We start from the raw sequence: 57,671 nt of genomic DNA on the forward strand, positions 1-57,671 counted from the left end.
GCCTAGGACACCGCCCTTTCACGGCGGTAACAGGGGTTCGAACCCCCTACGGGACGCCACTTTATTTTCTAGTAGAATAAAGTGCTTAGGAAACGTGAAGTTAAGATATGCCGTCACTCACTGCTTTATGCGAATAAAGAGTAGGGTAGACACAATGCGGGAATAGCTCAGTGGTAGAGCACAACCTTGCCAAGGTTGGGGTCGCGAGTTCGAGCCTCGTTTCCCGCTCCATCTTCTTACTAGAAGGTGTGACTGACAAAGTGTCATTGGAACTAAGTTGTAGCTCTATAAAAGCTAATTGTGTCCCGTTCGTCTAGAGGCCTAGGACACCGCCCTTTCACGGCGGTAACAGGGGTTCGAACCCCCTACGGGACGCCATTCTAATTTATTAGAATACAGTCGTAAAAATCGTGAGTTATAGCACTATAAAAGCTAGTTGTGTCCCGTTCGTCTAGAGGCCTAGGACACCGCCCTTTCACGGCGGTAACAGGGGTTCGAACCCCCTACGGGACGCCAATTTTACACAGTAAGCCTTCTGTCTATAGATTGCTTTACAGAGAATATTTCACTAAAGAGTGTGGCTATTATCACTCTCTTCGTATTTTAATTTTTTGCATGGGATTTTATTTAATCTCACCTTTCTTGTTTTCTATCCCTCTGTTTTTAAAAGCATTATTCCAGCCCATTGTTGAATTAAAATATTGTTTCCTGATTGTGTTACGGCTCCTTTGCTGTTTTTTCTTTGAAAATTACCCACTAAGAGCATCATTCAGCACTGTTTCAGAATCTCTTGTATTAAGACAAAAGCTCTCTGGGAGGTTCGTGACTTTTACGCTATCATAGCCCACCATTTTTATTCTGAGTTTATCCATCTTCATGCAGTGGTTTATTAATTATCGACAAGACCCAATTTCACCGTCTGATCGAGGCTTAGCCTATGGCGATGGTCTTTTTGAGACCATGAAGGTGTCATCCGCTGGGGTTGAATATCTAGATGATCATCTTGCGCGTCTTGCTCGCGGCTTAAAAAAATTGGCCATGCCATTTTCTGATGCACAACTGGAAACATTGCGTCTTTTTTTACGTAATTCTATTCAGCCTCTTGTTAAAACAGAGTCCGTCGTAAAAATTATTGTCACAAGAGGCGAGGGAGGGCGAGGTTATTTACCGCCCGAAGATTGCCAACACACCATTTTGATTGGCATTGGTGATGCGCCGAATTACCAAGTTCAGCAAAAATCTGGCGTACATTTGGGTGTTTCTGATGTTCCGGTGAGCGAAAACCCTTTTTTATCGGGTATGAAACACTTAAATCGACTTGAAAATGTTCTGGCTAAGCAAAAATTAAGCGATCTGCATTTTGAAGACGTTATGTTAGATGGTCGTGGCCATGTGATTGAATGCATTCAAAGTAATATTTTTTGGTTTAAGCGAGGGGGGCTATACACACCTTCTTTGAGCCAAGCGGGTGTGCAAGGCGTTTTTCGCCACCAGGTTTTGAGCAATCAAGCGCTTTATCATGTTGAAGTGGGGCATTTTTCGTTAAACGAATTGAAACAGGCCGATGAGATCTTCATTACCAACAGTTTAATGGGCATTGTTCCTGTGATTTCTTTATTAGGATGCTCAATACCGATTGGTATCCACACTCAACGATTACAACACCTAATGCAAACTAAGGATGTGCATGACGCTTTTTAAATGGTTTATAAGAGTTTTTGTGTTAGCCGCTTCATTATTGGCTGTGCTTGCTGGCGTGGTGTATTACTTATTAACCAGTCCGATTAATTTAGACAAAGAAGCCCGCTTTTACATTCAGTCAGGTGACACCTCCTACAAAATAGGTCATGAGTTGAGTGAGAAAAATTGGATACTTGATCCAATGCTCATGCGCGTTGTTGCCAGATTGCACCCTGAATGGGTACCTAAAGTCGGTGAGTACGCCGTTATGCCAGGCATGACCTTACTGGATTTGATGGCGTTGTTTGATTCCGGCCGATCTGTGGTGTATTCAGTCACCTTATTGGAAGGCAAAACACTGGACTACTATTTGGCAACCATGGCCGCTAAAGGCAATATCAAAATGACCTTAAAGGGGCTCACGAATGAGCAAATAGCAAAACGTTTTGCATTAGACGTGAGCAACCCAGAAGGGCAGTTTTTTGCCAATACATACCAATACCATGAAGGCGATACGGATTTTAGTATCTTACAGCACTCCCATCGTTTACTAGAGCAGACATTGGCGGATTTATGGGACAAAAGAGACAAAAATTTACCCTATAAAAATGCCTATGAAGCGCTGGTGATGGCGTCTATTATTGAGAAGGAAACAGGGGCGCCAATAGAGAGGCCCTTGATTTCACGAGTGTTTATCAGTCGTTTAGAAAAAGGCATGCGCCTACAAACCGACCCTACGGTCATTTACGGATTGGGGAAAAACTTTAACGGTAATTTGACTCGAAAAGACCTGCGCTCTGCGTCTCCTTATAACACCTATTTACACTTTGGGTTACCGCCAACGCCGATTGCGAATGTGGGCAAAGAGGCGATTGAAGCCGCGTTAAATCCAGGCGAAACCAAGGCGTTGTATTTTGTTGCCAAAGGGGATGGTACCCATGCCTTTTCAAATACATTGCAGGCTCATAATAGAGCGGTCGCCAAGTACCAAAAATACCACAGACGCTCGGACTATAAATCCATTCCTGAATCTACCGTTAAGGAGAACGCACAGTGACCGGTAAATTTATCTCTTTAGAAGGCGGCGAAGGCAGTGGCAAATCCACCGCAATAGTCTGTATTCAGCGCTGGTTAGACGCAGAAAACATTGATTACATCATGACCCGAGAACCCGGTGGCACTGTATTGGCAGAAGAAATTCGTGGGCTTATTTTGGCATCCCGTAATGAAGCGGTGGACGATATGACTGAGTTGTTATTGATGTTTGCGGCCCGAGCTCAACACATGTCACAAAAAATCCGCCCCGCCTTAGAGCAAGGGCTTTGGGTGATCAGTGATCGTTTTATTGATTCATCTTTTGTTTATCAAGGCAGGGCGCGTGGTGGCGATACTGAAAAACTCAACACGCTAACGGAATGGGTAGTGGGCGACAATAAGCCTGATGCCACACTGTTACTCGATGTGCCTGTCGACATCGGCATGCAACGAGTTGCGGATCGAAAAAACGCCGACCGTTTAGACAAAGAGTCGATCGAGTTTCATGAAAAAGTGCGTCAGGGCTTTTTAGAGCAAGCCGACCTAGAACCTGAGCGCATAAAGGTGATCGACGCCAGTCAGCCTTTAGAGCAAGTTAGCGCACAAATAGTGACGCAATTAGATGCTTTAAAAACGGCTTGGAAAAGGGGTGTTTAAATGGCAGTCATTGCGCCCTGGTTGATGGCTTCATTAAGTCAGGTACAGGCTTTAAAAAAGCAGAAGAAACTGTCGCATGCTTTGTTGGTGACTGGCGCAGATGGCGTCGGCCAAGAGGAACTTGCTCGCGCGATGGTCAAAGATTTAATGTGTGAGGAACTGGACCAAGCTAAGGCCTGTGGTTATTGCCATTCGTGCCAATTGATGGCCGCCAATACACACCCAGATTATCGGATTTTAGACGGGGAAGAAGGGGCGATAAAAGTCGATCATATTCGTCAATTAACGCAAAAAATCAGCCAAAAACCCCAAGTTGGTCAAAATAAGGTAGTGTTGATTACCCACGCACAGGCGATGAACATTAACGCCGCTAACGCTGTGTTAAAAGCGTTAGAAGAGCCTGCGGACCGCACTTATTTTGTGCTAACAACGTCCCAATCCAGTAGTTTATTGCCAACCATTCGCAGTCGTTGTTTATTGGTGAATGTGCCTACGCCGAACTTGGCTGAGGTGACGAGCTGGTTGCACCAGCAACCCGATGGCGACGAGTTAGCCTCGTTGTTTTGGCTTACCACACAGCCTTTTCGCTTGTTGGCGATTGAAAAGCAACAAAAAACCGCTATTTACAGTGCTTTACCGGATGCCATAAAAGCGCTTTTGCAAGGGGAAAAAGGCGTTGATCTTGTATTAAAAGGCGTAAGCAGCGCCAATATAGAAGATTATTGCAATGGTCTTGCGGCAATTTTACATCAATGCATCAATCATTCTGCCGGAGCCACACTGCCGTCTGCGTTAGCGGATCTTTACCCTTTGATTATGCGCCGAATGAGCATCCAACAAATAATGCTGCGCTATCAAAGCTTACAAAAACTGAAATCGGATCTACTTAAAACCAACCTTAATCCGGTTATGCAGCTTACTTACGAATTGAACCAATGGTGACACCTTTATGTTAATCGACACTCACTGCCATCTAGATAAATTGGATTTAACACCTTATAACGGAGACATTAACGGCGCGATTGATGCGGCGGCTCTAAAAGGGGTTAAGCAAATGCTGAGCATTTCGGTCAATCTAGAAGACATAGACACTATTCTTAGCTTTACTGAGCGCCAAGGTGTGTTTGCAAGCTGTGGCGTTCATCCATTGCACAAAGAAGGCTTGATTTGTTCTCCTGAGCCGTTAATCACGCTTGCTCAACACGAAAAAATCATCGCGATTGGTGAGACCGGCTTGGACTATTTTTATGAAAAAGACAGCGCGGTTCATGAGTTGCAAAAACACAGTTTTGCGCAACATCTACAGGCCGCAGGCACATTAGGTTTGCCTGTCATCATACATACCCGTGATGCTAAAGCGGATACCTTGTCGTTAATACGCCAACATGGCAATCCAAGTAGCGCGGGTGTGGTGCATTGTTTTACCGAAGATTACGAGATGGCCAAAGCCGCCATTGATGAGAATTACCTCATTTCGATTTCAGGCATTGTCACCTTTAAAACCGCTCAAGAACTAAAAGACACGGTCAAGAAGTTGCCTTTGTCGTCTTTAATCGTTGAAACCGACGCCCCATATTTGGCGCCTGTGCCACACAGAGGCAAGAAAAACGAGCCACAATACGTGGCGGATGTGGCGCAGTTTGTTGCGGACATCAAAGGCATTCGTTATGAGGCCTTATTAGAGGCCACCGCTGAAAATTTCCACCGAGTATTTTCAAAAGCGACCCCAGAACAGCAAATTATGATCAAGGCCTAATGCGTTTAGGTCGTTTTTTGCACTAAGTGAATTGATTTTTCTAGAAAATTTCCTTGTTTTGCCTTTCCTATATAGGCGACAGGTAAACAAGGGTGTTAGTCTGAGATGATAAATTTAAACATAACTGAAAGAAGAGAATTTTCTTTCGCAAGCCTTACAAAGAACCGGCTTGTTTTATTTAAGGAAGCCCATTGATGTCCAATATGGTTACCCCACTTCCATATCAAGTATTGTCGGCCAAAGTCCCGACAGACCATCTTCCCTTCGAAACTTTGAAAGATATTGATGCCCTAAGCGGTATTTTAGGCCAAGAACGTGCGGTTGAAGCGATTCAATTCGGCGTGGCTATGCAGCGCCCAGGCTACAATATTTTTGCGATGGGAGACTCAGGTACAGGTCGTTCCTCTTATGTATTGAACTACTTGAAGAGCGAAGCCAAACGTCGTACACCGCCTAATGAATGGGCCTACATTAATAACTTTACCGAAAGTCATCGTCCTAAGGCGCTTGAATTTGCGCCAGGCAAAGCGGCTGAATTCGCCAAGGAAATTCGTGCTTTGATCGATGGTTTGATGGCGACATTCCCAGCGGCGTTTGAGAACCCAACGTATCAACAGCAAAAAGGGGCGATCGATCGAGCTTTTAATGAGCGCTACGAAGCGGCGATCAATAAAGTGGAGCGTGTGGCGGTAAAAATTGGCGTGGCCATGTTCCGCGATGCGTCTTCCGTCAGTTTTGCGCCTATGAGAGATGGCAAAGCGATTGAAGAAAATGATTTTGCCGGATTAAGCGACGAAGACCGTGATGCCTTTCAGGAGTCCGTGTCTCAGTTGGAAAGCTTGCTTAATGAAGAGTTATTAAGCTTACCACTTTGGAAACGTGCGTCTTATGAGCAGTTACGCCAGCTAAATTTGGATACGGTGAACGAAGCGCTAGACCCATTAATGGCACCGCTGTTTAAAGAATACGCAGAACACGAAGCGGTGACAGAGTACCTCAAAGCCCTACGTGAAGACCTTGATAAAACCATCATAGATCAGATGGCCGATGACAAGGTGTCGGAAAACCGTGACGAAATTGGTCGTCGCCAATTGTACGAAGAGTTGTACTTGCCAAACATCGCGGTGACCCATCAGCCTGATGGCGGTATGCCGGTTGTTTATGAGCCGCATCCAACGTATCGCAATTTGTTTGGCCAAGTTGAGTACAGCAGCGATCAAGGTATGCTGATTCCAAGTTACCGCTTGATTCGCTCTGGTAGCTTGCACGCGGCCAATGGTGGTTATCTGATTCTGGACGCAGAAAAACTCTTAACCGATCACTATTTGTGGGAAGCGCTCAAACGTGCCTTAAAAAGTAAGTCGCTAAAAATTGAGCACCCTTACGCGGACATGGGGCTCATGAACACAACAACCTTGGCACCACAAGATTTACCGTTACAGGTAAAAGTGGTGTTGATCGGTTCCAGAGACATTTATTACTTGCTGCAGGACGCGGACCCTGATTTCCAAGAGATGTTCCGAGTCTTGGTTGATTTTGACGATACTTTGAAACGCACCAAAGAGTCTGAATTTGCGTTTGCTCGTTTGATGAAAGACCGCATCGACAAAGAAGAGTACGCGAATGTGACTCGCGACGGTGTTGCGGCCTTAATCGAATACAGCAGTCGTCTGGCCGAACACCAAAAAGAAATGGCCGCTAAAATAGGCGATGTATTTGAGCTGTTAGGTGAAGCCGACTTTGTGCGAGAAATGGCGCGTGATGAAAACATCACCAAAGATCACATTGCTCGCGCCTTGAAGGCGAAAAAACACAGAACCGGTCGCGTTAGTGAAAAAATCATTGAAGAGATCATTGAAGGCACTGTGCTGTTGGAGAGTGAAGGCCATGCGGTGGGCAAAATTAATGGCCTAACCGTGATGCAAATTGGCGACAGCAGCTTTGGTGCGCCAGCTCGCATATCGACGACAGTCCACCCAGGTGGAAAGGGCATCATTGATATCGAACGAGAATCTAACCTTGGTCAGAATATTCACTCCAAAGGGGTGCTTATTTTATCTGGTTATCTTGGTAATAAATACGCTCAGCGTTTCCCGCTGGACATTTCTGCGTCTATTGCGATGGAACAAAGTTACGGCTATGTGGATGGCGACAGCGCTTCAACGGCAGAGTTATGCTGTTTGCTTTCTGCTTTGATCCAGATGCCATTACGCCAAGACTTAGCCATTACTGGGTCTTTGAATCAGTACGGTGAAATTCAAGCAATTGGCGGCGTGAACGAAAAGATCGAAGGCTTTTTCAACGTTTGTTTTGCGCGCGGATTAACCGGCACTCAAGGGGTGATTATCCCGAAATCGAATGCCAATAATCTGATGCTAAATGATGACATCTTAGACGCGGTCAAAGCAGGGCAATTCCATGTCTACGCGGTGTCAACGGCTGATGAGGCGCTGCATTTGCTCACAGGCTTAGAAGCAGGCGAGGCCAATGACGAAGGCGAATACCCTGAAGGCAGTATTTCTGCTCGTGTTATCCAGCGTTTAGAAGAAATCTCTAAGTTGGGTGAAGAAGAGGAAGAGGAAGAGGACGACGACGAAGAAACCGATGGCAAAGACGGTAAATCTGACAAAGCGAAGAAAGACGACTAATACGCTAAAAAAGGTAAGGTGGCCGAATGGCACCTTACCTTATGCTAGTGTTTGCCGTGGGTTCGTTTGATGATTTGAACTTTGCATTGGCTATTTACCAATGAAAAAATCGTATAATAGAGGTTGTTGGTTTTAATGTAGCTGGCAATCTCTTTTCTGTTACTTGGTCTATGAACTTTCAAAACCTCAGCCTGATGAAATACTTTACCTTTGATGAACTTCTCAGCGACTTTATCGGCCGCGTTTTTTGCATCGTAATCGTTGCATTCAGACCAGGATGGTGAGCTGATCATGAGGGTAAGAAGCGTCATGAGTAGCCGTGCTTTGATATGGAACATAGCCTATAAAAACCTATTGTTTACTGTGCTTTATTTTTAATAAACCCCATGGGATAGATAGCGACGCTGCTTTGTAAATCAAAGACGGTGTTCTACCCTAAGGGTTATCCAAATTACTTCGGAGATTGTGTTATGACGTTACAGCGTAAGTTTTCGCTTGTGGTGTTTGCATCCGCCATTATTGTGGCGTTAATTGTTGGCTCTTTTGGTTATTTTCAACTTAAAAACACCTTGGTTGACGGTTTGAATGACCAGGTATCATCGATTGCAGAAGGGCAGTCTCGAACCATATCAGAATGGGTTCATGGAAAAACCGCCACGATTAACAGCTTAAGCAATCACTTTACTAAGCATGATGTGACGATTGGCGCGCTTTTACAAGCCGAAAAATCGGGTAATTTTGACTTGGCCTACATTGGGACGAAAGAAGGTGACATGGTGTTAAGTCATCACGCCACTATGCCAGCAGGCTTTGATCCTCGCACTCGCCCTTGGTACAAAAAAGCGCTAACGTCAGACAGCGTTCAATACACAGAACCTTATATTGATGTCAGCACGAACCAACTTATTATTTCTGCCGCAGAGAAAGTTGTGGATGCGTCAGGGGTCAAAGGCGTTGTTGGTGCCGACATGAACTTAAGCAATCTCGTTAAGGGCATTTTGCATGTCAAAATGATGGATAAAAGTCGTGTCTTTTTAGTCTCGACAAAAGGTGTGATCATTGCGCACCCTGATGAGAAGCTAGTCCTTAAAAACATGGCGTCGTCTTTGGGTTATGGTTTAGATGTGGTTAAACAGGCACAAGGAAAACTGGTTGAAACACAGTCAAAAGATGGGCTTGTGTTAGTGGCAGGCGTTGCGGTTCCTGACACCGATTGGGTTATCTTCTTTCAGCTAGACAAAGCCACGGCGATGGCGCCGCTGAGTAATCTATTGATTTCACTTATGGTGGCAATGGTTATCGCGGCAGTGGCCGTAAGCCTTGCCATGGGACTGGTTAGCCGAAAATTGTTGAGTGGCATTGATAAGGTCAATCAAGTGTTGGCAGAAATGAATAACGGTCAAGGGGATTTAACCACTCGCATCCCAGAAACCAGCAAAGATGAAATTGGCGATTTAGCGCGTCACTTTAATGGCTTCTTACAAACCTTAGCGGGCATTATTTCTGAAATTAAGGTGTTGTCGTCCAACCTTAATAGTTTGGCTCAAGACTCTCATCGTTTAACTTCTCAGTCGTCTTTGGACCTGAGTACTCAATTGGATGAGATTACCGCGGTGGCGACGGCCGTTGGGCAAATGTCGGCGGCGACCCATGAGATCGCATCCAACGCAGAAAGCACCGCGAATGCTTCTCGAGAAGCGTATCAAAATAGCCAAGAAGGCAGTGATCAGGTTGTCAAAAGTAAACACTCGATCAGCGACCTTGCGACACAAGTTACCGACGCTTCGAGCATTATTGGTAATCTTGATCATCAAGTGCAAAGCATCAGTAGCATATTAACAACCATTCAAAATATCGCCGAACAAACCAATTTATTGGCGTTGAACGCAGCGATCGAAGCCGCTCGTGCCGGTGAACATGGTCGTGGCTTTGCGGTGGTGGCTGATGAAGTTCGTGTGTTGTCACAAAGAACGCACAACTCAACAGAAGAAATTAAAGAAATGATCGACGGCTTAAATAGCACAACGCAAAAAGCCGTGGATATTATGCATTCAGGTCAAACGGTGGCGAACAGCTCTGTTGAAGACGCAATCGCAGCGGCAGAAAGCTTGGTGGCAATCCAGAATTCCGTACAACGGATTAGTGATATGTCATTGCAAATTGCCAGCGCGGCAGAAGAGCAAAATATTGTTACCAGTGATATATCGAACAACAGTTTGTCGATCAAAGAAATCGCCAACAAGCTGGCAATCGAGTCCCATGAAAGTGCCAAAGGCGCTGAGTCATTAGCGCAATTAGCACAAAGACTAGAGCAGCAAATCGCGAGATTTACTATTTAATAGGTCGAACGAGTCGGATGATCTTGAGTCTCCCTTTTCTATTTGTGTTTCAATAATGAAAAGGGTAGCTTGACTCCTTTCACAGCAGATTGTAATAATCAATTTTATCACCCTTGGGCAGAGGAAACTTCAAATGTACAAACGTCTTTTTATCGGCGCACTCGCCACCTTGGCATTTTCAACGAATGTATTGGCACACGGTGCTTGCGAAGGTCGTCCTTTACACCATGATATGGAAAACATTAAAACGGAATTAAAAGGCATGGCATCAAGCCTAAAGTCAGGGGACAACGAACAAGCCGCTAAAAAGGTTGAGCAAGTCATTGCTTTGTTTAAAGACGCCCGTTCTCAAACACCGTACCTGTTCGTCGAGAAAAAACTCTCTGGGGACGCGCTAGCAAAAGAAACCGCTGAATACCAAAGTGTCATCGATGATACGATTCAAGTCTTCTCTTCTTTAGAAACTGCGTTAGAAAACAATGACTCAGCTAAGATAAAAACGCTAATGGGAGAGATTGGTAAGCAAAAACACATTGGTCATAGTACGTTTAAAGCAGATTGCTAATCGTCTAAATGATGACCTTGCTTGAATTGACTGTTACAATGCGCGCGCGATAAAGAGAGGAAATTATGGCTCGTACTAAAAAATCGCGCAGCATGCGTGGCAAACTTGGAAAAACTGGTTCAAAGGAAATGATGAAAGAGCAAAATAAAGCTCGTAAAGCATCGTCTACTCGCCGTTTTAAAGTCAAAAAATCCAAGGAGCGCAAAGAGCAAGCGCACAAAAAGCTTGATAGACTGGGTTTGCTTCCTGAAAAAGAAGCAGCACAGCCAGCAGCACGTCCACGTCGTTTTGTGTTCGTGAAGCCTAAAGAAGAGAAAGACACCGAATCTACTAAGCCGACATTGATCTCAGGGATAAATCAGGAAACTGAAGATTTATCTGTTGATGAATTATTGTCTGCTTTCTCTGAAGAGAATTAAGCAAATATCTGTAAAACTTAAAAAAAGGCTGCTTTTGCAGTCTTTTTTTATGCTCAAATTATCCATTACAATAAAAATTATCTATGCGGGATGAGTTGTAACATGAATGTAAAAGCCTCTGTTCCTATGTCAAGTGTACGCTATTTATTAAAAGCCGTTGAAAATCAAGGCTTAGACAGTGACGCATTATTAGAGAGCTTGGATATCGTACGTTCCGATATTGAACAAAACAGTCATTTCCCTGCCTATCAATACGGCATGCTGTATCAAAAGATTATGTGGCTGGTTCAGGATGAATCGTTCGGCATGTTGAGTGGGGGTAAGGTGCCCAATGGTACCTTTAGAATGATGTGTTTGTGTATTATTCATGCGCGAAGCTTGGCGCATGCCATGTACCGTTGCAGCGATTTCTACGACATCTGTCGTGGCCCCACAGTAAAGCCTGTATTGATCAAAAAAGGGCGCTTTGCCATGGTCACCTTTGCTCCGATAGAGTCGGCGGATGCTAGGGTGGCGGACATAGTGACGCCAGAGTCGAAAGAGCAGCTAAGAACCACTTTGTCTATGTGGCATCATTTTATTTGTTGGTTAATTGGTCGCCGTTTGAGCCTGAAGGCCGCTTATTTCACCAGCGAGCGTCCCGATGATGTGGAGTACTATAAGACTTTATTTCAGTCCGAAGTACGCTTTAACCAACACGCCAATGCGCTTGTTTTTCCTGCCAGCTATCTGGATATGCCGATAGTCCAAACCGAAGACAGCTTACGTGGTTTTCTAAAAACAGCACCGTACCAATTACTGGTCATGGTTGAAAACGACAACAGCTTAAAATCTCAAGTAATGGCCATGTTAGGCAAAGACTTCTCTCGAGAGATGCCAAGTGCAGACGAAGTCGCAAGTGGGCTTAATATGAGTGTGTCGACTCTGAGACGCCGCCTCAACGAAGAAAAAACATCCTACCAGCAGATCAAAGATGAGTGTCGCAAAGAAGCAGCCATTACCTATATGAACGCACCACAGTTGAGTATTAATGACATCGCTGCGTTAATGGGGTTTGATGAACCCAGTGCATTTTTCCGATCTTTTAAAAAATGGACGGGGATGACGCCGGGTGAATATCGAAAAAGTGATGAATTTTTGAAGTTTGGTCGCTCTATGAAAAGCTTATAAATCCGTACCTTGTGACGCCTTCTACCTTATTCTGATTGTATTTGTCAGAAATAACGGCCTGATATGTTATTGAGAGATTCGCTCATTTTTATCATTCTATAGTTATACATCCGCTCGGATAAATAACCGGAGAATAAAAAATGAGCGATTACCTGTACCCTCTAAACGATATTCTTTTTAGCCTACAAAAAGTGGCCAATTTTGATCGTCTAACGCCTTATGTCGATGGCGGCCTTGACGACGATTTGCTGGGCGCTATTTTAGCCGAAGCCGGCAAGTTAACCGAACAAGTGATTGCGCCATTAAATTGGTCGGGAGACCAAGAAGGGTCTCGCGTTGAAAATGGCAATGTTATTGAAGCAAAAGGCTTTAAAGACATTTACCGTAGTTATTGTGAAGGCGGATGGGGTTCTCTCTCTGGTGCCACTGAGTACGGTGGTCAAGGTTTGCCATCCAGCATTGCTACCGCTGTCAACGAAGGCGTCCAAGCGGCCAACTTGGCTTTTTCATTGTGTCCGTTATTGAGTCAAGGGGCGATCGAAGCGATTAGCTCCCATGCCAGCGAGACGCTTAAAGAAACCTACCTACCCAAGATGCTAAGCGGTGAATGGACCGGAACGATGAACTTAACCGAGCCATCGGCAGGTTCTGATCTTGCTGCCATTGCTTGTAAAGCCATTCCTGATGGCGATGTGTATCGTATTAAAGGTCAGAAAATCTTCATTACTTGGGGTGATCATCAAATGAGTGACAACATCATTCATTTGGTTTTGGCGAGGCTTCCCGATGCGCCGGCGGGTGTGAAAGGCATTTCTCTGTTTATTGTGCCTAAATTTATTTTGGATGAGCAAGCCAATCCAGGCCAGCGTAACGATGTCCAAGTGGTGTCTGTTGAGCACAAAATGGGCATTCACGCGTCGCCAACCTGTGTGATGAGTTTTGGTGAGAACGAGGGCGCGATAGGGTATTTAGTTGGCATGGAAAACGAAGGCATTAAAGCCATGTTTACCATGATGAACAATGCGCGTCAGGGTGTCGGTTTGCAAGGCTTAGCGATTGCAGAGCGTGCTTATCAGCAAGCGCTTGAGTATGCTAAAGAGCGTAAGCAAGGTATGAAGGCCGATCGCTCAGGGAAAGCCGCGATTATTGAACACCCAGATGTATTGCGTATGTTGATGACAATGAAATCTCAAATTGACGCGATGCGCTCTCTTATTTACATGGCGGCGGTGGAGAACGATTTATCTCACCTAGCAGAAGGTGACGCAAAACAAAAAGCCAAGACACGCACCGCGCTGTTAACCCCGATTGTGAAAGGCTGGATTACTGAGCAAGCTCAGGAAATCACCTCATTGGCGATTCAAGTTCATGGTGGTGTTGGTTTTATCGAAGAAACTGGGGTTGCACAGCACGCAAGAGATGCGCGCATTTTGCCTATCTATGAGGGCACCAATGGCATTCAAGCGATCGACTTAATTGGTCGTAAGCTGTTAACAGACCAAGGCGCGGCCATGGCGGATTTATTAGCAGAAATGAAAGCCGAGATCGAAACATTGGTGGTTGGCAGTACCCATGATAATGCGCTAAAAGTGCAACAGGCGATTCTCTTGGCTGAGCAGGCCACCGCGTCGTGTTTGCGCAGTATGAATAAAGACGCGCTGTTAGGAACAGGCTCTGCCTATGGCTACATGATGATGATGGGCAGTGTGATAGGCGGCTGGTTGCAGGTTCGAGCACAGATGTTGAGCGAGAAAAGCACGACATTGAGTGAACCGCAAAAACAGTCTTGGAAACAATCCGCAGACTTTTATTGCGATCATATTTTAGCTCGCGCTGGTTATCACGCGCAGACGGTTATCGCCGGACAAGCGTCAATCGATACGCTGAACGAAGACAGTTTTGCTAGATAACAGTTAACTGAATACATACTAAATATTAAGTCAATGGGCATGGCTACAAACCATGCTACGCCTGCTGTAGGAGGCATTATGACAGACAGAGAAGTAATGGAATTTGATGTGGTTATTGTCGGTGGTGGTCCTGCTGGGCTTTCTACGGCGTGCCGTTTGATGCAAAAAGCACAAGAAAACGAACAAGAATTGAGTGTTTGCCTGGTTGAAAAAGGCTCTGAAATTGGCGCTCATATTCTGTCAGGAGCGGTAGTCGACCCTAAAGCATTAGCCGAACTTTTCCCCGATTGGAAAACCATGGGCGCCCCTTTGGTGTCTGAAGTAACAGTGGATGAACTGCATTGGTTAGGCTCGAAGACTGGCAGTCGTAAACTAAGCCATTGGATGATTCCTAAAACCCTTCATAACGAAGGCAATTATGTGATTAGCTTGGGGAATCTATCTCGCTGGTTAGCAGAGCAAGCCGAAGCGCTTGGTGTGGAAGTCTTTCCGGGGTTTTCAGCCGCTCATATTGCTTACAATGAACAAGGTCAGGTAGAGGGCATTGTAACGGGTGACATGGGAGTAGCAGAGGATGGTTCGCACAAAGATGGCTATATGCCAGGCATGCTATTAAAAGCCAAATACACCATTTTTTCAGAAGGTTGCCGTGGCCACCTTGGTAAAGAACTTATCGAACGTTTTGAACTGGATAAAGGCAAAGCCCCGCAGCATTATGGGCTTGGTATTAAAGAGCTTTGGGATGTTCCTGAGGCGCAAAGTAAGCCAGGCACTGTGATTCACACCGCTGGGTGGCCGCTGGGTAAAGAGGCCGGTGGCGGAGGCTTTCTCTACCATTTAGAGAACAATCAAGTCGTGGTTGGCTTGATCGCAGATTTGAACTATAAAAACCCACATTTAAGCCCGTATGATGAATTTCAACGTTACAAGCATCATCCATTGATTGCCGCGCATCTTAAAGACGCCAAACGTGTGTCTTACGGTGCTCGAGCCATTGCAAAAGGGGGGTGGGCGTCGTTACCGAAAATGAGCTTCCCTGGTGGTCTTCTGTTGGGCTGCGATGCTGGTACATTGAACCCTGCTAAAATCAAAGGCACTCACACTGCCATGAAGAGCGGTTTGTTAGCGGCTGAGGTGATTTGTGAGGCATTACAAGCAGAATCACCAGTCAGTGAACTTGCTCATTATGATGCGACAGTTCGAGATTCTTGGTTGGGTAAAGAGCTTGAGCAGGCGCGAAACTTTGTGCCTGTCATGCATTCCCTAGGCACATTTTGGGGCGGTGCTTATAACTGGCTAGATCAAAATATCTTTGCTGGGCGTTTGCCTTTTACCTTTAATGATATGACACCAGATTACGCCTGCTTAGAACTGGCAGAAAAGCATCAGGCGCCTGATTACCCTAAACCTGACGGCAAACTAAGCTTTGATAAGCTTTCCTCGGTGTTCTTATCCAATACCAACCATGAGGAAAACCAGCCTTGTCATTTGTTGCTAAAAGACGCCACTGTGCCTATTGCTCAGAATCTGCCTAAGTTTAATGAGCCTGCTCAACGATATTGTCCAGCGGGTGTCTATGAGGTAGTCGAAGGGGCACAAGGCGCAAGCTTCCAGATCAATTCGCAAAACTGCATTCATTGCAAAACCTGTGATATCAAAGACCCTGCACAAAACATTCGCTGGGTAACACCTGAGGGCGCGGGCGGCCCGAATTACCCCAATATGTGATTTTAGAAAAGACACTTTTTTGTGTCTTTCTACTTCTTGGTTTTACTTGCATACAGGTCACTATTTTATTGACCTGTATGTCCACATTCCTTACTGGATTTCACCTCGCGTCTGATTGATAATAGGTTTTTCAAGTAAAGGAATTGTTTATGCGACTCTGGGTAGATGCGGATGCTTGTCCGAATGTGATCAAAACCATTCTATTTCGTGCCGCTGAACGAGTTGAAATACCCTGTATCTTGGTCGCCAATCAGGCCATTTCTATTCCTCCCTCCAAATGGATTGAAAGAAGAGTTGTGAGTTCCGGCTTTGATGTGGCCGATAATTATATTGTCGAGCATGTGGAACCTGCAGATCTTGTTATTACCGCGGACATTCCCTTAGCCGCAGAAGTAATCGATAAAGGCGCGTTGGCGGTGAACCCTCGTGGTGAACTTTATTCTCGAGAAAATATAAAACAGCGCCTTGCGATGCGTGATTTTATGGAGCAAATGCGTTCATCTGGTGTGCAAACCGACGGTCCAGCCACGTTTAACCAGCAAGATCGAATGGCGTTCGCGAATACGCTCGATAAGTTATTGGCCCAGCGCGTGCCTTAGACTCACTCCTCAATGAGAAATCAGGAAAGTGTTTACTGAATATTTTCCTGATTATTCAGTTATAGGGGAATGAAATGAAAAGAATTATTGTTGTGGGCGGTGGCGCAGGTGGTTTAGAGCTTGTTACCCGACTTGGCCACGGACTAGGACGTAAAGGCAAAGACAAAGCAGAAATCATCTTAGTCGACCGCAGCCGGACACACATCTGGAAACCGCTTCTTCATGAAGTTGCCACCGGTTCTATTGATATCAATAATGACGGTGTGAACTATCGAGCTCATGCCGCCAAGCACCATTATCAATTCCAACTCGGTACGGTAACGAGTGTTGACCCAACGGCAAAAACCATCACTCTTGATTCTTTAAGTGACGACAAAGGTCATTTAATCTTACCTGAACGCAATCTTTCCTATGACACGCTCATCATGGCCGTAGGCAGTATTAGTAACGACTTTGGTACGCCAGGCGTTGCTGAGCATTGTTATTTCCTAGATTCACACAAGCAAGCTGAGCGTTTCCAGCAAGCCTTACTTAACCACTTTTTACGAGTCCATCAAGAAGGCCCTGAAGCTAAGTTGAAAATCGCCATTGTTGGCGGTGGCGCAACAGGGGTCGAATTATCTGCTGAATTGTTCCACGTAGCGGATTTGATGAAAGCCTATGGCATGCCGGAAATGTCCGGAAAGCGTGTGCATGTGGAGCTTGTCGAAGCGGGCGATCGAATATTGAAAGCGTTGCCAGAGCGTATTGCCAACTTAGCGTCGAAAGAACTCACACGGCTTGGTGTTAAAATTAGCGAAAGTACCCGTGTGGTACGCGCGGATGTTGGCGGCTATCAAACCGCTGAAGGCGCACTTATTGAAGCTGACTTAATGATCTGGGCTGCAGGTGTCAAAGCGCCTGACTTTATTAAAGACATTGAAGGCTTTGAAACGAATCGCAGCAACCAAATCGTTGTTAAAGGCACGCTTCAGGCGAAAGACTTTGATGATGTGTATGTGATCGGGGACTGTTGTGCTTGTGAACAACCCGATGGTTCTTTTGTTCCACCGCGGGCACAATCTGCCCATCAGATGGCTTCTTTAGTTTACGCTAACATCAAAGCGTCGCTGAAAAATGAGCCGCTAAAAGACTACTTATACAAAGACCATGGCTCTTTGGTGAACCTAAGTAACTACAGCACAGTCGGTAACTTGATGGGCAACCTCATGGGTGGCTCTATGTTCATCGAAGGGCGCATTGCGCGTTTTGTCTACATTTCTCTGTATCGTTTGCACCTCATTGCGATACACGGCTGGTTTAAAGCCACCATCGTTATGGCGGCACAAAAAATTGGTAAAGTCGTGAAGCCAAAACTTAAGCTTCATTAATGATTAGTGTGCTAGCAAGCCATTCACTTTTAAAAAGTTAATCATGGTGTAAAAGCCGCCGTAGCAAAGACCTCAGTATAGGGAGGTTTTCTACGGCGGCTTTTTTTTGCCTGACGTGGCGGATAGCAGCTTCAATATTTCAGTAAATGTGAAGCAACTAATGAGATCTATTTGATTAAACCTCAACCCTTGACCTATGTGTTACCAATAGGTTTTACAATGACCCTATTAGATTAAGCAAAGAGGTTCTTATGCGCGTTATTGATCTTGCGAAAAAAGCCAATGTAACGAGTGAAACAGTTCGCCATTACACACGCTTAGGGCTGATTCACGCACAACGAGACCCGAATAATGGTTATCAAATTTATGATAATACGGCGTTTACTCGTATGCAGTTTATTCAGCAGTCTCGTACCTTAGGGTTTAGTTTAAAGCAAATAGAAGAGATTCTTGATCAGGCTGATAGTGGCGATTCTCCTTGTCCTATGGTGAGAGACTTATTGGAAAAGAAAGTCCCTGAAACCAAGGCAAAGATTGCACAGTTACAAGCGCATTTAGCCACCATGGAAGCGGCCTTAGAACATTGGGAAAGCATGCCAAACGGTACCCCAGATGGCCATTCTATTTGTTGCTTGATAGAAGAGTGGGAAGACAGCAAAAAATCATGATAGCGATCATTAAGGAGACAGTATGTCAGATATTAATGAACAAATAGCAGCCGCCAATGAGACGCGTGTTCAGACCTTAGATTTGGCCGTAGGCGGCATGTCTTGCCAAGGCTGCGTCTCGAAAGTTAGACAGAAAATTCAACACCACGATGCCAATGCTCAAGTGCTTGGCACGCCAGCAGACAATCGTCTTGAAGTGCAAACTGTATTGGCAAAAGAGCAAGTAGAAGCCAGCATTAGGGACGCAGGTTACCAGACATTAGGGGATTTCGAGACGCCGGCAGACGTTGTCGAGACGCAAAAAGAGCCCTCACAGCCAGCCCATTATCAACTGGCGGTTGAGGGTATGTCGTGTCAGAAATGTGTCGCTAAAATACGCCAAAGCATTCAGTCATTAGACGCAGAGGCCCAAGTAGACGGGCAGCCTAAAGCGAATCGTCTTGAGGTGACTACGGCGCTTTCTCAGCAACGCATTGGCGATGCCATTATCGATGCAGGCTATGAGTATTTTGGGGATTACATCGAGGTGGCTCAATCATTAGAATCCGCCGCGGAGCCAGACGGCAGCCCAATACCGCCCGCAGCGGAAAAAGACCGCCCTACAAAAGATCAAAAAGCAGACAGTGAGCGCGCTCATAAATATCAATTTTCTTTGACTGGTATTACCTGTGCAGGCTGTGTGAATACCATTCAAAAAGCATTGGATCGTGTTTCCGGTGTTGAAAAAGCCGAAGTGAATTTTGCCAGTCGTACCGCGCAAGTGTCGTCTTTGACAGACGCAGAGACCTTGATCAAAGCGGTGGAGTCTTCAGGCTATGGCGCGTCTCTGATTGAAGATGCGGATAAAGCGGATGAAGATCGCCAGCAAAATGAACGAAAAGAATTTCATGACAAACGAAATTATGCGGTGCTAGGGCTTCTCGTGGGGGTGCCCTTGATGCTGTACGGTTTGCTGGGTGGCAACATGATGGTCGAAACCGGAGGGCAACGATTAGCCTGGGGCCTCGTTGGCGTGCTGACCTTATTGGTCATGTCGGTGTCAGGTAAGCATTACTACCGTAGCGCATGGCGGGCTTTTAAATCTCGTCAATCGAATATGGATACCCTTATCACGATAGGTACCATTAGCGCGTGGTTGTATTCTATGGCGATCATTATTTCCCCCAGTGTGTTTCCTGAAAACGCGCGTCATTTGTATTTTGAAGCCAGTGTGATGATTCTTGGCTTAATCAATTTAGGCCAAGCGCTTGAAGTGCGAGCACGTGGTAAAACCAGCGCTGCGTTACGCCGTCTATTGGACCTTCGCCCAAAATTTGCCATGGTCGTACGCGAAGGGGCAGAAATATCCTTAGCCGTTGAACAGATTCAGATTGACGATGTGGTTCGCGTTCGCTCTGGCGAAAAATTCCCTGTGGATGGGGTAGTGAGTGACGGTCAATCAAGTGTGGATGAATCCATGTTAACTGGCGAACCTGTGCCCATCGAGAAACACCCAGGAGACAAAGTATCGGCAGGAACAATCAATGGTAAAGGCTCGTTAACCTATCGTGCTACAGGCATCGGGTCTGACACCTTGCTGGCGCAAATTATTGACATGGTTGGAACGGCACAAAATTCAAAACCGCCAATTAGTCGTCTGGCCGACCAAGTGTCTTCGGTGTTTGTTCCCAGCGTCATGATATTGGCTACGCTTGCGGCCTTGGCTTGGTTTAATCTGGGTCCTGCTCCGGTCATGGTTCACATGATGGTTGCGGCTGTGTCTGTGCTGATCATTGCGTGCCCTTGTGCATTAGGGTTAGCCACCCCCATTTCCACCATGATTGGCGTTGGTAAAGCCGCTGAATATGGTGGTTTGATTCGCAATGGCGAGTCTTTACAAAGAGCCAGTGAATTGACCACGATAGTGCTGGATAAAACCGGCACCATTACAGAAGGCAAACCTAAGGTAGTGCATCAAGTGCTTGCTTCAGGCGAGGATGAAACACATCTCGCGACGTTAGTGTCTTCGCTGGAAAAAGGGGCCAATCATCCATTGGCCAACGCCTTGATAGATCACGCTGAAGCAACCAGTCAAGACACCTTTGAAACGTCTCAGTTTGAGTCCATCGTGGGTCGTGGTTTACAAGCTGAAATTCAAGGAGAGACGTATTTTCTGGGTAACGAAGCATTAATGAAAGAGCAAAACATTGATCTTTCTACTCTGGCCAAGGTAGACGAAAAATACGCAGCGAGTACACAAGTCTACCTTGCGAATCGTCGTCAAGCGTTGGCGGTTTTCTGTATTGAAGACCCGATAAAAGCCAGCTCAGAAAGCGGCATTAAAATGCTCCAGAAGGCGGGACTAAAAGTCATCATGCTGACTGGAGACAATAAAAACAGTGCCGCATTGGTGGCCAATAAACTGAACATTGATGAGTTCCATGCAGAGCTGATGCCCAATGACAAACTCGATTGGGTGCGCACATTGCAAGCGAAAGGCGAAGTGGTTGGCATGATAGGCGATGGTATTAACGATGCGCCTGCGTTGGCACAAGCGGACGTTGGCTTTGCCATGGGCGCAGGCACAGATGTCGCGATGGAAAGTGCCGACATTACGTTAATTCGCAGTGATCTGACAAGCGTGGCGCAAGTTATCGAGGTGAGTCAGGCGACCTTAGGCAACATTAAACAAAACCTTTGGGGTGCGTTTGCTTATAACAGCTTAGGTATTCCTTTGGCCGCCGGGGTGTTATTCCCATTTACTGGGTGGTTGCTAAGTCCAATCGTAGCTGGCGCGGCGATGTCTTTGTCCTCTATTACTGTGGTGGCGAACGCCAATCGTCTACGCCGTTTTGCGTCTCGACTTACTGACACCAGCAATCAAGATAGATAGGAGAGGCTATGAGTGTATTAGTGAATATTTTAGGTGTGTTATTAATCGCGTTAATCGCTTGGTGGTTTTGGGCACCAAGTAAGAAAAAATAGTGAGGATGATATGGCGTATGCGCGTTCGGCTTGTGTTGCTAAAGTGACTCTGCGGGTGGTCGGCATGACTCAGTCGACTGCTGGCGATTTCTTTCAGCGCTGGCGTCATCGTGAGGGCATTGAGTTTCTCCAGATAGAATGGAAGAAACAGCGTATTTTAGTTCATTATGATGCGCTGTTGATTTCATTAACCGACATAGTGTCGGGGCTTCAAAAGGCAAACATGTCACTTAATCGTGGTATTTTCTATCGTTGGCGATTGCATCTGGCGAAGCAGGTCGAGCAAAATATACGGGACAATCTCAACCATATTCCCCATTGTTGTGGCAAGGCACCACGGCCAATACAAGGGAAAAAATAATGATATACTGTTTTTAACAGTGAAGAGGCTGAACGTTTTCCGATTTTGCTGATACTATATATCGAAATACATCGATATAATGATAAGGAAGCCACACCGTGGTTTCCTTTTTTATTGCCAGTCTTTTAACAGGGAAATTTTACAATCTATGCAAGCTTATCAATGGGGAATCTTTGCCATCGCGCTGGGCGCGTTTGGCATTGGTACAACAGAATTTATGCCTATGGGGTTATTGCCCGTCATTGCCGATGGCGTTCATGTTTCCATCCCAACCGCTGGGTTATTGATCAGTGCTTATGCCATTGGTGTTATGTTTGGCGCGCCAATTGTTACTTTGTACCTAGCGCGTTTTAGCCGAAAGAGCGCTCTTATCGGCTTGATGGGCACTTTTGTGGTTGGCAATACGTTGGCGGCATTGGCAACCAACTATGAAATATTGATGTTTGCTCGAGTGGTGACCAGCTTGGCGCACGGTGCATTTTTTGGTATTGGCGCTATGGTGGCGATGAATTTAGCGCCCAAGAATAAACAAGGTTCCGCCGTTGCTTCTATGTTGTTGGGTTTGACCATTGCGAATATTATCGGCGTGCCTATCACCACTTGGTTGGGGCAGAATATTGAATGGCGAGTTGCGTTTGCCGTGACCGCGGTATTGGGTGTGGTTGCGATGTTAGGGCTAGCACGAAATCTTCCCACGATGGCCGCAACTGAAAAGCCAGATGTACGCAAAGAGCTTCAGTCTATTATGCAGCCAGCGGCGTTGCGCGCATTTGGCACAACGGTGTTGTGCGCGGGCTCTATGTTTACCTTGTACACCTACATTGCGCCTATCCTGCATACACTGGCAGACGCATCTGAAAGCGCCATTGCCATTATGCTTTCTCTGGCTGGGGTTGGTTTTACTTGTGGTAATTATATCGGCGGCAAATTGGCGGATAAATCGCCTGATCGCGCTTTGTTTATTACCTTTGCCGCACAAATCATCATGGCGTGTTTGTTTAGCTTGGTCGCCAGCAATATAATCACCGCAGGAATCATGGTCTTTTTCTGGAGTGTGGCTATTTTCGGTAGCGGCTCGGCATTACAAATGAACGTCATGAAAATTGCTGACCAGGCACCTGGGTTGGCATCGTCTATTAATATTGGCGCCTTTAACCTGGGCAACGCTTTGGGTGCTGTACTTGGTGGTGCTGTGATTACGCTTGGTTTCAGTTACGCTTGGATTCCAAGTACGGCGGCGATTTTGTCCGTATCAGCCATGCTGTTGCTGATGATAAGTCGAAAACTTGCTCAGGGTTCAACCCAGACAGCATAATAAGCAATTACAGCGTGCTAACCGGTTACAAGCGCTATTTACCTTGGCACCGGTTGGCTTGTGGGCAATGCATCTAATGATGTCATTTGGTTGCAATCGTCTATAGAGTTGCATAAAGTGTGATCCAACTGAAATAAGAGCCATTTTTAATGTCGAAATGTGTATTAGATAACGTCAATGCAACTGCGAAGAAGTACAGTTTTGTGTGCTTGTTTCTGTTTGCGCTGTCGCTATTCTTTAGCACCATAACGACGAACAGCATGCTTGGTGCTTCTTCATCAAGCAGCATGGCAATGGACACGACAGACCCTATTTTATCCGTTGAGGGCTCTATGCCTCATGATTCACTCCGGTCTCAGGATAGTCGCTTGTCTCATGCTGCCACTATGACTGACATGCATTGTGTTTCTCAGGATTGCAATGGCATGTCGACACATCATGATCATCAAGATTGTATGGACAACCATTGCAGTAGCTTTTCCGGTTTGCTTGCCAGTTATGACGCCCCGTCTGTTGTAATCTCTTCTATTCAGCCCGTTTTAGCCGCGAATTCTTATCGCTCCACTTACCCTAATACCCCTTATTTCCCTCCTATAGCGCTTTCTTAAATTCGATTTTTTGCTCTTTGCCTTATGGGCAATGAGCGTTCATGAATTTATTAAAGAGAATCAAAATCCATGGTTAACAACCTATTTTTGGCATTCTTGCGTCCGTTTCAAGACGCCGAGCGCCCCCATGTATTTACTAAGACATTCAATCGCAGTGTTTGTGTTTTGGCTTTATCAATGACTTCGTTTGTCGTCGATGCCGAAACCTTGAGCCTCCAAACCGTAATCAGTAAGGCGGTCTCACAGGATGAGTGGTTGACGGCAAATCAGGCTAAAGAAGCGGCTATACGCTCCTTAAGTGGTGGTATGACAGCATTGCCTGATCCTAAAATCAGCCTTGGCTTATCAAACTTGCCCACCGACACCGGCGATTTTCACCAAGAAGCCATGACGCAAGTTAATCTCTCTGTGTCTCAAGTATTTCCTGCTGGCGATACCTTGTCGCTCATTGGTGAAAAATACGCAGCACAAGGCGATCAAATGCCCTTACTACGGGAGAACCGTCAAGCCATCATCACCATGACCGTTTCTGATTTGTGGTTAACGGCCTATAAATTTGAACAGAGTATTGCGCTTGTTCAGCACAACAAACGCTTGTTTGAGCAGCTTAACGAAGAAGTAGAAGGGCGTTATCGCAGCGCATATGGGCAGGAAAAACAGCAAGATCTGGTGCGTGCGACATTAGCGATACATAACCTGGATTTGCGTTTAACGAAGCTCAATCAGGCCAAACAAAATGCGCTGACCAAGTTGACTCAATATCTCGACCCGTCACTTGTTCCAGAAAGTATACAGCTTGCGACAGACAAGCTTCCTTTAGCCTCTTTGTGGGCAAACTCTCATCGTGTTGTTCAGTCCCTTAATGCGTCTTCATTGGATCAATTGGCCGCTCGCCTGAGCCAGCATCCTTTGGTTCGACTTGTGGATGTGCAATCAAGCACCGCAAAAATAGAAAAGTCGATCGCGGAGCAAAAATACAAACCTGAATGGGGGGTGACGTTGGGTTATGGCTATCGAAGCGATGACCTGAATGGCATGGCACGCTCTGATCTGGCATCCGTTGCGGTGAGCGTCAGCATGCCCATCTTTTCAACCCGTCGACAGGACGCTCAAGTAAAAGCGGCGTCGCTTGAGGTTGCCTCATTGGTCTCTGAAAAAGCCTTGGTATTAAACGACTTACTCGCTAAATATCGCTCTTTAACTTCTGACATTAGGTTATTAGATCAACAAATAAGCCTTTATCAGCACCAACTTATTCCTAGCTACCAAGCCAGTGCTCAATCTATGTTGCACGCCTACACCAATAATGACGGGCGTTTTAGCGAGGTTCTACAGGCTCGTATAGACACACTGAATGCCCATGTAGAACGGATAAATATCGAGGTTGAGCGTGCTAAACGTTTGTCCCAATTAGCGTATGTGTTGACGACGAAAGAAGAGGTAATCGCCAAATGAAAATGCTCAAAACAATCGGTTTTTTTGTTCTTGCTGGGGCCTTTTTTACAACAGGGTACTTTTTTGCTCAGCACACAGACTCGTCTGAATCGACAGCAACAGACAGCGCCTCCAGCACACCAACGTTGCCGGCGAAACCTCTTTATTGGGTAGCTCCTATGGATGCGAACTATCGACGTGACAAGCCAGGAAAATCTCCTATGGGAATGGATTTGGTGCCTTTTTATGGCACCCCAAAGCAGGCAGAAGCAGGGGTTGGAACCATTCGTATTTCCCCTGATGTGGTTAATAATCTGGGGGTACGAAGTGCTGCTGCGTTCACCGGATACTTAGAAAATGATATTCGAACCGTGGGCTACTTGGCTTATAACGATGACAGCCTGGTTCATGTGCATTCACGTGTTGAAGGTTGGGTAGAAAAAAGCTTTGTAAAATCAGACGGCGACTTTGTTGAAAAAGGTCAGCCTTTATTCGATTTGTATTCGCCCGCCTTAGTCAACGCTCAGAAAGAATTTGTCTTTGCATTGAAGCGACAAGACCAATCGATGATCTCAGCTGGCGCTGCGCGCCTAAGCGCATTGAACGTCTCGCAGGTGTTGATTGATGAACTCAGGTCAACACGAAAAGTGTCTCAAACGGTGCGCTTCTATGCGCCACAAAGCGGGGTAATAGAGCGCTTAGGTGTTCAAGAGGGTTTTTATATAAAGCCTGGTACAACCTTGATGTCGATTGTCAATCTGAGTGAGGTTTGGCTCAATGTCGATGTCTTTGAACGCCAAGCTCATCAAGTAGAGATAGGGCAAGAGGTTAACGCGACCCTTGCTGCCTTGCCGGGAAAAACCTTTAACAGCAAGGTGGATTTTATTTACCCAGAGTTAACGGAAAAAGAGCGTACCTTACGGGTTCGCGTGCGTTTGGCAAACCCAGATCGCTTGTTGAAGCCAAATATGTTCGCCCATGTGCAGATTAAAACACGCCGCAAACAACCTGCTTTATTGATTCCAAAAGAGGCATTGATTCGCACCGGAGAACAAAACAGAGTCGTGCTCGCATTAGGGGATGGCCAATATAAGTCATTGGCCGTCACCGTCGGCGCATTGGGTGATGATTACGTAGTAATTCAAGACGGGCTGCTGGCGGGAGATAAAGTGGTCACTTCAGCACAATTTCTGTTGGACTCAGAATCCAGTAAAAGCTCCGACTTCAGACGTATGAGCAGTCAAAATGAGCGCGCTCAAAAAACAAAAAAAACACCTCTTAACAGCACCAAAGACACCGCACACAATAAGGATACCGTCTGGGTGTCGGCACGCATCAATCGGATCGATGCCACCACTAGAAGCATCAATGTGAATCACGAGGCGATCGTCGAATGGGGCTGGCCAAAAATGACCATGACCTTTACGTTAGCCAAAGACCTGGTGTTGGATGATTTGCCGATCGGCAGAGACATGCAACTTGCCATTACCCGTCAGAGCGACACTCTCTTTGTGGTTACTGATTTCTCAGATACTGACGTTAAGTAGGAGTTGATTATGATTGCAGCGATAATCCGTTGGTCTATTAACAACCGCTTAATGGTGTTATTAGCTAGCCTTATTCTTGTTGGTGTTGGTTTGTATTCGCTCAAGAATACACCGGTTGATGCCATTCCAGACTTGTCAGATGTGCAAGTTATTATTAAAACCAGTTACCCAGGGCAAGCACCTCAGGTGGTCGAGGATCAGGTAACTTACCCATTAACCACGGCTATGCTCTCTGTGCCTGGTGCGAAAACCGTTCGTGGCTACTCCTTTTTTGGCGACTCTTATGTCTATGTCATTTTTGATGAAAATACAGACATGTACTGGGCCAGAAGTCGTGTCTTAGAGTACTTGAGCCAGGTCGCTCCGTCCTTGCCAGATAACGCAAAAGCGCAATTAGGCCCAGATGCCACGGGGGTTGGCTGGGTGTATTTGTATGCCTTGGTAGACAAAACAGGCCAGCATGATTTGAGCCAGTTACGCTCATTGCAAGATTGGTTTTTAAAATTTGAACTGCAAACCGTTCCAGGGGTTTCCGAAGTCGCGCCCATTGGCGGCATGGTTAAGCAGTATCAAGTCAGTGTCGACCCAGATAAATTGCGCGCCTACAAGATGCCACTGAGTCACATTCAAAATGCGATTAAACGCGGTAATCAAGAAGTTGGCGCGTCTGTTATTGAAATGGCAGAAGCCGAGTACATGGTGCGTTCGTCTGGCTATATCAAAGGTGTCAAAAACATTGAAATGATCCCCCTTGGCGTTTCTGATCAAGGCGTACCATTGACGATAAAAGACGTCGCTGAGGTTCGTGTTGGTCCACAGATGCGCCGTGGTGTCGCAGAATTGAATGGCGAAGGAGAAACCGTCGGCGGCGTGGTGGTGATGCGCTACGGTGAAAATGCTCAACAAACCATCAAAGGGGTAAAAGCGAAACTTGACGCTTTAAAAGCCAGTTTACCCAACGGCGTCGAGGTGGTGACCGTGTATGATCGCTCTGGTCTTATTGACCGCGCGGTGGACAATTTGTGGTCCAAGCTACTCGAAGAATTCATTGTGGTGGCCCTAGTTTGCATGCTGTTTTTGTTTCATATTCGCTCCTCTTTGGTGGCCATTATTAGTTTGCCGGTGGGGATTCTAACGGCGTTTATCATCATGCATTGGCAAGGCATCAACGCCAACATCATGTCCCTTGGTGGTATTGCGATTGCCATAGGTGCCATGATTGATGGCGCCATCGTAATGATTGAAAACCTCCATAAGCACATGGAGAAAACGCCGCTGACCAAGGAAAATCGTTGGCAGGTTGTCGCTACGGCGGCGACAGAAGTGGGACCAGCGCTGTTCTTTAGTTTGTTAATCATTACCGTTAGTTTCGTGCCTGTATTTACCTTGGAATCTCAAGAAGGACGTATGTTTGGCCCTTTGGCGTACACCAAAACCTACGCCATGGCCGCCTCGGCAGCGTTAGCCATCACTTTGGTTCCTGTTTTGATGGGGTATTTTGTACGCGGTAACATTTTATCTGAGCATAAAAACCCGATAAATCGAGCCTTACAGGCAATCTATTTACCCGCATTAAAGGCGGTATTGAACGCACCTAAACGGACCATTGGCATCGCCTTGGTTATTTTATTGATCGGTCTCTGGCCCGTGAATAAATTAGGCAGTGAGTTTATGCCCAGCTTAGATGAAGGGGATTTGATGTACATGCCAACCGCGTTTCCAGGTATTTCCATTGGGCAAGCTCGGCAGATACTGCAACAAACCGACAAATTAATCGCAACGGTCCCTGAGGTGAAAACGGTATTTGGTAAGGTCGGACGAGCAGAAACGGCCACCGACCCCGCGCCATTAACCATGATAGAAACCTTTATTCAGTTCAAACCTCAGTCGCAATGGCGCGATGGCATGACCAAAGCCAAGTTAAAACAAGAGCTGGATCAGTTGGTCAAGATACCCGGTATGACAAACGCTTGGGTAATGCCCATTAAAACGCGTATTGATATGTTAGCAACCGGTATTAAGACGCCAGTTGGCATTAAAGTAGCTGGACCAGACTTAAGCATTATTCAAGATATTGGTATGCAACTAGAAAAAGTCTTAAAGCCAGTGGCGGGCACAGCGTCTGTGTATTCAGAGCGGGTTGCAGGTGGTCGGTATGTGAAAATTGACATCGATCGAGGTAAGGCGTCTCGCTATGGCATGAACATTCAAGATGTCCAAACCTTTATATCTTCTGCCATTGGTGGCGCCAATGTAACCAATACGGTGGAAGGGTTAGAACGCTATCCGATTAATGTGCGTTACCCGCAAGATTATCGTAGCTCTCCCGAACAGATAGCCTTACTGCCCATTGTCACGCCGACTGGTTTGAATATTGTGTTAGGCGATCTTGCTCGTGTCTATGTAGAAGAGGGTCCACCGGCGTTAAAAAGTGAAAACGCACGTTTGAATGGCTGGACCTTTGTGGATATTGAGGGCATGGACATAGGTCGCTACGTTGAGCACGCTCAAAAAGTGGTCGCAGAGCAAGTGACGTTGCCAACAGGTTATTCCTTGGTATGGTCAGGGCAATACGAATACATGCAAAGAGCAAAAGAGAAACTCACCTATGTGATACCACTTACTTTGCTGATTATTATCGTCCTTTTGTACATTAATTTTCGTACTTTTTCTGAAGTGGCGATCATCATGGGGACCTTACCTTTTGCCATGGTGGGCAGCACTTGGCTGATGTATTTACTTGGATTTCATTTTTCTGTCGCTGTGGGGGTTGGTTTTATTGCCTTAGCAGGTGTGGCGGTGGAAATCGGCGTAATTATGTTGGTCTATTTAAATCAAGCATGGCGTGATGCAAAGCAAGAGTGCGCTGACAACAATACACAACCCAATGTAGAGACTCTTTATCATGCGGTTTTGCATGGCGCCGGAATGCGGGTACGCCCGGTGATGATGACGGCGGCGGCCATTATTATTGGCCTGTTGCCTATCTTGTATGGCACAGGTACGGGATCAGAAGTAATGAGTAGAATTGCCGCGCCCATGGTTGGAGGCATGGTCAGTGCGGTCATCTTGACTCTGTTGGTCTTGCCTGTGGTGTATTTCTTATGGAAAAAGTCCAGATTAAAATAACCTTTTAAAGCGCAAAGTCAGAGCCAAAAACAAACGATTCATGTCGTTGACTTTTTGGCTCTGATTTCATCTTTATAAGGGCAAAAAAGTATTCTACCTATGCTTATTAAGGTAAAGATAAGAGGTTATTTTTTAATTAATTCCACGCGCCCTAGATCATTTTTTCCAGTATTTGATTAAACTACGCGGGTACCTGACCAATTGGACAGCATCGAAGGCTGGCCACTCATTTTCGTAAAAGGATTCACTCTGTGTCATTGAAATTACGTCTTATCTATGCGTTTGTCATCGTGGTTTTAATCGCCACCATTTCTATGGGGATTTTAAGCTTTTATCAGGCAAGAGCGGTGATGTTAAAGCGCACAACGGAAACAGAACTCCCTGCACAACTTACACAAATTAAAAACTCCGTAGAGAATCAAATTGAGAGTTTATCAATCAATGCTGAATTATTAGCCAATAACCCCATGATTTTAGAGTGGGCCAAAAATGGACATTCTAAATCCGGCGAAGCCGCTGTGGTCGCCTTGTTAAATAATACGAAAGAACGACTTGGCTTAGACACGGCCTCTTGGGCAGACAGATCAAGCGCACAATATTGGAATCAAGACGGTTTTTTACGAACCTTGAGTACCGATAAAGATGGTTGGTTTTTTGATTTCACGCGTTCGGGTAAAGAAAAGAATGTCAGTGTTTATCGCAACGCAGGGACCGGTGAGATAAAGCTGTTTGTTAACTATCAAAACCCAAATGGCATTGGTTTGGCCGGTTTTGGTATGAATTTAAATAAGATGACGGATTACCTAAATAACTTCACCTTTAATGGCGGTGGTTTTGTTTATTTGGTGTCGACAGACGGTACATTAAAAGTACATCGTAATGAAAGTTTGTTAGAGAAAACCAAGGTCACTGACTTATATGGCAATAAAATCGGCAGAGCATTGCTAAAACAAGACGGTTTAAACATCGTCATGGCGAAAGATTCTGTTTTAGCCAGCCAGTATATTCCGGCCATGGGCTGGATATTAGTGGCAGAAATCCCGAATAGTGTTGTCTTTGGTGGCGTCGTTTCTATGGGGAATTCTCTGCTCTTAATGGGGATTTTGCTGAGTATCGTCAGTGTGATCGTGGCTTTCTTAATTGGCTCAAGATTGGTAAAGCAGTTGCAAGTAGTGGCCAATAATTTGAAAGATATTGGTGAAGGCGAGGGCGATTTAAGTCATCGTTTGGACAATACAGGACCAATAGAGCTGGCGAGCATTGGCAATGGCTTTAATAATTTTGTGAGCGTCATACACAATATGGTGAAGCAGGTTACTCAAACCAGTAATGAGCTAAATGATGCTTCGAAAACCATGCTAAATTCCGCTGATTCCATGTTAAATGACGCCAAAATGCAAAGTGACCGAACTTCTATGGTGGCCTCCGCGATACACGAAGTAGAGGCCTCGGTTCGCGAAGTATCTGAAAATGCCGCCGACGCTGCAGACACCGCCAATACCGTAGAAACAGAAGTGAGAAATGGTCTAAGCGTTGTTTCTTCTGCAAAAAGTACGGTAGAAAACTTGGCCGAAGAGAGCGAGAAAACGGCGATCATCGTTACGGAACTTGCGAAGAATTCTGAGCAAATTGGCAGCATATTAGAAGTTATTCGCAACATTTCGGAGCAAACGAACTTATTGGCGTTAAACGCGGCCATTGAATCTGCCCGCGCCGGTGAACAAGGACGAGGCTTTGCCGTGGTTGCGGATGAGGTTCGTAACTTGGCGAAACGCACCGCGCAGTCCACCGATGAAATCCAGGTCATGATAGACAAGTTGCAATCTGAATCTCGAAAGGCTTTGGTTGCTTCAACCTCTGGGCAGAAAATCGCCCATGATGCCGTAGACTCTATGCAAATTGCCACTAAGTCACTGGAAATGATTGATCAACAAGTGAATACGATGAACAAGATCAATCAGCAGGTGGCCCTAGCAACAGAGCAGCAGCTTGCTGCCATCGAAGACGTGGCGCAAAATGTGACCGGCATTCAAGATTCTGTCATGAGCAGCGTTACCAGTGCCAATGAGTTATCGGATAAAAGTAAGGCCTTGAGTACTCTGTCGACTAGACTGGATACCCTGGTGGCGGGCTTTAAAGTGTAGCTTTTAGTCTTGAGTGTTTAAGAATCATCAAGATTAGACAATGCCTCACTCAGATTTGAGTGAGGCATTTTTTATGGATTAATCAGTGTGTTTTAAACAGGTTTGCTTTTGCTTCGTAGATTTTGGTCACGGCGTTAATGTCTTTACTGCTTTGCTGAAGACGGTCCATCAGGGCAGATAACGAGGCAATCGACTTGGCATTTTCTCCTACTTGCTCATTAATCGATGAGATGACACGCTCTTGCTCAACGGACTCCTGAGCAATCGCTTTACTGGCGTGAACGGCCTGATTAACCGACTGAGCTCTTTCTAATAAGGCTTTAGAGATTTTATCGGCATGTTCGACGCTGATCGACGTACGTTCTTTACCTGATTCCATTGAGTGAACCGTATTACTCACACTGGTATTTAAGTTACTGAGTACTTTTTCAATTTCATCGGTTGATTGGCTTGATCGCAACGCAAGGGTTCTCACTTCATCTGCTACCACAGCAAAACCTCGGCCAGTTTCTCCCGCTCTTGCCGCTTCGATGGCCGCGTTTAGCGCCAACAAGTTCGTCTGTTCTGAAATGCTGCGAATAGAATTGAGCAGGGTGGTGATGGACTCCACATCGGCCGTCAGGGAGGTTAATGATTCTGAAATGGAGGAGGTATTTTGTGACAAGAGTTCCATGTCTTTCATGATATCGAGAGTCTGATTACTGTCACCTAAAATCCCTTGCTCTAGCTCTCCAATGAGATTGGCCGATTCGCTACTGCTTTGCGAAATGACCTTCATAGTATGGGAAATGCCCGTCGCTGAGGTGGCTACCATCTGGGCTCTTTCATCACTGGTCATGACATGCCCTGTGACTTGCTCACTGATTTCTTGAATTTTCCCACTGCTACTAACCAGCTCATTGGCAATGTTTTGGTAGTCGTTAAAGAGACCGACGAGCTTATCCAGTAATAAATTAAAGGTGATTTCTGCATTTGAGGTTGGGTTATGCAAACGAACAGATAAGTCATTATTATCGGAAATAACTGATATGGCATTGGCAATATTAAGATTTGAAGTGGATTCTCTTTTCATAAGAAAAGCCATATAAATCAATAAAATAGATTCTGAAATAGCGAAAAGACAATGGACTATCATGATCCACGTGTTGTGCTCTCCAGAGAACACCATAATGGGCATATCACCAATGGAATAGCCGCTCATTTGAATAAACATGAAACTAATATGGTAAATCGCGGTGGTCAGCAAGGCCGCAATAATGGGTTTCCAACTTTGATAGACTAAAAAAATCACCATAGCGGCAAAGATATGAAAATGCATCTCGACCATGCCCAACTGACTTTGAATTAGGCATGACGACACCAGCATCATCAAAATACCAGCGCACACCGCGAATAGTTGCGTACCTTTAAAAAGGCTATAGAGACATTGTGTTATGACAAAAAGAAGCGTTGCACAGATCAGGGTAAATGAAAAAAGCGAAGCACCAACCAGACCGCTAATAAGCAAAACAGGAATTTGAACAAGTAAAAATCGATAGATTAACAGATCATTTTTTAGCGTGTTGTTTGTTGTAACTGACATTATTGAGCTCCTCAACGAGCTTGTTGATTTCTTGTTTTCTATACGCAGAGAATTAACTATTGGATTTGTTTCTTGATGATTTTTAAGGTTTTTTCCAAAAATCCATTCTCGGGAAATTCCAAAAGATAAATAAACAGAGCGAATTATAAAAGCTTCGTAAAGCGAGCAATAGTCTATTTACAAAAATTGATCAATTGGTTAGAAATCTACTAGATTTAGCAAAATAAGGAGGGCAATGATGGGGGATTTTTTAGATAAAGGTATAAATAAGCCTATGGCGTTTTTCCATAGGCTATGAGTTTTTGAGAGTGAAGCAGGTGGCTTTGAATAAACTAGAGAACATCATTGAGAACTTTTCTATCCGTTCTGAGATTATTTTCAGCGGTGGTTTTTGTGGCGGTAAGACACTCGAAAACCACAACACAAAGAATGGAGGGCACCTGCATTATTTACGCTCCGGCAAATTGACCGTTTTACGTGACGCGGGTCATAAGATGATATTTGAAAAGCCAGCCGTGATATTTTTACCTTTTTCTTCTGCGCACCAAATAATGACAGAGAAAGATCAGCCGGCAGAACTGATTTGTGCCTCGGTGCATTTTACGGCACTTGAGCAGCAGAGCGTGGTGTCAGGATTGCCGAGTATTATTTTTCATGAGCTAAATGGCGATGCCTTATCAGATACCGTCACTTGGCTTTTTCAAGAAGTGGATCGTTCAGGTCTAGGTCAGAAAAGTATTGTCAGCAAGTTGTGCGATATTTTAGTCATTCAGATGTTTAAAAAACTCACTGAAGAAGGATTGATTGTACAAGGAATGTTGGCGGGGCTAAGTCATCCAATGTTGGCAACAACATTGATAAAACTGCAAGAATCGCCAGAAACCGCTTGGACTCTTGAACGCATGGCAGAACATGCAGCCATGTCTCGCTCTAAATTCACCGAATTGTTTCGTGACACGCTGGGTCAAACGCCAAATGACTTTCTAACGGATTTGCGTATTTCTATGGCGCAGCAATTATTACGGCAAGATAAGACCGTCGGCTTTGTTGCAAATAAAGTGGGATACGAACATGGCTCTGTTTTAGCTAGAGTATTCAGAAAGAAAACGGGCATGTCACCAAAAGAGTGGCAGAAGAAATCGAGTGAGCTTGATGCTAGGTAAAGATAAGGATGCGGAGAAAGCGTTATTTTTTGCCCAACAAACAGTCCGTAGCGTGTTAAATGAATCATCATCAAGGGATTTAGCGATAAAACAGCCCAGAAGTACTAATATACACTAATTCCGATAATAACATTTACCGGAAATAGTAGAGTGAAATAGCCATGCACTCAAACGCTTATTTCTGTTACTTCCTCGTTGCCTTGATTTGCTTGTTATCGCGTTTGTTAATTCGCTAACGTTAACAAGCAATCAGGACTTTTGATTAACGATTACTTGCAGCCTTTAGTTTTTCTGTCAGTTGATCCAGCGAGCTGATTTGATATGTGGGCACAATGTGCTCTGGGTGTACTTTGCCATGATGATTGAGCCAGCAAGTATCAATCTGTGCGTTAATGCCACCCAGAATGTCCGACTCTAATGTGTCACCAACCATCAATACTTTCTTACGATCTGGATTGCCCATTTTCTCAAGTGCATGATCAAAAATGGCAACATTGGGTTTCGCTACGCCTATTTCTTCCGAAATAATCACATGGGAAAAATATTGGTCAAACTTTGTTCGTTCCAATCGCACTTTTTGAAGTTGCGTAAATCCATTGGTGATAATGGCAGATTTAATAGATTGGCCTGCTAAATGCGTCATTAACGCCTGTGCGCCTGGCAACGGCTTACATATCTCTGCCATGGATTCTAGAAATTGTTGATTAAGCTGATGGGCAGGAATATTCAGTCGATCAGCCCATCGTTGAAATCGACGAGTTTGCAGCTCTTTCGCCGTCACTTTTCCATCCTGGTAAGCCACCCATAATGGTTTATTGATACTTTGATATTCTGCAAAGTCATCTGCGCTAAAAGTCACCTTGTGTTTTAGCATCATGTGGCTTAAACCTGAGAAATTATCAAAGTGGAATAAGGTCTCATCGGCGTCAAAGATAATCCAATCGTAATTCATTTATCTATTTTATCCTTATAAATACAAATCAGGGTGCAGTATTGGCGCGAGCGCAAGTATAAGTGCCTGCGTATAGGTACTTTCGCGAGTGGCCCTATGGTTTGTAAGCAAACCGATCGCGCCACCTTTTTGTTTTACGTTGTCTGTTTTAAACAGATCATCCATGACATCGCCAAGCTCTTCGCCATTTTTTAAACGCAGATAAACCGCATCGGGTATTGGCAAGTTAGCGGATCGACCCGTGTGTATTTTTCCATCACGGCCAGCAATGGCGACATAAGCAAAGGTCGCAGCGCCCTCCTCAAAATCATCAACGCCACCTTCCATCGACACAAAGTAATCTTCTTCCTTGTTCGTGTCATGAGCTCTGCAATAACGAATGCGATTTTGCGCGCCCAGGCGCGTTTCATTTTCTGTCATTGGTTGATCGGCGACCCCAGATTCGGTTTCCATGCCTTCACAGTGAATCGTGTGATTTGGGAATACTTGATTGAAGGCCTGATGCGCGGCCGTTACTTTGACGGGGTTTTTCGATGCAACGCGAATTCGAATAACAGTGTTAGGCATAAGCTGGCTTCCTTTAAAAACAAAAAGCCGCAATCAAGGATTGCGGCTTTGGGTGACTCAATTCAATTTAGGCTTGAGCGTTAATAATGGGAGTGGGACACACCACATCCGCATTTTGCGCTCTATGTCTTAGCAAGTGATCCATGATCGTCAAGGCAACCATGGCTTCGGCAATCGGTGTTGCTCGAATGCCAACGCAAGGGTCATGACGCCCTTTGGTAATCACGTCGATGGCTTCGCCCGCACGGTTGATGCTTTTTCCTGGAATGGTAATGCTCGATGTTGGTTTCAGCGCCATATGGACAATAATATCTTGTCCTGAAGAAATGCCACCAAGCACACCGCCGGCGTGATTGCTTAAGAAGCCTTCTGGTGTCATTTCATCACGATGCTGACTGCCTTTTTGTTCAATGACATCAAAACCATCGCCAATCTCAACGCCTTTCACGGCATTAATACTCATAATCGCTTTGGCTATATCGGCATCCAGTCGATCAAAAACGGGGGCGCCAAGGCCTGGCATTACGTTTTTTGCAATGACGGAAATTTTCGCACCAATAGAGTCGCCTTCACGGCGCAAGGCTGTCATGTATTCTTCTAGTTCAGGAATCGCATCTGGGTCAGGGCTGAAAAAGCTATTATTGTAGACCTGACTTAAATCTTTCACTGCCAGCTTAATGGGACCAAGTTGTGACAAAAAGCCTTGAATTTCAATGCCAAATTGCTGTTTTAGGTATTTCTTAGCAATCGCGCCTGCGGCAACGCGCATGGCGGTTTCACGGGCAGAAGAACGACCGCCACCGCGATAATCACGGAAGCCATATTTTTGGTCGTAAGTATAATCAGCGTGCGCCGGGCGGAAGGTGTCTTCAATGTTGCCGTAATCTCGTGAGCGTTGATCGGTATTCTCAATGATCAAGCCGATTGGCGTGCCTGTTGTTTTGCCTTCGAAAACACCGGACATGATTTTTACTTCATCCGCTTCGCGACGCTGAGTCGTGTGTTTTGATGTGCCAGGTTTGCGTAGATCAAGGTCTCTTTGTAAATCGGCTTCGCATATCTCTATGCCTGGAGGACAGCCGTCGACAATGGCCCCCAATGCGAGGCCATGACTTTCACCAAATGTGGTGACTTTAAAAAGTGTTCCAAAAGTATTACCAGACATAATGCTACTGTTGCTCGTGTAATAGTTGGTTTAATTGTTCTTTGGTGAGGACAAAAACGCCGTTTCCGCCCTGCTCTAATTCAACCCACATAAAGGGGATTTCTGGGTAGGCAGCTTGCAATGCCACTTCGGTATTACCCACTTCGTATACTAATATACCGTCATCATGAAGATAATGCGCGGCCTGAGCTAAAAACTTATGGGTAAAGTTCAGCCCATCATCACCAGAGGTTAGCGCTAATTCTGGTTCATTATGGAACTCTGCAGGCGCTTGTTGGAAGTCCTGCTTATCGACATAAGGAGGGTTACAAATAATCAAATCGTATTGCTTGCCGGTCAGTGCGGAGAACATATCAGAATGTATGGCCTGCACACGATCTTCGACTTGATGGCGCACGATATTCTCATTCGCGACCACAAGAGCGGCTTCACTGATGTCACTCAGATCCACTGAGGCTTCATCAAAAACCAACGCGGCGGCAATGCCTAAACAGCCACTGCCTGTACACATATCCAGAATAGTTCTTGGATATTGGTTCAGCCAAGGGGCGAACTCACTTTCTAATAGAGAAATAATAGGCGATCTCGGGATCAAGGTGTCTTTTGTCACCTTGAATGGAAGCCCCATAAACCATGCTTCACCAAGTAAATACGGTAAGGGTTCACGCTTATTAATGCGGCTATCGATAAGCTTCAGTAAACGCTTTTTTTCATTGTATGTCAGCGCACAATCTAACATATCCCGATCAAAATCTAAGGGTAAACTTAACCCCCCCATGACAAGATGAACCGCCTCGTCCCAAGGATTGTCTGTGCCATGCCCATAAAAAAGGTCCGCTTTTTGGAAGCGGCTGTAGGTCCAGCGAATAAAATCTTTAATGGTGTTTAAGTCGCGAACTGCGGATTGTCTACTGCTCATTAGAATTCGGCCATGTATGGGGTAAAACAAAGCGGCATTATAGCCTTTATTATTTATTGTCTCTATCCTTGATCTGGATACGAGCGACGGATTGCGTTAATTCCTCCATCTGCTTATTGAGTTTTTCTAGATGGCCATCTTGTATGGATTGATGTTGATTTTTCAGCGCGTGTAACTGCTCTTTTAGCTGAGCGTTTTCTTCTTCAAGGCCGCTGACTTTGTTGTCTAGCTTGGCGAGATCAACGGCTTTTTGTGACAAGTTTAACTGCAACTCGTCCCGCTCTTTTTGCGTTTGCTTAAGTTGACTGTCGATGACCTTGTTGTGTGAAACTATGTCGTCATGGCGCTCCAGAATCATCTGGTGTTTCTCGATGAGCGCTTGGTGAGCGTTTTCTAACTGCTGCTTTTCTTCTGTTACCTTAGCCAAAGAATCTTGCGTCTCACATAAAACAGAACTCAATGAGAGAAAACCTTGGTGCGTCGCGCTTTCTTTTAAGGCTTGCTGATTTTCAAGGTCGACTTGCTTTTCATCCAGCAAGGTCCCAAGGGTTTGTGTTATTTCTCGTGAGAAATGATTGAAGGCTGGCTGCAAGGCATCATTTAATTCTTTCAGCTGATGCTGTTGGTATTCTTTATAGGACTCTTCCCACTCAGTGATTGCATTCAGCAAGGTGGTATTCGATGCATGGCGGCCGTCTTTCTTAAGAAAATAGTCGGCTATTCTTGGGATGTTCGGGAAATGGTTTTGCTCCAATAGATCCCAACAAGCCTGATGAATCTCTTCTCTTGCAATATTTGCTTTACGAGCCATAACGAAACACCTTCTTATACAATAATCAATTAAGTCATTATATTATCTTTTTTATCATTAAAACAGTTTATCTCAATGCTGTGAAAAAAGCCCCTGTTTGACAGAGGCTTTGATGACGATAGCAATCTTGCTTAGTAAATTATTGCAGCGTCACTGTGCTGAGTATCTTAGCCGCGAATTGCACGCCAAATTCTTTCGCGACTTTTTCCCATGGATCGCGCTCAGGGGCATAGACCACTGGAGTTGAATTCGGGAAACGAGTCTTTAACAAGTCATGCGCACTGGATAAACCATCAATCAATCCAATTTTCTGAGCTTGAACGCCGGTAAAAATCATTCCTGAGAAAACATCATCTGTGATTTTTAATCGGTCGCCTCGACCCACTTCTACCGCATGAATGAATTGCTGATGCGTTTCATCTAATACCGCTTGCCATTTCTCTTTCCCCTCTTTACTCATAGGCACAAAAGGATCAAGGAAGTCTTTATTTCGCCCTGCGGTGAACGTGCGGCGCTCAACACCAATTTTCTCCATTAACTTGCTGGCATCCCAGCCTGATGAAATAACCCCAATGGAACCTACTAAACTGGCTTTGTCCGCGTAAATTTCATTTGCCGCCGACGCAATGTAATAACCGCCAGAGGCCGCCATGTCTTCAACCACCACAATGACTGGGACATTAGGGTAAAGCGCTTCTTTTTGGCGAATGGCGTCATAGATAATGCCCGAATGAACAGGACTGCCACCTGGGCTATTCATTTCAATCACAACGCCGGTTAAGTTATGGCTTCGGTACGCCTCATCCAACAAGCCGACATATTCAGATGCGTCAATTTCTGCGCCGCTGCCAATCACGCCTCGCATTGGAATAACCGCAACCGTGTCTTTATTTAATTGGGTTGTATCAAATGACATCTGGCTTAGTGCTGCGCCAATCAAAGCCAGCACAAAGAGTAAACCGGTAAAACGGAAAAAGATTTTCCAGCGGCGTGCTCGACGCTTTTCCACCACAGTATCATTCAGTGTTTTTTCCAACAGCTGCCAGAGTCTCGAATCGCTGTCTTTTTCTTGATTCGCTGGATCTGGTGTTGTCGCGGGATTTTGTTCTGCGTCTTGGGCATTTTGCTTGTCTTGTTCTTCGGTCCAACTCATTGCTTTGTTAATCCTAAAATTGATGTTAGCTGCCTAATATCATTAATGATGGCATGGGGGTTACAGGCCTGCAATCTCTCTTGATGATGGGCGCCATAGGTGACGCCGACACTGCGCATTCCTGCGTTTGTTGCCATGTTCAAATCGTATTCAGTATCGCCGATCATAATGGCGTCATCGGGAGTAAGTTCGAGCTCTTCTAATATCTGTTCCAGCATCAAAGGGTGCGGCTTAGAAAGCGCCTCGTCTGCACAGCGAGAAGTGGTAAAAAAATCGTTGGTTTTGGTTAGCCCCATCACTCGATTTAAACCGCGTCGAGTTTTTCCTGTGGCCACAGCTAGGGCCAAACCTGATTGGCGTAATGTTTCAAGTAACTCAAAAACGCCATCGTAAGCGTTTGGTGGTGTTTGGTCTTGATCGACGTAAATCTGCTTATAATGCTCGGTCAATCTAGTTCGGTGAGCGTCATCCAGTTCTGGCCACACGGTTTGAACGGCCGTATCTAGAGACAAACCTATGATGTTCTTGATGTCATCGAAATGTCTTTTAGGCGCATCAACGCGAGCCCCCGCTTCTAACATACTGTTGCAAATTCCTGCAATGGAATCGAAAAGAGTGCCATCCCAATCAAAAATCACTAACTTAACCATGCAATACCTCTTAAGAATGGTGCGCCAAGAGTGTAACATAGCGAAAAAATGTAAGATAAGGATTAGCAATGACTTCTGGTTTCACTTTAGAGCAATTATTCATCGATCAAAGCATCGAATACCGCAAGATAGTAACAGAGGATGATGTTCATACCTTTGCGGCTGTCACAGGCGACTCCAACCCTGTTCATCTCGATGCACAATACGCAGCAACGACGTCTTTTGGTAAGCAAATAGCCCATGGCATGTTGTCTGCTAGCTTTATTTCTGCCGCGATAGGTACGCAATTACCAGGACCTGGTTGCATATACCTGGAGCAAAACTTGAAATTCCGTGCGCCTGTTTTTCTGGGTCAAGAAGTCGTGACCAGAATCACAGTGGCTGAGATTAATGAGCGCCGCCGTCGTGTGACGTTAAAAACCGTATGTGAATGCGAAGGCAAAGCCGTAGTAACAGGCGAAGCCATTGTTATGGTACCTGCGGGCGAATAGTTAAGCGCTTATCGTTCCTTTAATATAAAGCACAGATTTTCTGTGCTTTTTTATTTAAAGACGGCGCAAGCGGTTCTTATATATGTAGCGCCCTCACACATCACTTACTAATGCTTTAAAACTGGTCTGCAAAGGTCCCTGTTTCGTCCTTATAGTGAACGAGATCCCAAAAAAAGATATTGGATAGTGTAAATACGCGACATGTATCAAAAAACGCTGGATTTATTTCCGGAGAAGAATATATTTAATGATATAAATCATGAGTTAAGGCGTTTTATGAACTTCCATCTACTTATCATTCTTGTCGTTATCGCATCGTCTTTGTTGAGCCTGTCTCAACGCGCGAACGCACAAGAAGAAAGTAAACAGCGCTGGGTGCCAGCGACTGGGCAGATATGCTGTGAAGCCGCCATTCCTGATTTAGATGTTGACCCAATAGATGACAGCTACGTCGCATTATACCTTTCATTAGTAGTGCCGACTAAAAAAGACAACAAGCTGTTTTCATTTTACCGTCATCCTATTAGCACATCACCTTCTGATAGAATCAAACCAAGGGCCCCTCCTGTTTTCTTGATATAACTCACCAATTTACTTTTTTTATCTATTTTTGGAGAACTATCATGAAAACACTTACTTATGTTTCTACTAAAGACGTTAATGCATTAACTTGGCCTGTAACCATCGAGAATATCAACCTATATTCTCCTGCATTAAGCGTATTCACAGATTTTAAAACCGCGGCGCCTCGTGTTATTGAGTCTAGTACTCGTGCTGACGAATTGGTTCGCTTAATGAGAAAAGAGCACGTTCGCATGAAAGTAGTGGTAGACGCCAACAACGCATTTGTCGGTGTGGTAGGGTTAGAAGACCTGTCTGAAGAAGCTTTCATCAAGCAAGTCGCAAAAGGTTTTACTCGCTCTGAACTTTTGGTTGCTGACCTAATGCGTCCAAAAGAAACGCTATTGGCGCTGTCTTACAACTCATTGAAAAATGCCGACATTGAATCATTGTTGTACAGCCAAAAAACCAATGAGCTACAGCACCTTCTTGTTATTGATGAGAACAACAAAACGATTCGTGGATTGATTTCTTCAAGCGACATTGCGCGCCAATTAAAATTGGACATCGATGTTACCTTTTCAAGTTTCCGCAATATTTATAAAATCGCTTTATTGGGTGAAGTACACGCGCCAAGCAAATTGCAGGTAGCCTAACCCTAATAGACACCCTGAAAACCTAAAAAGCTCATGCCACGATTCAGAGGCATGAGCTTTTTTTTGGGTTAAATCCTTGCTATCAAGACAGACTTTTTAAGCCCTATTGGCTTGCTTTCTTTTGAATCCAATAAAAGTAAGTATCACCCTCTTGCACTTGCTCAAGCAAAGTATGACCTAAAAAGTTACAGAACTTAGGGATATCTCGAGTTGTTGAAGGGTCTGTTGCAATCACTTTTAAAATGTTTTTTTCTGCCAATTTGCGCATCTCGACATGCAGCATCATCACAGGTTCAGGGCATAACAACCCAGTAGCGTCCAATTCAGCTTGGTGTTCCATTATCGACTCACTCTTTGTCGTTGTTTATGGGGCGCATTATAAAACGCACTGGCTAGTAGTCCAATCCATGACGCGCTAACCAAGCCTCAATAGACGCCGAAATATTATTAATAACCTCATCTGTGCTTAGTTTCTGCTTTTTTAATGTTTTGAAATCATGATCGGCTCCCTCAAACCATTGAACTTCAACCTTCTCATTAAGTGTTTGCTCATTGACCCACTCAGGCTTGCCAAAATGGTCTCTTGTGCCCTGTATGATTAAACAAGGCACACTCACCGCATCCAAAAAGGCCAACCTGTGTTTTTCAGGCTTTCCTGGCGGATGAAAGGGAAACCCCAAACAGACAATCGCTTTAACATTTTCTTGCTCTGAAAGCTGGGTGGCCACTCGCCCCCCCATCGACTTACCCGCCACAATCAGGGCTTTCTCAGTGCCAATTTGCGCGGCAAATTCAGGCACTAAACTGACGAATTTAGAAGGAGGACGCCTTTTTCCGGTCCGTTCTTGCTCTTTCATATAATCAAATGTAACAGGGACCACTGGTCTTGCGTGTTGCTGGGTCAAAGTATCGGCAAAAGCGCGCAAAAAGTCGCTCGATTGATAGCCCGCACCAGCCCCGTGCGCCAAATAGAGAGGAAGTTTTGACATATAAATCAGGCACCAAAATAAAAAAGTCATTAGAGCAGATTCCCAAGCTCCTTTGAAGAGGCGGATAGACAAGCCTTGCATAGGATTTCGTACACTTACTAGAAGCAAGTTTTGATCTATATCATGAAGCCACCCTGAGGCTAAGAGTAAACTTCGCATTAGAAAATTTAATAGGAAGACACCATGCTTTGGGATCAATCGCTTATCACCAAATACAACTTATCTGGGCCCCGCTATACCTCTTACCCAACAGCACCACAATTTGATAATGCCATCAGTAAAATTGCTTTAATTGACAAAATGCTAGTGCCAAATCAAGGCCCTATCAGTTTGTACTTTCACATCCCTTTTTGCGCGCATCTTTGTTATTACTGCGCTTGTAATAAGGTGGTTACCAAGCAATATGATAAAGGCGCTGAGTACGTAGAATTACTCGAAGAGGAAATGCGTTTACGGAGCCTGATGATTGATCAACATAGACCTGTTACCCAGTTGCACTTTGGCGGCGGGACTCCAACGTTTCTTTCTGAGCAGCATCTAGAGCAATTATTTGCCGCGATAAATCAACAATTCACCCTAGTGCAAGATGGCAGCCAAGATTACAGCATCGAAATTGACCCACGAGAAATCACCTCGTCAAAAATGCAATTACTGGTAAAAAATGGCATTAACCGTATCAGTATTGGCGTGCAAGATTTTGATCAAGAAGTACAGCTTGCTATTCACAGAGTGCAGCCAATTAAAATGGTCAGCGACTTGGTTGAAGACGCCAGAAAACTGGGCATTTCTTCGATCAACTTTGATCTTATTTATGGCTTGCCAAAGCAAACAATTGCAGGCTTTAAAGAGACATTAGAGAAAGTAATTGAGTTAAACCCAGACCGAATTTCCGTCTTTAACTACGCTCATCTACCGGATCGATTTCGCTCACAGCGCCGAATACTAGACCAAGACTTGCCGTCTCCAGAATTAAAATTAAACTTATTAAAGCTGTCCATTGAGACATTAACTGAGGCGGGTTATGAATACATTGGCATGGATCATTTTGCCAAGCCAAACGACAGTTTGAAAGTGGCGCAAGAAAAAGGCCAATTACAGCGTAATTTCCAAGGCTACACCACCCACGCAGAAACCGATTTGATTGCATTTGGTGTGTCGGCCATTAGCCACTTAAAAGGCGTATACATTCAAAACCACACGGATTTATCGCTTTATCAAAACAGCATCGAAAATGGTCAGTTGGCCATTATGAAAGGCTATATAAGTCATCAAGATGACCGTATTCGTCATCAAGTTATTATGACTTTAATTAGCCAATTTGAATTGCGTAGCGAGTCTATTGAGAAAGCCTTTTCAATTCAATTTGACCAGTATTTTTCCCAAGAATTAGAACAATTAGAACAACTGGAAAAAGATGGAATTGTTGAAATCGATCACCTTAAGGAACATACTCATATTAGGGTAACAGAGCGAGGACGCCTTTTGATTCGTTGCGTGTGCATGGTGTTTGATCAGTATCTAGACAGCGCTATCAAGTACTCTAAAGTTATATAATAAATTACAGTCAGGGAAACATTTATGTCAATCTCAACCGCACCATCAAGATTTAACAGTAAACTTACTTCGCAATGTCAGAACTGTAGTCTAAGTGCATTATGTCTGCCTATTGCTTTGGCTGATGAAGATATAAATAGACTGGATCAGATCATTGAAAGGAAGCGCCCTCTTAAAAAAGGTGAGATTCTATTTCATCAAGGACAAGCGTTTGATTCAGTGTTTGCAGTTCGTACTGGGACACTAAAAACATTTAACATCACGGCTTCTGGTGAAGAGCAAATCACAGGGTTCTATTGCCCAAGTGAGCTGGTTGGCTTGAGTGGCATTGATAACAATAGCTACCCGATTACAGCGAAAGCGCTGGAAACCACGACTGTGTGTGAAATTCCGTTTAGCCACCTTGAGAACCTAACATCGCAAATCCCTTCTCTGAAACATCAATTGTTTAGGGTGATGAGCCGAAAAATCAGCGATGACCAACAAATGATGGTCTTACTGGGTAAAAAGAATGCCGACGAAAAAGTCGCCTCTTTCTTATTGAACCTTTCCAACCGCTTTAAAAAGCGCGGTTATTCAGCCACTTCATTTAGATTGGCCATGTCTCGCGGCGAAGTAGGTAACTATTTAGGCTTGGCGGTTGAAACGGTTAGCCGAGTGATGACTCGTTTTCAGAAAAATGAGCTGATCGAGGTAGACGGCAAAGAGATTTCAATCATCAACCTGAGCGAGATGCAAAAGTTGGTAGGGATAGCGGACGATTGTGCTAGAATAGCCGATATTTGATTCACAAATTAAGGCTCTTTCCCTTTATGCTTTACGACGATTTTTACGTTAAGTCATTAATTCGCACTGTTGAAGACTGGCCAAAAGCTGGCATCAGTTTCCGCGATATCACCCCTATCTTTAGCGACCCGAAAGGCATGCGCATGGTGGTGGATGCTTACGTGCATCGCTATATCGCAAGCGATATCACACACATTGCCTGTATTGATGCTCGAGGCTTTTTGATTGCAGCTGTATTAGCTTATGAACTGCAAAAGCCACTTATTTTGATTCGAAAAAAAGGTAAGTTACCGGGCAAAACCATTTCTCAGAGCTATGATTTGGAATACGGTTCAGCAGAGCTTGAGATTCAAGAAAACGCGGTTAAAGAAGGCGATCATGTGTTGCTGTTTGATGATTTGATTGCAACCGGTGGTACCCTATTTGCTGCCATTGAACTGCTTACTAGCCAAGGAGCAGAAATCAAAGAAGTCGCCGCTATTATTGATCTGCCTGATCTTGGGGGCAGCCAAAAGTTACGCGATAATGAGATCCCTATTTTCAGTCTTTGCGCATTTGCAGGCGAGTAATACACACTTCTGCCCCTAATTAGCAGGGGCAGCAGAAACAAAAAAGGTGGTCAATATGACCACCTTTTTTATGCTTAACCCAGTCTATTCTTAGAATGCGACGGAAGCACCAACGCTAAGACCATCGCTTGTTTCGCGACGCTCATCATTGGTATAAACAGACACTGTGCTGCCGTAGCCAATGTAAACACGTGTGTTTTGAGTGGTCATGTATTCACCACGAACGTCGTAAGTGTACATGTGATCCAAACGAGACACAGACAAGACTTCAGGAGAGTAATACGCTGATCCATAAACGCTTAAGCGATTTGCCATTGGGAAGGTGTAACGGTACCAACCACCCAATGCTGCAGCAACCGCCACATCATCGTTTCTGCCGTTCAGGTTGTTATCCAGCGCATACACACGAACCCCAAGACCAATCTGCAATGGGCCGCTGGTGTCTGTGTCTTGAATGTTTAAGCCAACATAAGCTGAAGAAGTGTCATCATCAGAATCGTGCGTGCCGCCAGCCGTCAAGGCGAAAGGCCCCATGTCTAGGCTCACATCAGCTTTAGCTAAATCATTGGTTAAGCTCACGCCTGCGTTAGACGCCAACACCATGGATGAACTTAAAATACCCGCTGTTAGCAGTAAGGCCTTATTCGTTAGATTCATTTCCATTAATCCTATATTGAGATGATGTTTAACTTGTTGAAAGCATCTTCTGATTGCTTTAATTCTTTAAAGTCGAATAACTCAGTATCAGCAAGGTGAGAAGGAACGACATTCTGCATTGCTGTAAACATAATATCCGTACGACCTGGGTACTCTTTATCCCATTGCTGAAGCATATCTTTTACCACTTGTCTTTGCAGGTTCTGTTGGGAACCACACAAATTACAAGGAATAATTGGGTAAGACTTTGCGGTAGCAAAGGCTTCAATGTCCTTCTCTTTGCAATAAGCCAAAGGACGAATAACCACATGCTTGCCATCATCGCTAAGCAACTTAGGTGGCATTGATTTTAACTTACCACCAAAAAACATATTTAAAAAGAGGGTTTCTAAGATGTCATCTCTGTGGTGACCCAGGGCAATCTTAGTGGCGCCAATTTCTTCTGCAAATCCGTACAGGGAACCTCGTCTTAAACGTGAGCATAAGCCGCATGTGGTCTTTCCTTCAGGAACAATTTCTTTAACGATACTGTAGGTATCGCGTTCCAAGATATGGAAATCCACCCCTTGCTCTTCTAAATAAGCCGGTAAAATATGCTCAGGAAAGCCGGGTTGCTTTTGGTCTAAATTGACCGCAACGAGTTCGAAATTAATCGGTGCACTGGCTTGTAAATTACGAAGAATTTCAAGCATTGTGTATGAGTCTTTACCGCCAGACAAACACACCATTACCTTATCACCCTCTTCAATCATATTGAAGTCTGCGATGGCCTGACCTGTTTGTCTGCGTAAGCGTTTTTGGAGCTTGTTAAGCTCGGCTTTTTCTTTGGGTTTGCTAGTAAAATCCATGATCCACACGTGTATAAAACGAAATGCGACTATCTTACTATACAGTCCTCCCAGTCGCATTAAAAAACATCTGCTCTTACCCCATGGAGGTCACAAACCTCTCATTAATTATTCTTTCAAGAAATAAAGTGGAGAGCGACACAGCTTGCAAATGTATTCGGTGCCCTTCTTCGCTCGGTTATGACGATGGGCTGTGAAAGTATGGATTTGGCACTGGCATTGATAGCGGAAGGCTTTTTTTGGTAAGGGAACCTCAAAGTTATGGGTTCGGTTTGGCTCAAGATGAAACACCTTTTTCATCACAGCTTGCCACTCTTTACCATGGGGGCGAACTTCATGACCATAAATTTGGTAAACAATGATATGCGCGACTTCATGGGGTACCACTGTCTCCAGAAAAAGCGCGGTATTTTGCTGCAGCATAAAAAGGTTAAAGCGCACCTCATTTTTGTGCAGATGCGCGGTACCAGCAGCCCGCCCTCTCTGCTTTAAATTACAGCTTGGCGGGTCAAAATGTTTACCAAAGAAAACATCCGCTTGCTGCATACACAAGGTCACTTTGTGCTGAATTTGTGCCGCCAGTGACGCGCTATCGTCTAGATCAAGAGGGGGTTGCTGTTGCCTACTCGCAAGCATAATCCTGTTCCTTTCTCTCTTCGATGTCATGCAGCAATGGCAGCAACGATGCTGCGAAAGCCGCCACAGACTCTTTTGACAAACCCGTTAGCCGACTTAGTGAAGCAATAGAATTAGGTTTGTGTTGGTAAACCTTTCTCAGCTGATTGTCGCTTAATGTGTCACTGCCTTGGGATAGCTTCCAACTCTTTAACTTATGCCAAGTGGCCGTTTCTTTAATGCTCTCTTCGCTGTCTAATGTTGGGTAATACTTCTCTTGTGCCAACAAAATTTGTGCTTGTGATTTCAATACGCTGCGGGCTTTTTCTTTTAGGTGAACACAAAACACCTGAGCTTGATGAACCTCGATATAATTGAAGGCAATTAAATGACGAATCACCGCTTTCCATTGCGCCTCATTAAGTTCCTTACCTTTGCCAAATAATGACAGTCGCTCCCCCTGTATCGCACTCACACCTTTAGTTCTTTTCCCTAATAATACCTGTATCAGCACAGAAAAAGGGCGAATCCCTTTGGTGTGATAAATTAATGACAGCAATTTCTGACTGGCGATCGTGGTGTTTTGTTCTGACGAAGGATGCAAGCAGCGATCACAATACCCACAGTTATCAGACGCCTCGCCAAAATGATTGAGCAAGTTTTTACGGCGACAGCCTCGACCTTCAATGACTTTGAAAAACGCACTCAGTCGTGCCGATTTATCCCCATCTTCGTGATCCTGAAAGGCGCTAAATTGCTGAGCATTAAGCATGTCTTGTAAGCCGTAAAGCAACAAGGCTTTGGCGGGCTTGCCATCGCGCCCTGCGCGGCCTATTTCTTGAAAGTAAGCCTCGGGGCTGTCTGGTAAATCCACATGCACGACAAATCGAATATAAGCAATATCAATGCCCATTCCATAAGCGGTGGTGGCCACCATGATCAATCCCTTTTCCGTCGAGAATCGTTTATGGCTAAGCTGTCTGTCCCTGTCGCTCATAGCCGCATGATACGCCAAGCTTGGCAAACCAAGTTGATTTAACCAGTTTGCGAGTTGTTCTGTTTTCTTGCGGGAACGACAATAAATGATGCCACTTTCCCCTGCCATTTCATTGTGCAGAAAATACAGGACTTGTAGCTTGGATTTTCTTTTCTGAGCAATTTGAATTTCGATGTTTTTTCGGTCAAAGCTGCCCTTTAACACTAGGCTATTGGTCATTTCTAACGAGGTTTGAATAACCCGAATGGTTGCCTCATCGACCGTGCCGGTTAACGCAATAATAGGCACATCAGGAAAACGCTGTCTAAGCTGTCCAAGTTGCCCATATTCTGGTCTAAAGGAGCCACCCCACTGCGTAATACAATGGGCTTCATCAATGGCAAACAGAGAAATAGACATACTGTCTAGAAAGCTCATAACAGAAGGTTGTACGAGCTTTTCAGGGGATAAGAACAAGAGGTCAATGTGGTTATTACGCAATGCCCAAACCAGATCATCGTGTTCACTAGGCTGCAAATTGGCATTCAGGAAATGGGCATTGATGCCTTTTTCTCTCAGCTCTTCGACTTGTTGTGACATCAAGGCAATTAAAGGACTAATAATAATCCCAACCCCTTCTCTGATAAGTCCAGCAGATTGATACACTAATGACTTGCCGCCGCCAGTCGGTGCAGCAAGCAAAACATCTTGGCCTAAGCACAGCGCATCAATAGCTTCTTCCTGTAACGGACGATACTGAAGGTAGCCTAATTTTGAAAGAATGGTGTTCTTTTGAATCATTCGTGAATTATCTCTTAACCATGGGGATTGTGCATCGATTTTTAGCGCCCTTTTCGCTAAAATCGCAGACTTATTTAGTATTAGGAATTGTAAAATGGCACACCAACCTCTTGATGATCTTGAGTTAGACACACTAGAAGCGTTTTTGGAGTCAGATCGGGTTCATGAAGAATGTCAGAACTTCGTTATGGCGCACGGTTTTTTAACCGCATTAGCAATCTGTCCTTTTACTATTTCTGAAGAACAGTGGCTTCCTGTTATTTTTGAAGACACTCCGGACTTCGAAACAGAAAAGCAACAGAAACAGATACTGCAACTGCTTAGTCGCTTGTCACTAGACATCCAGAAAGAGCTTGAATCAGAAGATGAATTCGTCATCCCTTGCGAAATTGAAATGGGGTCATCCGCCGAAGAGCTAAGTGAGCTCCAAGAATGGGCTACGGGCTTTATGGAAGGCGTTTTCATGACCGAACAACATTGGTTTGAGTCAGAAAAAGAAGAAGTCATTGCTGAGCTTTTATTGCCGATTATGGTCGCTTCAGATCTTTTTGATGACGAAGAAGTTGTGCAGATTCGTCAGAGCGAAAAACTCACACAATCTTGCATCGAACAAATTCCAGACGTAGTAACCGATCTTTTCCTTGTCCTACGAACAGAGCCAGAAAAACAGCGCGCGCCGGCAAAATCAAAACACGCTGGTAACAAACAAAATGGCAATAAAAACAAGAAAAACAAAAAGCGCTAACCCTGTCTAATAAGGTAAGCACCCTCTAAAAGCGGCCACATCTAAGGCCGCTTTTTTATACCTTTCGAATGGCGACCAAGGTAATGTCATCAAGCTGTTCAGATTTCCCTTGAAAGGCCGCCAAATGCGCCTCCATGGCTTCCTGTGCTTTCGCCAAATCTTGATCCGCATAAGACGATACCACCAAAGCCTCCATGGCGTTTGAGCCTAACATCTCATGATCGGCGTTCTTTAACTCAACAATGCCATCAGAAGCGATCACCAAGGTATCCAATTCATCGATATGAGCGATTTCTATGCTCGTTTCAAATTCATTGACACCAAGAATCCCTAAAGGCATGTGAGAAGACGCTATGTAGTCGACAGAATTATCAGCGCGGCGAATATAGCCATTAGGCATACCCCCTCCCCAATATTCAATCACTCCAGACGGTCTTATTAAAATAATATAGGCGGCGCAAAACATGTAATCCGGCAAAATATTTAACAGAATTCTGTTCAGCTGAATAGCAAGATCCGCCAGGCCAACATGGTGGTCAACACCGTCAAAAAACGCTTGCGCAACCGGCAATGCGCCAATAGAAGCAGACAAACCGTGACCGGTAAAATCCCCAACAAACACAACTCTCGCGCCGTCTGATCGTGTACAGGCTAAGGCTAAATCACCGTTAAAATTGGTGGCGGATAGGCGCGTAATGGCCAATTTTTGACTGGGTCGCTCACTGCGCGTCAAAATGTGATCCAACACCTGATGAGCCATCTTATGCTCGCGCTCAATCATCGCTTGATAAAAAGTAAGCTCGCGATTTTTCCGATACATTTCTTGTATCAAATGGATTTGTCTTTTGTGGGTGCTAATGCGGGTGCTAAAAAGCATTTCATTAAAGGGCTTAGGAATAAAGTCGTCAGCCCCTGCTTTAAAGCACGCGTTCATCACAGCATCAGAAATATGAGAGGTAAGAAAAATAATGGGCACAAAGCGTTCTGGGTCGAGCGCTTTCAATCTCTTGGCAAGCTCTTGTCCGCTTCCCCCCTGAAGAACAACCTCTAGAGTCACAATGTCCGGCTTGTGCTCTTCATAGGACTTAATCGCTTCATCATACGAGGAGGCCGTGATGACCTCCATGTCCTCTTTTTGAGCACATATAGAAACAATTTCTTGATAAACAGGTTCGCTATCTACGCATAAAAGTTTCATATAATCCGTTATTTACCGTATCTCAAAGCGTTTATCAAAGCGTGAAATCATCAAAATATTTTTAATAAAATCATTCGCACCTTTTAGCTCAATAGTCGCACCTTCTCCTAATGCGTTTTTCATACTCAACAGCATCCCAAGCGCAGCACTGTCTAAGTACTCTACCTGGCTAAGATCCACAATAAAGTGGTGCTGTTCACCAATGAACCCTGAATAGGCTTCTCGAAAATCGTGAAACAACGAAAAGTCGAAGCTGCCTAGTATTGATAGTTCAATGGCATTGCTTGCCTTGTTGACCGTAACTGAAATACTCATATTTTTATCGAGCCGCTATAAAAAAACATCACTCGCGCTCGCCTCCATGGCATTTGGGTGAAAAAGGCGCTGTTTTTTCGCGCTCTAGCCATTCATCTACTGTGTATAAATGAAGCGCTAACGCATGTATTTTTGGCATTTGTTCTGTTAAAACACCATATACCAGCTGATGGCGCTGCACCAGTCTTTTGCCTAAAAAGGCATCACTGGCCAATACCAGCTTGAAGTGAGATTCACTTCCCGCTGGTACGTTGTGCATGTAACTTTCGTTTTCAAGAGAGAGGAATTCGATGCCGAATGCAGCACGAATCGCCTCTTCTATTTCATTTTGAATTTTCATACTTATCTCGTTATACCGGGCTTAGTTCAGGCTCAGCCTCAGAGTTGCCGTTCAATAAGGTCTTGCCTTTCTCTTTAGGGTAAGCAACATCAATTGAAACAGCACCACCTTCACGCCATACACTGATAACCGTGTCCATATTGGCGGCCATAACAGCACGTTTGTCGTCAGGTGCCGCCGCAATAACCTGCAAGCCAATGTCTTTCATAAAGCCCATACAAGTCGACGTTTTGACCATATCGATTTTGTTAAAGGCTTCATCGAACATTGCCAATGAGAAGCCACCGACAATATCGCCTTCTGGGGTTTCTCGCAGGCGATAAGTCGTAGACAGTGCCGCCGCAATAGCAAGGTAGAAAGGAATTTGGTGCTCACCACCAGACCCTGTTTGGATACGCTGACTTAAGGTGGTTTTCTTATTGCCTTCTTCATCCAGAATGTCGACTTCGAAATTATAGAATTTACGGTAATCCGCAAGGTCTTGTTGTTTCTCGTCATCAGTGATCAATTCTTGGATGGCGGTAATGGCGCGAATGTGTTCTGGGTCGCCAGTCGCTTCTGGGTCAAACAACCCACCAACGTTCGCTTGGTCTTGTGCACTAAAGCGCTCAACCAAATCCAAAATGTCCTTCATGTCACCATTTGGGTAATAACGGAACTGATAGGTTTCTTGGTTAAAGGGACGACGTTTAAGGCTGTGGTTAAGCTCACGAATAATGTGCGCCACTTGATCGAGGGAATCTTTCAGTTTGGAAACGTAATCTGAACGGAAGGTCTCTTCCGCCTCACGACGCGCCAATTCCGCTCGTTTCGCGTATTTAGCCAACTCTGTTTCACTTAACACATCAATTTGATAAGACACATAATGCTGGAACTCTTCAAATTTAGACTCTAAATAGTCCAACTGAATATCATTGTCTATATTGGCTTGATGGTATTTAGCATAGTGATCCGCCACTTCCTTACGCACTTTCTGATCGAAGTTACGCACCTTATCTTCGGCTTTTTCGGCTCGGCTAATCGCTTCTTTGTAAATAGCGGCACCATTCACCATGCTGCTTTCCAACAAGGCGTAACGCTCACTGGCGAACTCGGCATTGTACAAGGGACTCGATGTTAGACGACTACGCTCTTCGTCAAGGGCGGCCAGCGCGGAACTTAGCTGGTTTTTCTGAGTGTTCAAGGCGCCGTATTGCTCAGCAATTTGCTGACGTTCACGGTCCAATTTTTTCTGATCCAGCTCAACCGTTGAAATGCGCGCTTTTAGACCTTCGATCTTTTCTTGAAGGTCCTTATCATCGTGCTGTTGTAGCTGGGCAATTTCTGCTTCCACATGACTCAACTCTTGAGCAATGCGAGTCACTGTGTGGCTGGCGCTGTTTAATGACTCAACGTCAAATTGATTGTTTGCTATCACTCGGCCTAACAAGTTATCCGCTTGCTCTAAGCGCTGGTCGACTTTTAAGTGGGCCATGAGTTCGCCGCTTAGCGTTGCAAGCTGCTGCTCGCGAGACTCACGCATGCCTTCGGTATTAATACCAACCATCATGTGCGAGGTAAAACGGATCGTCGAAATGGTCCCAGACAATTTCAACATGCCGTCAGCGGTCATTGCGCTGTCTTCGCGCAATAGCTCACGCTCTGTTTCGACCGGCAAAATACCGCCCAATCGACGATTCAGATACGCTTGTGCGTGGTCGTTATTGCAGCGAATAAATTTAAGCGCAGATTTATGATTGCCGCGGTTTAACCACAATCGAGTTTGCGTGGTATCAATGACTCGACAACCCATCAATTGGCGACGGTGTGCACGGAAAATTCGAATCGCCTCTTCCGCATCATCTGGTTCAACAATCAAGGCTTCACGCTGAGCGCCTAAATACCCTTCGATCGCGTCTTGCCATTTGCGGTCGGTGACTTCGGCTAAGTGACTTAACGGTGTGGCTGTGATGTTGGCGTCATTTAATAAGCTGATCAAGCGACGAGTGTTTTGAGAAAGTGGGCTAACCCCTCCTTTCAAGGAAGACACGTCAGACTCTAATTGCTTACACTCATCTTTCAAATTCAAGATGGTGCGGTTCAACTCTGAACGTTGTCTAAAGACAAGAGACTTTTCGGTGTCCAACGTCTTATTGAGCGTGCTCAGAATTTGCGTGAGAGGCTTTAGGTTGCCTTCAATCTTACCCTCAGCGCTGATCAAGCCGCTGTGCTTCTCCATTTCTGCGACAATGGCATTGGTTTCAGCAGAAAGAAAATCAGCAAAACCTTTAAGAGACGACAACAAGAGTGTCATCTGGTGCGCTTGAATGATGGCTTTTTGATCTTGCTGACTCTGCAGCGTTAAGAATTTTTTGTTCTGCTCTAATTGCTGAAGCTTTAAGCCAACATCGGAATGCTCATATTGCTGCTCCAGACGAATAAGTTGACCTTGCAGTTGCTTTAACAAGCTGCTTTGTGTGGTCAATTGTTCGTCTATTTCTTCTTCACGCTCTTTGTGTAACTCGTATTGATCTTGGATATCGTCTTGCTTAGTGCCAAGCTCATCAAAGCGTGCTTCCGTTGCTATCCAATGGTAATTCACCGCAGATTGCTCTTGTTGCAGCTTTTTCTCACAATCTTGCTGAATCAGCTTAAGATCGTCGATTCGCTTTGCCACCTCAAGCGTTTTGCTCTCTAGTTGACGATATTCGTGCAGCGATTTTTGATACGCCCCTACTTGCAATGGCGCTTCGGCAAGAACGAAATCTTGAACAAAACGAGTCGGTGAGGCAATAGGCACAAATTTCAGCGCATTTTTGAAGTTCTTCAAAAAGCCATCTAAGGTGATCAAATGATCCGCACTTGGGCTTAATTCTTCTAGGTAGCGATTAATATATTGGGTTGCAGACGCACTGCCAGACTTGATGTAAGGGTCGAAACAAATCTTTTTCATCGCCTCGCGAACTTCGATCCAAGGCTTGGCTTTGTAGCTTTTGCCTTCCATTGCATCGATAAAATCATCACGTCGCACACCATAATTAGGCAATACAAAGCGGCCTAAAATGTCTTCTTCTGGCGATGCTAAAGACGCGCTTAAGCAGAGTCCGACCGTAGATTCCTTGCCGGTTACACTGTCCTCAAAGACGAGACCAAGGTAACTGATTGCGTCTTGTCTTGGCTGAGTGCCACTGGACTTATTATTGACTTGCCCTGCGTCTATCATGCCCAAAATGTATGAGCGGATACTACGACCGCTGGCTTTACCATCGTTGGCACTGGCGTTGTAATTAAGGTGACGCTTACTGGCCCCGGTCAATACCGTTTGAATGGCATCCAACAAGGAGGACTTACCAGACCCAGTAGGTCCGATAATGGCGGTATTACCGCGGATATTGATTTCTTCTGCCCCTAGTAGGTACCAGTTAACCAATACAATTCGATTTAACTTTTTCATGTCTTGGCCCTTTATTCCTGGCTTTCTGCTGGTGAGGTTTGTTCTTCTTCATCAAGGTCATCTTCGTCTGGGTCTGCGCCATTAAAAGACTCTAGCTGCCTCAAATAGGCTTCTGTCACAATCAGGCGGACCACAGGGGTAATGTTAATGATGAAGTTCTTGCTGTCTTCTTCGTAGGATTTACCACGAATAATGACGCCGTGACGACTCAACAACGAAAGAATGTCTTTAAACCGTGTTTCGGTTGGAATTTCTCGTTTTACCAGTTGTACATACCGTTCGAGAATCGTGTGTGTATTGGTCGCCACAAAGCCGTTATCGACTTCAAAGTTTTCAATTTTTTCTTCGTAGATTTGACGCAAGACCAACAAGAACAAGGTTTCATCGGTTTTTAAACGCACGAACGCTTCGCGTTGTACCGGCAGAACGCCCGCTAATCGTTCGTTTTCATTGATGTAAAGCTTCATTCCTAGCGCATCAAACAGTTTGCTAAAATAGTCTTGGTAAGCTTCTATCAATAAGTAATGTTTACGCTGGCCATGCTTGTACGCACTGGCAAATTGGTTCGCAAGAACGAAGTTCGCCGTTTGCTGAAACTCTTGAGCGTCTTTCCCTGACTCTTCGACGACTTTCTTTAATTCTCTAAGCATTACGCTTCGCTCCTACGGACCACATTAAATTCTCTACATTCAACAAAATCATGCACATCTAAAAACTGTTCAGTAAATTGGACTTCAAATGCTTTTTCAATTTTCTTCGCGGTAACGCCCAAGGAGCCAACGTAGCGTAAGTGGTCAAAACACACAAAATCTTCAACCGACTCAATGGAAAAATCCAAAATATGCTTGTTTGGCTGATCTTCCATTTGACGCTCCAAATACGATTGCAGCTTGGCTACTGTCACTTGTCGCATTTCATGGAAACGGCGTTGTTGCTCTCTTACCTGAATGGCATTGGCAGACACTTCTGCTGGGGTCATTACCCTTGGCGGCGGTGGCTCACGGCGACGCATTGGCTGAGCCGCGGATTCCATGCCCACGAACTTTGAACCCACCACATTTTTCATTATGGGCAAATGCTCAAACTTCGCGGCATCGGTAATAATGCCGGCAATTTTATTCGCCATACC

Annotated in this window: 52 protein-coding genes and 3 tRNA genes (1 of these 55 running past the window's edge); 34 read left to right on the forward strand and 21 right to left on the reverse strand. The window is 45.0% G+C overall.

Annotation, left to right across the window (positions count from 1 at the left end):
* The first annotated feature begins 156 nt into the window (after positions 1-156).
* The 9 genes from E0D71_RS13715 to E0D71_RS13755 all read left to right on the forward strand — a co-directional run bounded on the left by E0D71_RS13715 (position 157) and on the right by E0D71_RS13755 (position 7,776).
* Positions 157-231, forward strand: a tRNA-Gly gene (locus tag E0D71_RS13715).
* A gap of 71 nt (positions 232-302) precedes the next feature.
* A tRNA-Glu gene (locus E0D71_RS13720) sits at positions 303-378 on the forward strand.
* 62 nt (positions 379-440) lie between these two features.
* Positions 441-516, forward strand: a tRNA-Glu gene (locus E0D71_RS13725).
* A 360-nt stretch (positions 517-876) separates the two neighbouring features.
* The gene (pabC, locus tag E0D71_RS13730) at positions 877-1,701 is read left to right on the forward strand and encodes an aminodeoxychorismate lyase (RefSeq protein WP_133003889.1); all 825 of its coding nucleotides are present in this window, start codon (positions 877-879) and stop codon (positions 1,699-1,701) included.
* Positions 1,702-1,720: 19 nt separating this feature from the next.
* Entirely contained in the window at positions 1,721-2,737 is a 1,017-nt protein-coding gene (gene mltG / locus E0D71_RS13735) for an endolytic transglycosylase MltG (protein ID WP_243712039.1), read from the forward strand.
* The gene (gene tmk / locus E0D71_RS13740; RefSeq protein WP_133003891.1) at positions 2,734-3,372 is read left to right on the forward strand and encodes a dTMP kinase; all 639 of its coding nucleotides are present in this window, start codon (positions 2,734-2,736) and stop codon (positions 3,370-3,372) included. Before mltG ends, tmk begins: the two co-directional genes overlap by 4 nt.
* Positions 3,373-4,314 (forward strand): DNA polymerase III subunit delta', encoded by a 942-nt coding sequence (gene holB / locus E0D71_RS13745; protein WP_133003892.1) that lies wholly within the window; start codon positions 3,373-3,375, stop codon positions 4,312-4,314.
* Positions 4,315-4,321: 7 nt separating this feature from the next.
* Entirely contained in the window at positions 4,322-5,128 is an 807-nt protein-coding gene (locus tag E0D71_RS13750; RefSeq protein ID WP_133003893.1) for a TatD family hydrolase, read from the forward strand.
* A 194-nt stretch (positions 5,129-5,322) separates the two neighbouring features.
* Positions 5,323-7,776, forward strand: coding sequence for an ATP-binding protein (locus E0D71_RS13755; protein ID WP_133003894.1), 2,454 nt, complete (start codon positions 5,323-5,325; stop codon positions 7,774-7,776).
* Between the two features lie 44 nt (positions 7,777-7,820).
* On the opposite strand, the gene E0D71_RS13760 is transcribed toward E0D71_RS13755, so the two are convergent.
* Positions 7,821-8,087, reverse strand: coding sequence for a hypothetical protein (locus tag E0D71_RS13760; RefSeq protein ID WP_243712040.1), 267 nt, complete (start codon positions 8,085-8,087; stop codon positions 7,821-7,823).
* Positions 8,088-8,246: 159 nt separating this feature from the next.
* On the opposite strand from E0D71_RS13760, the gene E0D71_RS13765 reads away from it, so the two are divergent.
* From E0D71_RS13765 to E0D71_RS13845, 17 genes are all read left to right on the forward strand, one after another.
* The gene (locus tag E0D71_RS13765) at positions 8,247-10,115 is read left to right on the forward strand and encodes a methyl-accepting chemotaxis protein (RefSeq protein ID WP_133003896.1); all 1,869 of its coding nucleotides are present in this window, start codon (positions 8,247-8,249) and stop codon (positions 10,113-10,115) included.
* 133 nt (positions 10,116-10,248) lie between these two features.
* The gene (locus tag E0D71_RS13770) at positions 10,249-10,680 is read left to right on the forward strand and encodes a cytochrome b562 (RefSeq protein ID WP_133003897.1); all 432 of its coding nucleotides are present in this window, start codon (positions 10,249-10,251) and stop codon (positions 10,678-10,680) included.
* A 65-nt stretch (positions 10,681-10,745) separates the two neighbouring features.
* Entirely contained in the window at positions 10,746-11,099 is a 354-nt protein-coding gene (locus tag E0D71_RS13775) for a hypothetical protein (RefSeq protein ID WP_133003898.1), read from the forward strand.
* Between the two features lie 102 nt (positions 11,100-11,201).
* Positions 11,202-12,269: an AraC family transcriptional regulator gene (locus E0D71_RS13780; protein ID WP_133003899.1), complete on the forward strand. Its 1,068-nt coding sequence runs from the start codon at positions 11,202-11,204 to the stop codon at positions 12,267-12,269.
* Between the two features lie 140 nt (positions 12,270-12,409).
* On the forward strand, positions 12,410-14,179 hold the full coding sequence (locus E0D71_RS13785; protein ID WP_133003900.1) for an acyl-CoA dehydrogenase family protein: 1,770 nt from the start codon (positions 12,410-12,412) through the stop codon (positions 14,177-14,179).
* 78 nt (positions 14,180-14,257) lie between these two features.
* Positions 14,258-15,907 (forward strand): electron transfer flavoprotein-ubiquinone oxidoreductase, encoded by a 1,650-nt coding sequence (locus E0D71_RS13790; protein ID WP_133003901.1) that lies wholly within the window; start codon positions 14,258-14,260, stop codon positions 15,905-15,907.
* 149 nt (positions 15,908-16,056) lie between these two features.
* A complete protein-coding gene (locus E0D71_RS13795; RefSeq protein WP_133003902.1) occupies positions 16,057-16,506 on the forward strand; it encodes a YaiI/YqxD family protein in 450 nt (149 codons plus the stop codon).
* 74 nt (positions 16,507-16,580) lie between these two features.
* Positions 16,581-17,876: an NAD(P)/FAD-dependent oxidoreductase gene (locus E0D71_RS13800; protein ID WP_133003903.1), complete on the forward strand. Its 1,296-nt coding sequence runs from the start codon at positions 16,581-16,583 to the stop codon at positions 17,874-17,876.
* Between the two features lie 251 nt (positions 17,877-18,127).
* Complete coding sequence (locus E0D71_RS13805; protein WP_133003904.1) at positions 18,128-18,544, forward strand: MerR family DNA-binding protein; 417 nt, start codon at positions 18,128-18,130, stop codon at positions 18,542-18,544.
* A 22-nt stretch (positions 18,545-18,566) separates the two neighbouring features.
* Positions 18,567-21,416 (forward strand): heavy metal translocating P-type ATPase, encoded by a 2,850-nt coding sequence (locus E0D71_RS13810; protein ID WP_133003905.1) that lies wholly within the window; start codon positions 18,567-18,569, stop codon positions 21,414-21,416.
* Positions 21,417-21,518: 102 nt separating this feature from the next.
* Positions 21,519-21,869, forward strand: coding sequence for a hypothetical protein (locus E0D71_RS13815; protein WP_133003906.1), 351 nt, complete (start codon positions 21,519-21,521; stop codon positions 21,867-21,869).
* 148 nt (positions 21,870-22,017) lie between these two features.
* A complete protein-coding gene (locus E0D71_RS13820) occupies positions 22,018-23,184 on the forward strand; it encodes an MFS transporter (protein WP_133003907.1) in 1,167 nt (388 codons plus the stop codon).
* Positions 23,185-23,333: 149 nt separating this feature from the next.
* A complete protein-coding gene (locus E0D71_RS13825) occupies positions 23,334-23,792 on the forward strand; it encodes a hypothetical protein (protein ID WP_133003908.1) in 459 nt (152 codons plus the stop codon).
* Positions 23,793-23,861: 69 nt separating this feature from the next.
* Positions 23,862-25,247, forward strand: coding sequence for a TolC family protein (locus E0D71_RS13830; protein ID WP_133003909.1), 1,386 nt, complete (start codon positions 23,862-23,864; stop codon positions 25,245-25,247).
* Complete coding sequence (locus E0D71_RS13835) at positions 25,244-26,773, forward strand: efflux RND transporter periplasmic adaptor subunit (RefSeq protein WP_133003910.1); 1,530 nt, start codon at positions 25,244-25,246, stop codon at positions 26,771-26,773. The genes E0D71_RS13830 and E0D71_RS13835 overlap by 4 nt, the downstream gene beginning before the upstream one ends.
* Positions 26,774-26,782: 9 nt before the next feature.
* Complete coding sequence (locus tag E0D71_RS13840; RefSeq protein ID WP_133003911.1) at positions 26,783-29,902, forward strand: efflux RND transporter permease subunit; 3,120 nt, start codon at positions 26,783-26,785, stop codon at positions 29,900-29,902.
* A 251-nt stretch (positions 29,903-30,153) separates the two neighbouring features.
* Complete coding sequence (locus tag E0D71_RS13845; RefSeq protein WP_133003912.1) at positions 30,154-32,046, forward strand: methyl-accepting chemotaxis protein; 1,893 nt, start codon at positions 30,154-30,156, stop codon at positions 32,044-32,046.
* 82 nt (positions 32,047-32,128) lie between these two features.
* Here E0D71_RS13845 and E0D71_RS13850 read toward each other — a convergent pair whose 3' ends face one another.
* Entirely contained in the window at positions 32,129-33,628 is a 1,500-nt protein-coding gene (locus tag E0D71_RS13850; RefSeq protein WP_133003913.1) for a methyl-accepting chemotaxis protein, read from the reverse strand.
* Between the two features lie 323 nt (positions 33,629-33,951).
* Between E0D71_RS13850 and E0D71_RS13855 the strand changes: the two genes are divergently transcribed.
* Positions 33,952-34,791, forward strand: a complete 840-nt coding sequence (locus E0D71_RS13855; protein ID WP_133003914.1) for an AraC family transcriptional regulator — start codon at positions 33,952-33,954, stop codon at positions 34,789-34,791.
* Positions 34,792-35,053: 262 nt separating this feature from the next.
* Here the strand turns inward: E0D71_RS13855 and yjjG are convergent, their stop codons facing one another.
* From yjjG to E0D71_RS13890, 7 genes are all read right to left on the reverse strand, one after another.
* Positions 35,054-35,743 (reverse strand): pyrimidine 5'-nucleotidase, encoded by a 690-nt coding sequence (gene yjjG / locus E0D71_RS13860; protein WP_133003915.1) that lies wholly within the window; start codon positions 35,741-35,743, stop codon positions 35,054-35,056.
* A 15-nt stretch (positions 35,744-35,758) separates the two neighbouring features.
* Positions 35,759-36,310: an inosine/xanthosine triphosphatase gene (gene yjjX / locus E0D71_RS13865; RefSeq protein WP_133003916.1), complete on the reverse strand. Its 552-nt coding sequence runs from the start codon at positions 36,308-36,310 to the stop codon at positions 35,759-35,761.
* Positions 36,311-36,377: 67 nt separating this feature from the next.
* Positions 36,378-37,475 (reverse strand): chorismate synthase, encoded by a 1,098-nt coding sequence (aroC, locus tag E0D71_RS13870; RefSeq protein ID WP_133003917.1) that lies wholly within the window; start codon positions 37,473-37,475, stop codon positions 36,378-36,380.
* A 4-nt stretch (positions 37,476-37,479) separates the two neighbouring features.
* Positions 37,480-38,394, reverse strand: coding sequence for a 50S ribosomal protein L3 N(5)-glutamine methyltransferase (prmB, locus tag E0D71_RS13875; protein ID WP_133003918.1), 915 nt, complete (start codon positions 38,392-38,394; stop codon positions 37,480-37,482).
* 49 nt (positions 38,395-38,443) lie between these two features.
* Positions 38,444-39,205 carry a hypothetical protein gene (locus tag E0D71_RS13880; RefSeq protein ID WP_133003919.1) on the reverse strand — a complete coding sequence of 254 codons (762 nt, stop codon included), beginning with the start codon at positions 39,203-39,205 and terminating at the stop codon, positions 38,444-38,446.
* Positions 39,206-39,344: 139 nt separating this feature from the next.
* Positions 39,345-40,358 (reverse strand): signal peptide peptidase SppA, encoded by a 1,014-nt coding sequence (sppA, locus tag E0D71_RS13885; protein ID WP_133003920.1) that lies wholly within the window; start codon positions 40,356-40,358, stop codon positions 39,345-39,347.
* Positions 40,355-41,008, reverse strand: a complete 654-nt coding sequence (locus tag E0D71_RS13890; protein ID WP_165943009.1) for an HAD-IA family hydrolase — start codon at positions 41,006-41,008, stop codon at positions 40,355-40,357. The genes sppA and E0D71_RS13890 overlap by 4 nt, the downstream gene beginning before the upstream one ends.
* 68 nt (positions 41,009-41,076) lie before the next feature.
* Here E0D71_RS13890 and E0D71_RS13895 point away from each other — a divergent pair, with 68 nt between their 5' ends.
* The 3 genes from E0D71_RS13895 to E0D71_RS13905 all read left to right on the forward strand — a co-directional run bounded on the left by E0D71_RS13895 (position 41,077) and on the right by E0D71_RS13905 (position 42,716).
* Entirely contained in the window at positions 41,077-41,499 is a 423-nt protein-coding gene (locus tag E0D71_RS13895) for a MaoC family dehydratase (RefSeq protein ID WP_133003922.1), read from the forward strand.
* A 276-nt stretch (positions 41,500-41,775) separates the two neighbouring features.
* A complete protein-coding gene (locus E0D71_RS13900) occupies positions 41,776-42,081 on the forward strand; it encodes a hypothetical protein (protein ID WP_133003923.1) in 306 nt (101 codons plus the stop codon).
* Between the two features lie 41 nt (positions 42,082-42,122).
* Positions 42,123-42,716: a CBS domain-containing protein gene (locus tag E0D71_RS13905; protein ID WP_133003924.1), complete on the forward strand. Its 594-nt coding sequence runs from the start codon at positions 42,123-42,125 to the stop codon at positions 42,714-42,716.
* A gap of 103 nt (positions 42,717-42,819) precedes the next feature.
* On the opposite strand, the gene tusA is transcribed toward E0D71_RS13905, so the two are convergent.
* Positions 42,820-43,056 (reverse strand): sulfurtransferase TusA, encoded by a 237-nt coding sequence (tusA, locus tag E0D71_RS13910; RefSeq protein ID WP_133003925.1) that lies wholly within the window; start codon positions 43,054-43,056, stop codon positions 42,820-42,822.
* A gap of 52 nt (positions 43,057-43,108) precedes the next feature.
* The gene (locus tag E0D71_RS13915) at positions 43,109-43,705 is read right to left on the reverse strand and encodes an alpha/beta family hydrolase (protein WP_133003926.1); all 597 of its coding nucleotides are present in this window, start codon (positions 43,703-43,705) and stop codon (positions 43,109-43,111) included.
* A 183-nt stretch (positions 43,706-43,888) separates the two neighbouring features.
* Between E0D71_RS13915 and hemN the strand changes: the two genes are divergently transcribed.
* The 3 genes from hemN to E0D71_RS13930 are packed head-to-tail and all read left to right on the forward strand — an operon-like array spanning position 43,889 to position 46,614.
* On the forward strand, positions 43,889-45,259 hold the full coding sequence (hemN, locus tag E0D71_RS13920) for an oxygen-independent coproporphyrinogen III oxidase (protein WP_133003927.1): 1,371 nt from the start codon (positions 43,889-43,891) through the stop codon (positions 45,257-45,259).
* Positions 45,260-45,283: 24 nt separating this feature from the next.
* Positions 45,284-46,045 carry a fumarate/nitrate reduction transcriptional regulator Fnr gene (gene fnr / locus E0D71_RS13925; protein WP_133003928.1) on the forward strand — a complete coding sequence of 254 codons (762 nt, stop codon included), beginning with the start codon at positions 45,284-45,286 and terminating at the stop codon, positions 46,043-46,045.
* Between the two features lie 26 nt (positions 46,046-46,071).
* Positions 46,072-46,614, forward strand: coding sequence for an adenine phosphoribosyltransferase (locus tag E0D71_RS13930; protein ID WP_133003929.1), 543 nt, complete (start codon positions 46,072-46,074; stop codon positions 46,612-46,614).
* A gap of 90 nt (positions 46,615-46,704) precedes the next feature.
* Here E0D71_RS13930 and E0D71_RS13935 read toward each other — a convergent pair whose 3' ends face one another.
* The 4 genes from E0D71_RS13935 to E0D71_RS13950 all read right to left on the reverse strand — a co-directional run bounded on the left by E0D71_RS13935 (position 46,705) and on the right by E0D71_RS13950 (position 50,511).
* The gene (locus E0D71_RS13935) at positions 46,705-47,271 is read right to left on the reverse strand and encodes a YfaZ family outer membrane protein (RefSeq protein ID WP_133003930.1); all 567 of its coding nucleotides are present in this window, start codon (positions 47,269-47,271) and stop codon (positions 46,705-46,707) included.
* Positions 47,272-47,282: 11 nt separating this feature from the next.
* Complete coding sequence (gene ttcA, locus E0D71_RS13940; protein WP_133003931.1) at positions 47,283-48,119, reverse strand: tRNA 2-thiocytidine(32) synthetase TtcA; 837 nt, start codon at positions 48,117-48,119, stop codon at positions 47,283-47,285.
* Positions 48,120-48,227: 108 nt separating this feature from the next.
* Positions 48,228-48,755 (reverse strand): SprT family zinc-dependent metalloprotease, encoded by a 528-nt coding sequence (locus E0D71_RS13945; RefSeq protein ID WP_133003932.1) that lies wholly within the window; start codon positions 48,753-48,755, stop codon positions 48,228-48,230.
* Entirely contained in the window at positions 48,742-50,511 is a 1,770-nt protein-coding gene (locus E0D71_RS13950) for a RecQ family ATP-dependent DNA helicase (RefSeq protein ID WP_133003933.1), read from the reverse strand. Before E0D71_RS13950 ends, E0D71_RS13945 begins: the two co-directional genes overlap by 14 nt.
* Positions 50,512-50,605: 94 nt before the next feature.
* On the opposite strand from E0D71_RS13950, the gene E0D71_RS13955 reads away from it, so the two are divergent.
* Positions 50,606-51,256, forward strand: a complete 651-nt coding sequence (locus E0D71_RS13955; RefSeq protein WP_133003934.1) for a YecA family protein — start codon at positions 50,606-50,608, stop codon at positions 51,254-51,256.
* A gap of 55 nt (positions 51,257-51,311) precedes the next feature.
* Here the strand turns inward: E0D71_RS13955 and E0D71_RS13960 are convergent, their stop codons facing one another.
* The 6 genes in view from E0D71_RS13960 to E0D71_RS13985 are tightly spaced (at most 28 nt apart) and all read right to left on the reverse strand, a layout consistent with a single transcriptional unit that may run on beyond the window.
* Entirely contained in the window at positions 51,312-52,454 is a 1,143-nt protein-coding gene (locus E0D71_RS13960) for a SpoIIE family protein phosphatase (protein ID WP_133003935.1), read from the reverse strand.
* A 12-nt stretch (positions 52,455-52,466) separates the two neighbouring features.
* A complete protein-coding gene (locus tag E0D71_RS13965; RefSeq protein ID WP_133003936.1) occupies positions 52,467-52,769 on the reverse strand; it encodes an STAS domain-containing protein in 303 nt (100 codons plus the stop codon).
* Between the two features lie 28 nt (positions 52,770-52,797).
* Complete coding sequence (locus E0D71_RS13970) at positions 52,798-53,109, reverse strand: BolA/IbaG family iron-sulfur metabolism protein (RefSeq protein WP_133003937.1); 312 nt, start codon at positions 53,107-53,109, stop codon at positions 52,798-52,800.
* A 10-nt stretch (positions 53,110-53,119) separates the two neighbouring features.
* On the reverse strand, positions 53,120-56,542 hold the full coding sequence (locus tag E0D71_RS13975) for an SbcC/MukB-like Walker B domain-containing protein (protein ID WP_133003938.1): 3,423 nt from the start codon (positions 56,540-56,542) through the stop codon (positions 53,120-53,122).
* A gap of 11 nt (positions 56,543-56,553) precedes the next feature.
* Complete coding sequence (locus E0D71_RS13980) at positions 56,554-57,192, reverse strand: DUF4194 domain-containing protein (RefSeq protein WP_133003939.1); 639 nt, start codon at positions 57,190-57,192, stop codon at positions 56,554-56,556.
* Positions 57,192-57,671, reverse strand: the final stretch of a protein-coding gene (locus E0D71_RS13985; protein WP_133003940.1) for a Wadjet anti-phage system protein JetA family protein. The gene runs 912 nt beyond the window's last position; only the last 480 of its 1,392 coding nucleotides appear in the window; the start codon falls outside the window, past its right edge; it ends in the stop codon at positions 57,192-57,194. Before E0D71_RS13985 ends, E0D71_RS13980 begins: the two co-directional genes overlap by 1 nt.

The organism is Marinomonas sp. KMM3893 (genome assembly GCF_004352855.1).
Classification (GTDB): Bacteria; Pseudomonadota; Gammaproteobacteria; order Pseudomonadales; family Marinomonadaceae; genus Marinomonas; species Marinomonas arenicola.

Bases quoted from the DNA above. Each gene is read 5' to 3' on its own strand.
- pabC (WP_133003889.1), top strand. From the start codon at position 877: ATGCAGTGGTTTATTAATTATCGACAAGACCCAATTTCACCGTCTGAT.
- holB (WP_133003892.1), top strand. From the start codon at position 3,373: ATGGCAGTCATTGCGCCCTGGTTGATGGCTTCATTAAGTCAGGTACAG.
- E0D71_RS13750 (WP_133003893.1), top strand. From the start codon at position 4,322: ATGTTAATCGACACTCACTGCCATCTAGATAAATTGGATTTAACACCT.
- E0D71_RS13755 (WP_133003894.1), top strand. From the start codon at position 5,323: ATGTCCAATATGGTTACCCCACTTCCATATCAAGTATTGTCGGCCAAA.
- E0D71_RS13760 (WP_243712040.1), bottom strand. From the start codon at position 8,087: ATGACGCTTCTTACCCTCATGATCAGCTCACCATCCTGGTCTGAATGC.
- E0D71_RS13765 (WP_133003896.1), top strand. From the start codon at position 8,247: ATGACGTTACAGCGTAAGTTTTCGCTTGTGGTGTTTGCATCCGCCATT.
- E0D71_RS13770 (WP_133003897.1), top strand. From the start codon at position 10,249: ATGTACAAACGTCTTTTTATCGGCGCACTCGCCACCTTGGCATTTTCA.
- E0D71_RS13775 (WP_133003898.1), top strand. From the start codon at position 10,746: ATGGCTCGTACTAAAAAATCGCGCAGCATGCGTGGCAAACTTGGAAAA.
- E0D71_RS13780 (WP_133003899.1), top strand. From the start codon at position 11,202: ATGAATGTAAAAGCCTCTGTTCCTATGTCAAGTGTACGCTATTTATTA.
- E0D71_RS13785 (WP_133003900.1), top strand. From the start codon at position 12,410: ATGAGCGATTACCTGTACCCTCTAAACGATATTCTTTTTAGCCTACAA.
- E0D71_RS13790 (WP_133003901.1), top strand. From the start codon at position 14,258: ATGACAGACAGAGAAGTAATGGAATTTGATGTGGTTATTGTCGGTGGT.
- E0D71_RS13795 (WP_133003902.1), top strand. From the start codon at position 16,057: ATGCGACTCTGGGTAGATGCGGATGCTTGTCCGAATGTGATCAAAACC.
- E0D71_RS13800 (WP_133003903.1), top strand. From the start codon at position 16,581: ATGAAAAGAATTATTGTTGTGGGCGGTGGCGCAGGTGGTTTAGAGCTT.
- E0D71_RS13805 (WP_133003904.1), top strand. From the start codon at position 18,128: ATGCGCGTTATTGATCTTGCGAAAAAAGCCAATGTAACGAGTGAAACA.
- E0D71_RS13810 (WP_133003905.1), top strand. From the start codon at position 18,567: ATGTCAGATATTAATGAACAAATAGCAGCCGCCAATGAGACGCGTGTT.
- E0D71_RS13815 (WP_133003906.1), top strand. From the start codon at position 21,519: ATGGCGTATGCGCGTTCGGCTTGTGTTGCTAAAGTGACTCTGCGGGTG.
- E0D71_RS13820 (WP_133003907.1), top strand. From the start codon at position 22,018: ATGCAAGCTTATCAATGGGGAATCTTTGCCATCGCGCTGGGCGCGTTT.
- E0D71_RS13825 (WP_133003908.1), top strand. From the start codon at position 23,334: ATGTCGAAATGTGTATTAGATAACGTCAATGCAACTGCGAAGAAGTAC.
- E0D71_RS13830 (WP_133003909.1), top strand. From the start codon at position 23,862: ATGGTTAACAACCTATTTTTGGCATTCTTGCGTCCGTTTCAAGACGCC.
- E0D71_RS13835 (WP_133003910.1), top strand. From the start codon at position 25,244: ATGAAAATGCTCAAAACAATCGGTTTTTTTGTTCTTGCTGGGGCCTTT.
- E0D71_RS13840 (WP_133003911.1), top strand. From the start codon at position 26,783: ATGATTGCAGCGATAATCCGTTGGTCTATTAACAACCGCTTAATGGTG.
- E0D71_RS13850 (WP_133003913.1), bottom strand. From the start codon at position 33,628: ATGTCAGTTACAACAAACAACACGCTAAAAAATGATCTGTTAATCTAT.
- yjjG (WP_133003915.1), bottom strand. From the start codon at position 35,743: ATGAATTACGATTGGATTATCTTTGACGCCGATGAGACCTTATTCCAC.
- yjjX (WP_133003916.1), bottom strand. From the start codon at position 36,310: ATGCCTAACACTGTTATTCGAATTCGCGTTGCATCGAAAAACCCCGTC.
- aroC (WP_133003917.1), bottom strand. From the start codon at position 37,475: ATGTCTGGTAATACTTTTGGAACACTTTTTAAAGTCACCACATTTGGT.
- prmB (WP_133003918.1), bottom strand. From the start codon at position 38,394: ATGAGCAGTAGACAATCCGCAGTTCGCGACTTAAACACCATTAAAGAT.
- E0D71_RS13880 (WP_133003919.1), bottom strand. From the start codon at position 39,205: ATGGCTCGTAAAGCAAATATTGCAAGAGAAGAGATTCATCAGGCTTGT.
- sppA (WP_133003920.1), bottom strand. From the start codon at position 40,358: ATGAGTTGGACCGAAGAACAAGACAAGCAAAATGCCCAAGACGCAGAA.
- E0D71_RS13890 (WP_165943009.1), bottom strand. From the start codon at position 41,008: ATGGTTAAGTTAGTGATTTTTGATTGGGATGGCACTCTTTTCGATTCC.
- E0D71_RS13895 (WP_133003922.1), top strand. From the start codon at position 41,077: ATGACTTCTGGTTTCACTTTAGAGCAATTATTCATCGATCAAAGCATC.
- E0D71_RS13900 (WP_133003923.1), top strand. From the start codon at position 41,776: ATGAACTTCCATCTACTTATCATTCTTGTCGTTATCGCATCGTCTTTG.
- E0D71_RS13905 (WP_133003924.1), top strand. From the start codon at position 42,123: ATGAAAACACTTACTTATGTTTCTACTAAAGACGTTAATGCATTAACT.
- tusA (WP_133003925.1), bottom strand. From the start codon at position 43,056: ATGGAACACCAAGCTGAATTGGACGCTACTGGGTTGTTATGCCCTGAA.
- E0D71_RS13915 (WP_133003926.1), bottom strand. From the start codon at position 43,705: ATGTCAAAACTTCCTCTCTATTTGGCGCACGGGGCTGGTGCGGGCTAT.
- hemN (WP_133003927.1), top strand. From the start codon at position 43,889: ATGCTTTGGGATCAATCGCTTATCACCAAATACAACTTATCTGGGCCC.
- fnr (WP_133003928.1), top strand. From the start codon at position 45,284: ATGTCAATCTCAACCGCACCATCAAGATTTAACAGTAAACTTACTTCG.
- E0D71_RS13930 (WP_133003929.1), top strand. From the start codon at position 46,072: ATGCTTTACGACGATTTTTACGTTAAGTCATTAATTCGCACTGTTGAA.
- E0D71_RS13935 (WP_133003930.1), bottom strand. From the start codon at position 47,271: ATGAATCTAACGAATAAGGCCTTACTGCTAACAGCGGGTATTTTAAGT.
- ttcA (WP_133003931.1), bottom strand. From the start codon at position 48,119: ATGGATTTTACTAGCAAACCCAAAGAAAAAGCCGAGCTTAACAAGCTC.
- E0D71_RS13945 (WP_133003932.1), bottom strand. From the start codon at position 48,755: ATGCTTGCGAGTAGGCAACAGCAACCCCCTCTTGATCTAGACGATAGC.
- E0D71_RS13950 (WP_133003933.1), bottom strand. From the start codon at position 50,511: ATGATTCAAAAGAACACCATTCTTTCAAAATTAGGCTACCTTCAGTAT.
- E0D71_RS13955 (WP_133003934.1), top strand. From the start codon at position 50,606: ATGGCACACCAACCTCTTGATGATCTTGAGTTAGACACACTAGAAGCG.
- E0D71_RS13960 (WP_133003935.1), bottom strand. From the start codon at position 52,454: ATGAAACTTTTATGCGTAGATAGCGAACCTGTTTATCAAGAAATTGTT.
- E0D71_RS13965 (WP_133003936.1), bottom strand. From the start codon at position 52,769: ATGAGTATTTCAGTTACGGTCAACAAGGCAAGCAATGCCATTGAACTA.
- E0D71_RS13970 (WP_133003937.1), bottom strand. From the start codon at position 53,109: ATGAAAATTCAAAATGAAATAGAAGAGGCGATTCGTGCTGCATTCGGC.
- E0D71_RS13975 (WP_133003938.1), bottom strand. From the start codon at position 56,542: ATGAAAAAGTTAAATCGAATTGTATTGGTTAACTGGTACCTACTAGGG.
- E0D71_RS13980 (WP_133003939.1), bottom strand. From the start codon at position 57,192: ATGCTTAGAGAATTAAAGAAAGTCGTCGAAGAGTCAGGGAAAGACGCT.